Genomic DNA, 48,513 nt, shown 5'->3' on the forward strand with positions numbered 1-48,513 from the left:
GAGGGCGTCGCCTCGGACGCGGCCCGTGAATCCTCCCGCCAGGGCGTCGCGCCGGACGCCGTCAGGCTGCCCAGCAGCCCCAGCAGTTCCGCGCTGCGGCTGCCCGGCTCGGCGTGGAAGACGACCACGCTCAGACCGTTCGTGCCGGGGATCTCGAACTTGTTCGACCGCAGCTCGAAGTCGCCGACGAGCGGATGGCTGAGGAGACTGGTCCGGCCGAGCATGGGCCGTACCTCGTGGCGGCTCCACAGCAGCCGGAAGCGGTCACTGCGCACCGACAGCTCACCCACCAGCTCCACCAGCCGGGGATCGTCGACGTCGGGCCCGATGTGACCGCGCAGGGTCGCCACGCCCTCGGCGGTCAACTCCCCCCAGTCGCGGCGCAGTTCACGCTCGGCGGGGTCGAGGAACACCGCCCGCAGCAGGTTCACGCCCGGCGTGTAGTTCGGGGAGAGCGCCCGGCACAGCGCGTTGGCCGCGAGGCAGTCCGTGAACCGGTTCTGCACATACGCCGGGTGCCCGGACCAGGTGTCCAGCAGCTCGCGGACGCTCACCGGTACCGCCTCGGGCCGCCTGGCCCGTCTGCGGGACACGGCCGGCCGCTCCGGCTGCGCGAGGCTCAGCAGATGGGCGGTCGCGGAGGCGTCCAGGCGCAGCACCCGGGCCAGCGCCTCCAGCACCTGCACGGAGGGGTTGCGGTCACGGCCCTGCTCCAGCCGCAGGTAGTAGTCGGAGCTGATACCGGCCAGCAGGGCGACCTCCTCCCGGCGCAACCCCGGCACCCGGCGCAGCCCGCCACCGCTCAGGCCCACGTCCTCGGGCCGGACCCGCTCCCGGCGGGCCCGCAGAAACTCACCGAGCGCGTTCTTGCTGTCCACACCCACCACCGTAGGTCCGAATCCCGGCAGGTGAGTATCCCTGCCACTACCAGGAACATCCGGGTACTGCCTGCCCGGCCGGGACAGGCGCAGAGTCGATGGCAGGACGCACCCCGCATCACCTACCGAAAGGCGCGCCATCATGGCCGACACCGTCTCCGGCGGCACCCTCACCCCCGCCGAGGGCCTCACCCTCACCCGCATGGGATACGGCGCCATGCAGCTGGCCGGCCCCGGTGTCTTCGGCCCGCCGAAGGACCGCGCCGAGGCGGTTGCCGTCCTCCGGGAGGCCGTCGAGCGGGGCATCACCCACATCGACACCAGTGATTTCTACGGCCCCGTCGTCGTCAACGAGATCATCCGGGAGGCCCTCCACCCCTACCCGGACGACCTGCACCTCGTGACCAAGGTCGGCGCCCGGCGCGGCCCCGACGGCAGCTGGATCATGTCCCGGCATCCCGAGGACCTCAAGGCCCAGGTGTACGACAACCTCCGCAACCTCGGGCTCGACGCGCTGGACGTGGTGAACCTGCGGGTCGGCTCCGATCACGGCGCCGACGAGGAGCCGATCGGGGAGGAGTTCGGTGCGCTGGCCGAACTGCAGAAGGCCGGGCTGATCCGGCACCTCGGGGTCAGCACGGTCTCCGCCGACCAGCTGACCGAGGCCCAGGCCATCGCGCCGGTCGTCACCGTGCAGAACCTGTACAACCTGGCCAACCGGGAGGACGACGCCCTCGTCGAGCGGTGCGCCGCGGAGAACATCGCGTTCGCCCCGTACTTCCCGCTCGGCGGCTTCACCCCGCTGCAGTCGCGGACCCTCACCGATGTCGCCGCCCGGCTGGACGCCTCGGCCCAACAGGTCGCCCTGGCCTGGCTGTTGCAGCGCTCGGCCACCATCGCTCTGATCCCCGGCACCTCGTCCCGTGCCCATCTGCGGGACAACATCGCCGCCGCGGACCTGGTGCTGCCCGCCGACGCGATCACCGACCTCGACACCATCGGTGGGGCCGCGGCCTGATCAGCCGTGGCTTGATGCGGGGAGGGCGGGGGTGGGCCGCCCCCGCCCTCGGGGCCGCCGACCGAGGGCGGGAGGAGCAAGGTCGGCGGCCGTTTGGCGCGGGAGAGCCGCCGTCCAGCGCGTGGCCTTCGAGAAGGGCCGAACCCAGTGGACCGCGGTGAGTCGTGTGCCGGGAGCGTGCGTGACGCACCGGCGTGTGCGCATGGTTCACACGGGGCGCATGGCAAATCGAAAGCCGGTGCAAGTGAACCGAGTTGTCACCGCATCTGACTTTCTTTCAACGAGGTGGAAGTTACCCAAGTGCCTTGTTGGGTTCGGTGGGTTGTGCAAGGGTGAAACACCCGCGCGGGGGTAATGCCCGGGGCTCATTGACCTGTTGATGAACCGAATCCGAGGAATCCACTCCGTGTCCATCCCGCCTCCCCCTCGTCCTCCTTACCCGCCGCCGGACGGCGGGGCCCCCGAGGAATCGGACGAGACCCTGGCCGCCCGGCTGCGGGGCCGTCCGGAGGGCGAGGCCGCTCATTCCGTCGCGCTGCTCATGGCGCGGCACTGGCGGCCGGTCCAGGATTACGCGGGGATCTGTCTCGCCGCGGAGGGGACCGTGCCCGCCATGGCCGCCGCGGCCGCCTTCCATCGGGTGTTCGACCGGCTGACGTTCGGCGAAGACGGTGTGGCACTGCGGCCCCGGCTGCTGCTGACGGTGCGCGACACGATCCGCGAGTGGGCCGTGGAAGAGCGAATATCCAGTGTTCTGCCGGACCTGGAGAAACCCTCCGGGGGCCGCGCCATGCGGGCCGCGAAGTCCATGACCTCCGAAAATCGCAAGCTCGCCGAGCGGTCTTTCCAGACTCTTCCGCCGTTCGCCCAGTGTCTGCTGTGGCACACCGAGGTCGAGGCCGAGTCGATAACCGTCCCGGCGGCTCTGCTCGGCATGGATACCGAGAACGCGTCGGCCGCTCTCCAGCAGGCGCACGAAAAATTCCGCGAAGGCTGTGTACGCGCCCACCGGGAACTCGCGCCGACCCCGGACTGCCGCTTCTACAACCGTCTCCTCGACGTCCCGATTCGGCGCGGCGGCGCACTGCTGCCGGATGTCCAGCAGCATCTCGACCAGTGCCGCTACTGCCGTTTCGCCGCCGAACAACTCAGCTATTTCGAAGGCGGGTTGGGAGTCCTTCTCGCCGAGGCGGTACTCGGCTGGGGAGCCCGCCCCTACCTCGCGTCACGACCCGGCCGCGGCCGGGCCGACACCCGGACCAGGGCCGCCTCCAAGCACGGCGGGCACACCGGCGGCGGCACGGGGCGGCACCGGCTGCTGTCCCGGATCCCCGCACCCGGCCGCCGTGTCGTCGACGCGGCGCGCGCGGCCAGGGCGGCCCGGTCGTCCAGATCGCTGTTCGTCGGCGTCGGACTGGTCGGCGCGGGCGTCGTCGCGATCGCGCTCGCCGTCGGCTTGTGGCCGGACCACGACGGCAGCGCCGGTCCGGTCGCCTCCAGCACCGCCCGCACCGGCTCCGGACCCGTGTCGTCATCGGCCCCCGGCACGGCCCGGCTCCCCGCCGCACCCCAGCGCACGAGACTGCGCAACGCCGCAGCCGACCTGTGCCTCGACATCCGGGGCACCGCGAAGGCCGGCACCGGCACCAGCCTGGCCGCCTGCTCCTCGGCGCGGACCCAGGAGTGGTCGTACGACACCGACGGGCTGCTGCGCAGTGTGGCGAGCCCCGGGCTGTGCCTGGACTCGCACGCGGACGCCGGTGTCGTCGTCCTTGGCACGTGTGCCGATGCGAAGGCCAAGCGTGGCGACGATGTCCGCTACGACCTCACCGTGCAGGGCGAGTTACTGCCCCGCTGGAACTCGCAGCTCGCGCTCACCTCCACGAGCGAGGGCCCGGGCGCCGACATCGTCCTCAAGGTCCGCGACGGCTCCACCGCACAGCGCTGGCTGACCGACTCGGTGACGGCCAGCCCCGGTTCGCTGTCGATCACCGGCACGGGAGCCCCGTCACCGCGCCCCGCGAAGATCGCGGACCGGATCAACTGACCACATCACCCGGCGACTTGCCGGTCAGGTAACCGGTGGCGTTCTGCACGGCGGCCAGCGCGATCCGGAGCACCGTCTCCCGGGTCACACCGCCGACGTGCGGCGAGAGCACCACGTTCGGGGCCTTGAGCAACCGCAGGGCCGGGGTGGGCGGTTCGGGGTCGAAGACGTCCAGGCCGGCACCCGCGAGGGCGCCCGCTTCAAGCGCGTCCGCGAGGGCGTCCTGGTCGATCAGGGCGCCCCGCGCGGTGTTGATCACGAACGCGGTCGGCTTGAGCAGCGCGAGCCGCTCCGCGTCCAGGAGGTGCCGGGTCTCGGCGGTGAGCGGCGCGTGCAGGGTGACGTAGTCGGAGAGGCGCAGCAGCTCGTCGAGCGGGACGTGCCGGGGGCCACCGAACCGGGCTGTGGTCTCCTCGGGGACGGGGCGGTGGCCGGCGTAGACGACGGTCATATCGAACGCGGCTGCCCTGCGGGCGACTTGCTGCCCGATGGCGCCCAGCCCCACGATGCCGAGCGTCTTGCCGGACAGCTCGGTCAGGGAGCGCTGCAGGCGGGGGAGTGCCCAGTCGCCCTCGACGAGTGCGGTGTGCGCGGGGACGATCTGCTTGGCCAACGCCAGCATCAGGGCGAAGGTCTGCTCGGCCACGTTCTGCGCCTCGGCGCCGCTGGAACCGATGGTGCAGACGACGACCCCTTGGGCGCGGGCGGCGTCCAGGTCGACGTAGTCGAAGCCGTGACTCGCGCACTGGACGAGCTCCAACTCCGGTGCGGCGGCGAGGTGTTCGGCGGTCACCGGGGAGAGCGCGGTGATGACGACGTGCGCCGCGCGCAGAGCCTGCGGGTCCTCGTCGACGGTCTCGACGACGCTGACGTCCACCCCGTCGGGCAGCAGCGTCGCGAGGCCGGCTCCCGCCTTGCGGCCGCCCATGTGGGGTGGGACGACGGCCAGGACATTCTTCGTGCGGGGCATGCGGAATCCTTGTCGGGTGGGGGAGACAGGTACGGGTCCGCGCGTGCGTCAGGACCGGGTGGCCGACTCGACCAGGACGCGGGCCAGTTCACGCGGCTGGGAGAACATCGGCCAGTGGCCCGTGTCCATCCGGACCAGCTCCCAGCGCCCGCTCGCGACCAGTTCGTCCGCCGGGGTCGGCAACTCGTCACCGTCGAGCAGGCACTTGACGTAGGTGGCCGGGAGGTCGCCCAACGGGTGGGCCAGGACTGCCGGTTCGGTGAGAGTGGCACCCGGGTGCGGGGTGCCGTCGGTGACTATGCGGGCGATCTGCTCGTCCGTGAGGCCCTGACCGGCGTAGTCGGCCGGGTCCAAGGGCGGCCAGACTCCGCCGTTCTCGGCGAGGGACTTTCTGATGAAGTCGCTCGGGAAGCTGTCCAGGAACGACTTCCCGTCGACCGGCACGTTCGAGTCGACGAACACCACCCTGGCCAGCCGGTCGCCGATCCGCTCGGCCGCCTGGCCAGTGGGCACACCGGAGTAGCTGTGTCCGACCAGGACGACGTCCCGTAGATCGAGGCGCTCGATCTCGTCGACGATGTCCTGGACATGGGTCTGCTGCCCGGCCGCAACCCCCCGCTTCTCCGCGAGCCCGGACAAGGTCAGCGCATGCACCTCGTGCCCTGCCCCGCGCAGCTCGGGCACCACCTCGTCCCACGCCCACGCACCGAGCCACGCGCCTGCCACCACCACGAATTGAGTCATGGTCCCAACGTAACCGTCGGGTCTGACAACGGCCTTCCCGGAGCGATCAGACCGCCCGCGCGACGGCCCGTACCGGCGCACCGTCCGCCCCCGGCAGCCGCAGCGGGAACAGGAAAAGTTCCACGTCCGGGAGGCCCATCACCTGATCGAGCCCGGTGAGGTTCTCGGCGATCACCCCGCCCGCGCCGCACACCACACGATGGGCGGGCAGCCCGAAGTCGGCCGTAGCGTCGCCCGGTTGGGGCGTCGGATCGACACTCAGCGCGTCGACCGCGACCGTACGGACGCGGGCCGCGACGAGGGCCTCCGCAGCCTCCGGGGTGAGCCACGGGTGGGCGAGGTAGTGATCGCTGCCCCAGTACGCCGACCAGCCCGTGGCCAGCAGGACGAGGGACCCGGGCCTCAACTGCCGCAGCGCCGGCGCCAGTAGCTCGAGCGTGATCGGCGCCCGGGCCGGCAGCCCTCGTACGTCCGCCACCACCGCGTGCCCGGCGAAGCGCTCCAGGGGCAGTTCGTCGAGGCGGGGCCACGCGTCGTCCATGTGGTAGGGGGCGTCGACATGCGTGCCCGACTGCGAACCCATGTGCAGCTGAAGGACGTTGACGCCGTCCCGGGGTGCGCGCAGCGCGGGGGAGACCTCGACGTCCGGGTCACCGGGATACACGGGCATCCCGGTGACCACGGGCACCGACAGGTCGATCCAGCCAGGCATCAGCTGCTCGCGGCGGCCGGTGCGGGCGCCTCGGCCTCCGCTCCGGGGCCGGTGATCGGCGGCACCGGCACCTTGATGGTACGGGCCAGCCGCGCGCCCTCCGGCCCGTACGCGGCCCGCGGTTCGGGGAACAGTCGGAGCAGGCCCAGGAACAGCACGGCGGCCACGGCGAGCGACAACGGCAGGCTGATGTCCACGCCGTTGGCCAGGTCGCCGAGCGGGCCGACGAACTGCCCCGGGATGTTGGTGAACAGCACACCGACCACGGCGGCCACCCACCAGGCGGTCATGCCGCGCCAGTTCCAGCCGTGCGCGAACCAGTAACGCCCGCCGCGCTGACGGCGGTTGAAGACCTGGAGCGCGTCCGGGTCGTACCAGCCGCGCCGGGTGTAGAAGCCCAGCATCATCACGACCATCCACGGTGTCGTACAGGTGATGATCATCGTGGCGAAGGTGGAGATCGACTGGACGAGGTCGAAGCCGAAGCGCCCGACGAAGATGAACGCGATCGACAGCACACCGACCAGGAACGTCGCCTGCACCCGCGACAGCCGCGGGAACACCGACGAGAAGTCGAGCCCGGTGCCGTAGAGCGAGGTCGTGCCCGTCGACATGCCGCCGATCAGGGCCAGCAGACAGACCGGCAGGAAGAACCAGCTCGGCGAGATCGCGAGGAGCCCGCCCACGAAGTTCGGGGCGGCCGGGTCGACGTACTTGGGGGCCTTCGTGGCGATGATGCTCGCGGTCGCCAGGCCGAAGACGAAGGGCAGGAGGGTCGCGATCTGCGAGAGGAACGCGGCCCCGACCACCTTGCGGCGCGGGGTGTTCGCCGGGATGTAGCGCGACCAGTCGCCGAGGAACGCGCCGAAGGAGACCGGGTTGGAGAGCACGATCAGGGCCGCGCCGATGAACGACGGCCAGAACAGCGACTGGGTCGCCGCGTCCGCCGAGGACGTGAAGACTCCGGCGTACGACGGGTCGAAGTCACCGGCGAAGGCGATCGCGCCGAGCAGGAACAGGACCGTCGCGGACAGCACGGCGATCTTGTTGATGAACAGCATGAACCGGAAGCCGTAGACACAGACCGCGAGGACCAGGACCGCGAACAGCGCGTACGCGAGGACGTAGGAGAGCGTGCTCTGCTCCAGGCCGAACAGGCGGTGCGCGCCGCCGACCAGGGCGTCGCCGGAGCTCCACACCGAGATGGAGAAGAACGCGACCGCCGTGAGGAGGGACAGGAACGAGCCGACGACCCGGCCGTGCACGCCCAGGTGCGCGGAGGAGGCGACGGCGTTGTTCGTGCCGTTGACCGGGCCGAACACCGCCATCGGGCACAGGATCAGCGCGCCGACGACGACTCCCAGGAGCGTGGCCGCGAGGCCCTGCCAGAAGGAGAGGCCGAACAGGATCGGGAAGGCACCCAGCACGCAGGTGGAGAACGTGTTGGCACCGCCGAACGCGACCCGGAACAGGTCGAGCGGGGTGGCCGTGCGGTCCGCGTCGGGGATGCGCTCTACGCCGTAGGTCTCGACCTCGGTCAGGGACTGGCTCGGCGCGGCGGGGGAGGGGGCGGAGGCGGGCTGCGAGGACAAGGGGGCTCCAGCGGGGGACGGCGGTGGAGCGCGTTGTAGCGCGGTGGCGGAGGGGACGGCCGTGCACGCGCGCGGGGTGGGCGGGGTGCACGGATGCCGTCCTCAGGGGGTCTGCCGACGTTATGGCCGGCCGTGACACCCGCACCAGAGGACGGTTCATCCATCTTCCGTGCCGTGGGTGGAGGAATCATCCACCAGTGTGCCTATGCGCTGTCGCCCGGGGCGTCCTCCGGTTCGGCGTCGGGGCCCTGGGCGCGGACCCGTTGGACGTGTTCCAGGGAGTCGCGCAGTTCGCTGAGCCAGTCGTCGGTGTGGCGCTGGACGAGGCGGACGCACCAGGCGAGCGCGTCACTGCGGCTGCGGGCCACGCCGGCGGCGATGAGCGTGTCGAGGACCTGGCGCTCGGGCTGGCGCAGCCGGGTCATGACGGGCGCGGAGATGTGCGTGAACAAGGAGCGTTCTCCGGCGCACTCCACACCCCACGAGACCTTCCTGCGGAACCGGTGCTCGGCCTCGCGGGCGAGGGCGATCCGGGTCTCCCGGGTGCGCTCGCGGAACTCCTGGACCCGGCCCTGGACGGCCGCCTCCTGCTCGGCGTCCGAGACGCCCTCGGCGAGCTTGGGCGCGGGGATGCGGCCGATGACCGTGACCTCCTCGCGGTCGACCGTGACCTCGACCAGCTCCTCGAACAGGTCGTCGGGCAGACGGCCGGTGAACCAGCCGCGAAGCTTCTCCTGCTGCTCTGTCGTAATCATGTAATGACGATTACTCGTGAGCGGAACGAACGCAAGGGGCTGCGGCGGAGTGCGCCGAGAGCTGAAGCGGAATGTTTCGGGACTGTTTCAGGACGATTGGCGAGCAGGGGTAAACCGGCCATCCGACCTGATTCGGCGATCAAGAACCCCGTGGTTGCGGGGTTCGCGCGTTCGAATTCTGTGACTTCGCGCCACTGATTCAACACGCAAGGTTACTGAAACCTGTGGGTGGGATGTGAGTTTCCGTGACGGACTCGGCAGAGTGGCGCCCGCCGGTCCAGCACCGACCGAGCGGGGCCGGCACCTCCTCGAGCCGATCGTTTCGTGATCGGTTCGTACCGAGCGGAAGGATGCACACAATGCGGAACACCGCGCGCTGGGCAGCGACCCTGGGTCTGACGGCCACCGCCGTCTGCGGACCCCTGACCGGGTCCGCCCTCGCCGCCCACGGAGCCGGCCCGGCCGTGCTCTACGCCCCCTCGGCCCTGGTGCTCACCATGGGCCATGGCGATGACGCCGCCCTCGCCACACCGGAACGCGCGGTGACCCTCACCTGCGCGCCCACCTCCTCCGGCACCCACCCGGCCGCCGCCGAGGCCTGCGCCGAACTGCGCGGCGTCGGGGGCGACTTCGACGCCCTCACGGCCCGGGACGACGTGCTCTGCAACAAGCTCTACCGCCCCGTCGTCGTCACCATCGACGGTGTCTGGCAGGGCAGACGCGTCTCCTACGAGCGCGTCTTCTCCAACGAGTGCGTGAAGGACTCCTACGGATACGGAGGCGTCTTCACGTTCTGAGAGGCCGGGACCGCACGGTCTCCGTGAGCACCAGGGAGGGTCCGTAGCTGGGGAGCGCGTGCCCCTGTCACGGAGTACTGCGGTCCCGCATCCAGGGGTCGGCCGGGCGATGTGGGGTCGCCCGTGCCGGCCCCTGTCATCGTTCCCGCCGCTCGGCCTGCGCGGGCAGCACACGCAGCGGCGGAAAACGGCCGAGCAACCCCGAGGCACGTAACAGCCGGTCGATACGCGGCCCGTCGGACACCACACGCAACCGCCCGCCGCGTTCCCTGGCCCGCCGCTCGGCCCGGCACAGCACCCGCAGCCCCGAGCAGTCGAAGAACTCGACGGGCCGCAGATCCACCAGCACGTCGGGCTCCGGGACCGCCGTCGCGGCGTCCAGATGTTCTACGACGAGGTCGGCCGTCGCCATGTCGATCTCGCCCGAGACCTCGACCACCGTGAAGGGGCCCCTGGACCGCGTACGGGCACAGGAGTTGGCCGCGGGACTGTCGCGTTCGTCCGCTTCCGCTGTCATGGCCGCTCCACCTCGGCACGGGGCGCATTCGGTCTCGGTAGTTACCCCGGAGGAGCCCCGAGCATCCCCGACACGCCGTTTGCAAGATCTGGTTCACTCGACATGGTGAACTTCTGTCAGAAAGGTTGACTTTCTGTCAATAGGGCAGCGAAGAGGGGCCGCCGTCTCCCTGCGGACGGCGGCCCCTCGGTCTGTGCGGCTCAGGTTCGGGCGGAGCCGATCACATGTGGACGACCGGTGCGGCGTCCACGTCCTGCTGCGGAACCCCGCGACGGTAGAGCACGAACGCGATCACCGTGCCCGCGGCGAAGAAGCCCGCCGACCACCAGAACGCGGTGGTGTAGCTCTCGATCGTCGCCTGCGCCTGGACCAGCTTGCTGGACGCGTCCTTCCCGGCCAGGTAGTCGGTCGCGGCGCTCGCGGCCAGCGTGTTCAGCAGCGCCGTACCGATCGAACCGCCCACCTGCTGCATGGCGTTGACCGTCGCCGAGGCGACACCCGCGTCCTCGGCGGCGACGCCGCCCGTGGCGAGCTGCATCGCGGGCGGCATCACCATGCCGAGACCGGCGCCGATCACGATCAGCTGCGGCAGGACATGGGTCGCGTAGGACGAGCTGGTCCCGATGTCGGTCAGCCAGGCCATGCCGACCATGGCGATGGCGAAGCCCAGCGGGATGACGACCTTCGGGCCGAGCCGCGGCACGAGCATCGTGGTGCCGAGCTGCGCCATGACCATCAGGGCGCCGATCATCGGCAGGAACGCGACACCGGTCTTGGTGGGGCTGAAGCCGAGGTTCAGCTGGAGGTAGTAGGTGAGGAAGAGGAACACGCCGAACATGCCCGCACCGGTGATGAGTACGGCGAGGAACGAGGCGCCCCGGTCGCGGTCGAGCAGGATGCGCAGCGGCAGCAGCGGGTGCGCGGCGCGGTTCTGCCACCAGGCGAAGGCGGCGAGCAGTACGACGCCCACGATCAGGAAGCCCCAGGTCTGCGGCGAACTCCAGTCGTGCGTCTCGGCGTTGGAGAAGCCGTAGACGAGGGAGAAGAGACCACCGGCGACCAGGACCGTCCCCGGCACGTCCAGCTTGGAGCCCGCGGCGTCGCGGTGGTTGCTGAGCAGGACCCAGCCGCCCGCGAAGGCGACGAAGGCGATGGCCACGTTCACGTAGAGCGTCCAGCGCCAGTCGAAGGCGTCGGTCAGCACACCGCCGAGCAGCAGGCCCACCGCACCACCGGCGCCGGCGATGGCGCCGTAGACGCTGAAGGCCCGGGCGCGCTCGCGGGCGTCGGTGAACGTCGTGTTGAGCAGGGACAGTGCGGCCGGCGCGAGCAGTGCGCCCGCGACGCCCTGGAGGGCGCGTGCGGTGACCAGCATCTCGAAGCTGGTGGCGGCGCCGCCGAGGGCTGAGGCGGCGGCGAATCCGACGACACCGGCGAGGAAGGCGGTCTTGCGGCCGAACAGGTCGGCGATGCGACCGCCGAGCAGCAGCAGGGAGGCGAACGCCAGGGCGTACGCGGTGACGATCCACTGCCGGTTGCCGTCGGAGAAGCCGAGGTCCTTCTGGGCCGACGGCAGGGCGATGTTCACGATGGTGGCGTCGAGGACCACCATCAACTGCGCTACGGCGACGATCGCGAGGATCCACCACCGCTTGGAGGAGGACGCGGACTGCGCCTCCCCGGCACCCGACCGGGTGTCTTCGGTCAATGTCTTCTGGGACATCGGGAACCACTCCAGGGAAGTCGTTCGGGGTTTACCAAAACGTAAACGAAACGGTTTCGTACACATGGAGACTAGAGCACTTTCAGCGAAACGGCAACGTTTCGCTGAGGACGGGGAGCAGGCATGCGCAGTGGCGTCTTCGAGGTCGATGGAGCCGGGCTGTACTACGAGGTACGCGGCACCGGCCCGGCACTGTTGATGATCAGCGGGGCCGGGGGAGACGCCGGCTACTACGACGGCGTCGCCGAGATCCTTTCCGACGCATTCATGGTGATCTCGTACGACCGACGCGGCAACTCGCGGAGTTCCGGCAGGTCACCGGCGCCGATGGAACCCGCCGTGCAGGCGGCCGACGCCCGCGCGCTCATCGACGGCCTGGCCGGCGGTCGGGCGCTGGTCTTCGGCAACAGCGGCGGCGCGATCATCGGCCTCACGCTGGCCGCACTGCACCCCGAGGTGATGGCGGGCCTCATCGCCCATGAACCGCCCGCCGCGAACGTCCTGCCCGACGGCGACCCCGGGCGCGGCTTCTTCGCCGAACTGGCCGCACTCTACGAGCAGGGCGGGGCGCCCGCGGCCGGTCGCCGGTTCGCGGAGACGACTCGTGGCGAGGGGACGTACCGCTGGCCGGCCGACCTCTGGAAGCGGTTCCTCGGGAACCAGGACCACCTCTTCGGCACGGAGTGGCCCGGCTTCGCCGGCTTCCGGCCCGACGAGGCCGCGCTCAAGTCGGTCCCGTTTCCTGTGGTGTTGGGCGCGGGCGCGGAGGACCGCGGTACGTACTACGCCCGGCCGTCGATCGAGATCGCCCGCTGGATCGGGGTGCCGTGGGTCGAATTCCCCGGCATCCACATGGAGTTCCTGCGCGACCCGGACCGATTCGCGGCTGCGGTACGGGTGTTGGCGACCCAGATGCACAGCCGCGACGGTCACGTCCCGGAACTCTGCTCAGTGAGAACCGAGCAGCTCCGCGACCAACACCCGCCGCAGCCACACTCGATAGGCCTCCCGCGTCCAACCTCGGTGCCTGCGCAGGAGTTGATGCATGTGCGGTGAGGCGAGGGCGAAGAGCGTGTCGGCGGCGGTGCGCGCGTCGAGACCCGGGCGGAGGGCCCCGCGCTCCTCAAGTGCCGTGGCCAGAGCGAGATGTACGCCGTACGTCGCCGCGGCACCGGCGTCCGCCGACGCCCGCATGTCCGGGTCGGCACCGGCCGCCTCGACGGTCACCATGATCAGGTCACCGGCGCGTTCCAGCAGATTGGTCATCTGGTCGACGGCACGGCCGATCGCGCGCTCGGGGTCGGGCTCGTCCCGGATGGCCAGGGTCTCGGGGCGCTCCGGAACGGCGACCGGCTCCTCGTCACCGGCGAGCGTGACGCCCAGGGTGTGTCCGAACAGGGCCGCCTTGGTGGGGAACGCGTCGTACAGCGTGCGCTCGCCGACACCGGCCAGCGCCGCCACCTCCTTCATCCGCGTGCCCGTGTATCCGTTCTCTGTGAAGAGGCGGGCGGCTGCTTCCCGGATGCGGGCGCGGGTCGTCGCTGCCGCCTCGGCGCGCTTGGCCGAGCGATAGGACCTCTTCTGGTTGACGGGTTCGGGCATGGGGAGGAGTCTAGAGGAAATCGGCGCAGTCGTACTGCGGTGAAATGAGCGAGGAGTGTGAGAGCCATGCCGGAGCTCGCCGGAATCCACCACGTGAAGATGCCCGTCACCGACCTCGACCGCTCGCGCGACTGGTACGGCCGTGTGCTCGGCTTCAAGGTCACGTATGAGTTCCAGGACGCGGACGGAGTCGTGCGCGGGGTGGCGGGGGAGGTGCCGGGGCTCGGCGACTCGATGGTCTGCCTGCGCGTCAACTCCCAGGCTGCGCAAGGCTGTCAGGGCTTCGACCCGGTCAGCTTCGCGGTCCCGGACCGGGCCGACATCGAGGCGTGGGCCGCCCACCTCGACACCCTCGGCATCCCGCACTCGCCGGTGATCGAGGCCTCGATCGGCTGGCTGCTGGTGTTCAACGACCCGGACGGCCTCGATCTGCATCTGTACAGCTGGGCGGCGCACGGGGTGGATCACGGGGATGTCGCGGGGTACGGCCGCCCGGTCGCCTGAGGGGGTGTGCGCTCCGGGTTCCGGGTGCTGTATTCCTTGACCGGAATATAACTGGTGAGGCATATTGGGGTCATGTCCGACGCCTCGCTCTGGACCGCCCTCGCCGATCCCCACCGGCGGGCCATCGTCGGCCTGCTCCTGGAGCGGCCCCGGCCCGTCGGCGAGATCGTGGAGGCATGCGGTCTGAGCCAGCCCAGCACGTCGAAGCACCTACGGGTGCTGCGGGACGCGGGCCTGGTCCGGGTACGGCAGGACGCGCAGCGCCGTGTCTACGCCCTCGACCCGGCCCCGATCGCCGAACTCGACGCCTGGCTCGCCCCCTACCGCGAGCTGTGGAATCGCAGCCTGGACAGGCTGGGCCAACGCCTCGACGAGACATCGGACCACCACGACACCTCGCAACCCACCCCGAAGGACTGATCCGCCATGTCCGTCGACCTCACCGGCACGTACCTGACGCTGGACGACGGTCGCCCCGCCGTCCGTTTCAGCCGCACCTACGACCAACCCCTCGACCGCGTCTGGCAGTTCGTGACCGACCCCGACGAGCTTGCCCAATGGTTCCCGTCGCGCGCCGAGTTCGACCTGCGCCCCGGCGGCACGGTCACCTTCAGCGGCGATCCCAACATGCCCGAGTCGACCGGCCGGGTCATCGCCGTCGACGCGCCCCGGCACCTGTCCTTCGAATGGGGCGGCGACGAGCTGCACTTCGACCTGGAGGAGATCGAGGAGAAGCGCACCCGCTTCACGCTCACGAACGTTCTCGGCGCCGAGGACACCGCGTCCCGCAACGGCGCCGGCTGGGAGGTCTGCCTGGCCGCGCTGGACGCGAAGGCTCGAGGTGAGGCCGTAGCGGGACCGCACACCGGTGCGGGTGTGCCCTGGAAGGCGTTCTACGACGGCTACTTGGCGGCCGGGGTGCCCTCCGGCGCGGCCGTGCCGGGCCTGGACTGACGCACCCCGGGCCCCAGTCGACCCGTCACGCCATCTGTCGCCGTACCAGCTCGTGCAGCCGCCCGCCCGTGTCCGCCAACAGCTGTGCGGGCGGGCCCTGTTGGGCGACCTTGCCGTCCTCCATGACGATGACACGGTCCGCGTCGAGCACGGTCGACAAGCGGTGCGCGATGACGATCCGGGTGGCGTTGAGGGCTTTGGTGCTCTCGATCACCGTGCGCTGGGTCTCGTTGTCCAGGGCGCTGGTCGCCTCGTCGAAGAAGAGGATGCGTGGCCGGCGGATCAACGCCTGCGCGATCATGAGGCGTTGACGCTGGCCGCCGGACACCGCGCCGCTGCCGGAGACGATGGTGTGCAGGCCCATCGGCATCCGCTTGATGTCCTCGGCGAGCCCGGCCATCTCGGCCGCCGCCATCGCCTCCTCCGGTGTGAACGGTTCGGTGCCGCAGATTACGTCCAGGATGGAACCGGTGAACGGCTGCGCGTGCTGGAGCACCACCCCGCACTGCCGTCGTACCGCCGACTGGTCGAGGGCGCCGAGGTCCTGGCCGTCGTAGAGGACGCTGCCGGAGACCGGTTTGTCGAAGCCGATGAGGAGGCGCAGCAGGGTGGACTTGCCGCAGCCGCTGGGGCCGACGATCGCCACGAACTCGCCCGCGCGGACACTGAACGACACGTCGTCGAGGACGAGGGGGCCGTCGTCGGCGTAGCGGAAGGCGACCCGGCGGGCCTCGATCGCGCCGGACAGTTGGCCGGGGCGGGTGCTCGCGGTGCGGACCTCCGGGGCCGCGTCCAGGACCGGCCTGATCTCCTCGAAGAGGGGGAGTGCGGATACCGCGGAGACGAAGGCGCCGGTGAGGCTGGTGACGGAGGTCAGCAGCATCGTCACCGAGGTGTTGAAGGTGAGGAAGGAGGCCGCCGACATCGAACCGCGCGCCGGGCCCGCGAGGAGCATGAACATCAGCAGGGTGCAGACCGGCAGATACACCGCGCCCATCACCGTGGTGAGGTTCTTGATCCGGCCGACCTTCTGCTGCAGCTCGCGGCTGTGCGCGAACTCGGCCGCCCAGGCCGCGTAGGCGTAGTTCTCGGCCGCCGCCACTCTCAACTTCGGTAGCCCGCGCAGAGTTTGGAACGCCTGGTTGTTCAGCTTGTTGCTGAGCACGACCAGCTTGCGCTGCCAGCGCACCTGCCACAGGCCGAGGCTCAGGAACACGGCCGCGATCACCACGAGCATGCCGATCGCCGCGAGCGCCATCGAGGGGCTGTACCAGAACAGCAGCCCCAGGTTCATGGCGCCGACCGTCACCGACTGGGCGACGACCGGGCCAACTCCCGCCAGCAGACGGCGGATCGAGCTGATGCCCATCGCCGCGCTCGCCAGTTCACCTGTCGAGCGTTCGGTGAAGAACTTCGTCGGCAGCCTCAACAGCCGGTCCCAGACCGCCGGTTGGAGGGTTGCCTCGATCCGGCCCTCCAGGCGCAGGATGGTGAGGTTCTCCAGCAGCATGAAGGCCGCGGCCACCACGCTGGTGATCATCACGGCCAGACAGACCTGGACGATCAGGTTCGTCTGCGCCTTCGGCACGAACTCGCCGAGCACCTTGCCCGTCGCGATCGGCACCAACGCGCCGATGGCGACCGTCACCAGCCCGCTGATGAGTAGGTTCGTCAGGTCGCTGCCGGTGCCCTGCATGCTGAAGCGCAACAGCCTGAACGGACTCAGTCGCCGTTCGGGCAGCGGGCGGTAGAACATCACCGCGCGCGGCTCGAACTCCTCCGCGTTCGCCTTCTCGATCGGCGTCTCGCGGCCGGTCGCCGGATGGGCGGCGACATAGCCGCCGCGTCGCCAGAGCAGTGCGACCGGCGCCCCGGACAGCGCCCGATGGCCCACCAGTGGGCCGACGTTGTCACGCCACCAGCGCCCGTCGAGCCGTACGGCCCGGACTCGGACGCGTGAGGCGAGGGCTATTCGCTCGACCGGGTCGAGTCGGTCGCTCTCGCTGCCGCTCTGGGAGGGTTCGGCGAGGGTGATGCCGGCCGCCTCGGCGACCACCTTGCAGGCCGCGTACGACGCGTCGGCGTCCGCGGCCGTCGTGCGCCGGGCCGAGGACTTGCCGATCGACGCCAGCAGCGTCCGGTCGGCCTGCGCGCGCACCGCCTCACCGGCTTTGATCCCAGCGGCGGTTCGGGTCTCGTGGGTGCGCTCCAGCTGCTCGATCCACTTGTCCAGCGTGGACAGCAGCCGGTACTGCTGGTCGACCATGCCCTGCCAGACAGCCGGGTCCATCAGCAGATCGGCCGCGGCCTCCGCGCCGTACACCGAGCCGTACTGCACGCTGCCCGGCGGGACTTGCATCCAGAAGACGTCGTCGTCGGTGAGCGCGGCGGCCCGTTCGGTGGCCATCGGGGCCTGGAAGAGGATGGAGAGGCCGCGGCCGACGCCGAGGGCGAGGGCGTATTCGAGCGGGCTCGAAGTCGGGGGCACGTACTGGGGGTTGCCGTACTCGTCGTACGACCAGGTCTGGGTGTCCGCGGCCTGGTACAGCTCGCGCAGGTTGATGCGGTGCACCACGCAGTCGCGCAACGGGCGGGCCACCAGGGTGTGTTGGGGCCCGGTGACCGGGCCGAGCAGCAGCGAGCCCGCCTCCAGGCGGCCGAGGTGGTGCCAGTGGCCCTGCTGTACGGCGTCCACCGCGAACAGGTCGATGGCGCCCGACGCGACCAGCCACAGCACCTGCGGGCCTTCGAGGTCGAGGCGGTTGGATCCGGCGCAGTCGATCGGCGTGCCCAGGTTCCCCAGCGCGCCGAGGACCAGGTCGCCCTCGTGAACGGACGTCATCTCACCGCTCCTTGACCAGCGTGGCGTACGCGCCGCCGGCCGCCACCAGGGCGTCGTGCCGCCCGCGTTCCACGATCGTGCCGTGTTCGAGGACGACGATCTCGTCGCTGTCGCGCACGGTGCTGAGCCGGTGTGCGATCACCACACAGGCACAGCCGCGCTTGCGCAGGTTGTCCATCACGACCAGCTCGGTCTCCGCGTCCAGGGCGCTCGTCACCTCGTCGAGGACCAGGATGCTGGGCCTGCGCACCAACGCCCTCGCGATCTCCAGGCGTTGACGCTGACCGCCGGAGAAGTTGCGCCCGTCCTGCTCGACCCTGCTGTGGATACCGCCGGGCCGCCGCATCACCACGTCGTACAGGGCCGCGTCGCGCAGCGCGTCCGTGACGGCCTCGTCCGGGATCGACGGGTCCCACAGCGCCACGTTGTCGCGGACCGAGCCCTCGAAGAGGAAGACGTCCTGGTCGACGAAGGAGACGGAGGCGGCGAGGGCGCCGCGCGGGATGTCCTCCAGCCGGTGGTTGTCGATGCGGATCACGCCCTCCCAGGGCGTGTAGAGGCCCGAAATCAGCCTGGAGACCGTGGACTTGCCGCTGCCGGAGCCGCCGACCAGCGCCACCTGCTGACCCGGGCCGACCGTCAGGTCGAAACCGGTGAGCAGCGGCTTGTCGAGCGGGCTGTAGCCGAAGGTGATGTTCTCCAGCTCGACGTGGCCTTGCAGTCGGCGGGTCGAATCGGCGCCGCCGGCACGGGAGTAGAGGGGATCGGCCTGGAAGTTCTCGACGTCCTTGAGGCGGGCCACGTCGGCCGCGAAGTCCTGGATGCGGCCCGCGACGCCGTTGAGCCGGGTGATCGGCGCGGTGAAGCGGGTGACCAGCGCCTGGAAGGCAACGAGCAGGCCGACCGAGATGCCGCCCTCCACGGCTCGCATGCCGCCGATCCACAGGATCAGCGCGCTGTTGAGCGAGGCGAGCGTCGGCGCGACCACGCCCAGCCAGGCGCTCGGCACACCGAGCCGCTGCTGTTCCTCCAGGGTGGTGGCGTGCTGTCCGGCCCACTTGCGGAAGTAGCCGTCCTCACCGCCGGTCGCCTTCATCGTCTCGATCAACTGGAGCCCGGTGTACGCCGTGTTGGTGAGCCGGGCGCTGTCGGCGCGCAACTTCGCGGTACGGGTCGCCCGCAGCCGGATGACCACCCGCATCGCCACCACGTTCAGCAGGGCGACACCTATGCCCAGGTACGTGAGTTGGGGGTCGTACGTATAGAGGAGGAACGCGTAGAGCACCACGACCACCGCGTCCACGCCCGCCGCCGAGAGGTCACGGGCCAGGGTCTCGGCGACGGCGTCGTTCGACTGGAGGCGCTGCACCAGGTCGGCCGGGCTGCGCTGGGAGAAGAACGTCACCGGCAGCCGCAGCAGATGGCGCAGGAAGCGGGCGCTGGAGAGTGTGGAGGAGATGATGCGGCCGTGCAGCAGGTTCGCCTGCTGGAGCCAGGTCAGCGCCAGGGTGAGCAGCACGCAGGCGCCCATCGACGTGAACAGGACGCCCAGCAGGGACGTCTGACCACCTATCAGGAACATGTCGATGTAGGTCCGGCTGAGCGCGGGCATCGCCGCACCGACCAGCACCAGCAGCAGACTCGCGAGCACGGCGGCGGGCATCGTGCCCGCGGTACCGCGCAGCCGGGCCGGCATCGCGCCGAGGACACCCGGCTTGCGCCCGCCCTTCTCGAAACCGTCGCCCGGCTCCATGACCAGGACGACACCGGTGAAACTGGAGTCGAAGTCCTCCATCGGCACGAACCGGCGGCCCTTGCCGGGGTCGTTGATGAACACCCCGCGCCGACCGAAGCGGCGGCCCATGCCGTCGTAGACGACGTAGTGGTTGAACTCCCAGAACAGGACTGCGGGGGACCGCACTTCGGCGAGGGCGGCGGTGTCCATCTGCATGCCCTTGGCCGTGAGGCCGTAACTGCGCGCCGCTTTAAGGAGGTTGCTGGCGCGGGAGCCGTCGCGGGAGACACCGCAGGCGATGCGCAGTTCCTCCAGCGGGATGTGGCGGCCGTAGAAGCCGAGGACCATCGCGAGGGAGGCGGCGCCGCACTCGACGGCCTCCATCTGGAGGACGGTCGGTGAACGGACCGTCTTCACACGGCCCTTGGGGACCGGGCGTTTCGGCGGGGCGGAGCGGCGCCGTGAACGGGTGTCCTGTGCGGGGCTCATGGCAGCAGCCAATCGAGGGGGCGCTGATCGGCCAGCCGGATCGAGGCCGAGGCCATGGTCATGGAGGTGAGGGCGAAGGGGGGTCCGTCCTGGGACGACCACTTGTAACCGCTCTTCGTCCGCGCCGACTTGTCGAGCTTCACCAGGACGGCCACCGGCCTGCCCTTCTTGGTGAACTGCTCACCGAGCTGGCTGTCCCCGAGGAACGCGGCGATCTGCTGCGCCGACTCGGCGGACCGGTCCACCGCCTTCACCCGGCCGCGCAGCACGCCGTACGTCTGTGTCGGAGCCGACGAGACGGTCAGGTCGACGGCGGCGTTCGCGGGGATGGAGGCCGCGTTCTCGGCGGGCACGTACACCGTCGCGTACAGCGGGTCGGTGGCGTGCGCGACCTTCTCCACGGCGGCGACGTTCGCGCCGGTCTGGATGATCTGGCCGATGGTGGCGGCGAGCGCGGTGATCCGGCCCGCGGCGACCGTACGCACGACGGAGTCGCCGTCGCTCGAACGGACCTTGAGGACGGGCGAGTTGGCGGGGAGCCGTTCGCCTTCCTCCGCGAGGACGGCGGTGACCTGTCCGGCCACGGGGCTCTGCAGGATGTAACTGCCCTCCCCGTGCGTGAGGATGGCGGACGCGCTGACGGTCGACGCCACCGAGCCGGTCACCGCCCACACGGACGCGGCGGCCACGACGAGCACCGTCACGGAGAGCACGAGCCAGCCCTGGGGACGCGCGAAGCGCACCGGAAGATCGAGCTCTTCGGGCGACTGGAGCTTGGCGAGGGCCTGTTGGCGGAACTGCACGGAACTTCCCTCACCTAGGGGAGAGATCTTTTACGGCATCCAAGAGTCCCGGAGCCGGGAAACGGCTCCGGGACTCAGTGGAACAAGGTGCGATCAGAGACCCGAGACCAGGTTCGTGACCGGGGACACGCTCAGGCCGGTGACACCCTCGACGGTGCCGACGACCGTGTCGACCAGGCCGGAGACGGGGGCGATGCCGTCCACCACACCGGTGACGGTGCTGAGGGCGTTCAGGGCCAGACCGCCGGAGACGTTGTCGAGCTCGGCGTCGGAGATCTCGACGGTCTCAACCTGGGGGGTGGAGTTCATGGGGGAACTTCCCTTCATATGGATATTCACAAGGGGGAGCGGCCCCCTCTGGGGACAGACGACGGCCGCGACCGCAGGCGCCGGGCGCCGTTTCCGGAACCCGTTCGGCTCCTGCGGTGCGATGGATCAAAGCACGCTGCGGGCGGACGCAGCCAATCAATCTCCGGTCCCACCAGGGCACTTGAGCCCCAGGAGCCACGAACCGTGCAGGCGTGGGCACGAGGTGTCGGCGACTTCTTCACACACCGCGCGGCATCACTCCGCGGGAGGGCTTGCGGCGTCGAAGCGGAATCGGGCACTCCCCACCAAAGACGTTCCCGGGGGCGTGTGCATGTGCAGATCCGTGGAGACCGGTGACTTCGTTGGGTACGCGCTGTGCAGATTCCCTGAAGCGAGGATTCCGTCGACTGTTCTCGACGGACCGTTGTCGACCGGTCGCGGTCCGTGTCGGTCCGGGTGTGGATCGGGAAGGGACCGGGAGTGTGTGAACTGCCCACTCGCACGGGCAGGTTTGAGCGGCACCGATTCGATCAAGACATCCGCCCGCCCACCACGCACCGGACGGACCCCGGCCACAACGCCGTCGGGACTGGCCCGCAGCCACTTCGTACCCCCGCCAGGTCAGGGCTTGCGCATGGCCGATTCCCGGTTTCGCAAAGGAAGTTGGGAAACGGAATTGAACGCCCCACGTGACACGTGCGTATCAACGGGCATCCAGGCGCCCCCCATAAGCCGCCGCCCCGGCGGCACAGACCCCGGTCCCCAGGAGGTCGAGCAGTTTGAGTCACAAGCGAATTCCGAAGCGCAAGGCCGTTATAGCCGTCGGAGGTGTCGCTGCTCTCGGAGCGGCGGCGATCCTGCTGCCGAACGCCAACGCGTCCCAGGACAACTCGGCAGGCGCCGCCACCCCCAAGACCCTCAAGGCGACGGGCGCCTCCGACCTCTCCTCGCAGATCGCCGGACTGCTGGGCGACGCCTTCGCCGGGTCCTACTACGACAGCGCCACCCAGCAGCTCGTCGTCAACGTGATCTCCGGCGACAACAACAACGTGGTCGTGCAGGCGGAGAAGGCCGGCGCCAAGGTGCGCGAGGTGCAGAACAGCACCGCCGAACTCACCGCCGCCGCCCAGGTGTTGAAGACCAAGGCGACCGTCCCCGGTACCGCCTGGTCGGTCGACCCGAAGACCAACAAGATCCAGGTCCTCGCCGACAGCACCGTCACGGGCACCAAGTGGGACACCGTGCTCTCGACGGTCAAGAGCCTCGGCACCGACATGGCCACCGTCAAGAAGACCGGCGGCTCCTTCAAGACGCTGGTCTCGGGCGGCGACGCCATCTTCGCCCAGACCGACCAGGGCGGCGTGCGCTGTTCGCTGGGCTTCAACGTCACCGCGAGCGACGGCACCCCCGCCTTCCTGACCGCCGGACACTGCGGCGTCGCGGCGAAGCAGTGGTCCGACTCGCAGGACGGCGCCCCGATCGCCACGGTCGACCAGGCCACGTTCCCCGTCAGCGACTTCTCCCTCGTGAAGTACGACGACCCGGCGACGCAGACCACGAGCGACGTCAACGTGGGCAACGGCCAGACCGTCCAGATCACCCAGGCCGAGGACGCCACGGTCGGCACGCAGGTCTTCCGGATGGGCTCCACCACCGGTCTGCACGACGGCACGGTCACCGGCCTCGACGCGACGGTCAACTTCCAGAGCGAGACCGACCCCAACGGTGTCGACACCGTCAACGGCCTCATCCAGACGGACGTCTGCGCCGAGGCGGGTGACAGTGGCGGCTCGCTCTTCACCCAGGACGGCGGCGCGGTCGGCCTCACCTCCGGCGGCAGCGGCGACTGCACCGCCGGCGGCGAGACCTTCTTCCAGCCGGTCACCGCCGCGCTGACGGCGACCGGGGCCACCCTCGGTGACGCCGGTGCCGGCGCGGGTGCGGGCGACGACACCGCCACGGCGGACCCGTCGGCCACCGCCGCCGACCCGTCGGCCACCGCCGCCGACCCGTCGGCCACCGACGGCACGGGCGACGAGTCCGGCGTCGTGGACCCGAACGCGACCGACGGCACCGGTGACCAGTCCGGCGCTGTCGACCCGTCCGCGACCGACGGCACCGGCACCGGTACCGGTGAGGACCAGAGCGGCAACGGGGCCGACGACGGCTCCTCGCTCACCTCGAACCACTGATCCGACCCCTTCCATCAGGTCGGCGGTGGATCGGTCCGGCCCTCCGGCGGGAGGGCCGGACCGCCCTGCGTTCACGGCAGTTGATCCGGTCCCGGCTCCCGGGCCCGCAGCAGAAGCAGCGCCACGTCGTCGATCCGCTCCTGGGCCGCGGCACTGTGCCGCACCAGTTCGTCGGCGATCTCCTCCAGCGGCAAGTCCCCGGCCGCTGCGAGGCGTTGACCCAGCTCGGCCAGCGCGTCCTCGATGTCGACGCCGGGTGACTCGATGAGCCCGTCGGTGTAGAGGGCGAGGACGGAACCGGGCGCGAGATCGACCTCGGTCGTCGGATAGACGGCGTCGGCGTCGATGCCCAGCAGCGGGCCGCCCGCCAGGTCCAGCACCCGTACCCGCCCGTCGGGGCGGCGCAGCAACGGCGGCGGATGACCGGCCCGCGCCATCACGGCCGTACCGCGCGCGGGATCGAGCCGTAGATACAGACAGCTCGCGAAGAGCTCGGACCCGAGGTCGATCAGCAGCCGGTTGGTGCTGCGCATGACCTCCGCAGGAGCCTGACCGACGGTCGTGTACGCGCGGACGGCGGTCCGGATCTGCCCCATCAGCCCGGCCGCGGTCACGTTGTGCCCCTGTACGTCACCGATCACCGCCGCGAGTCCCTCGGACGTCACCAGGTCGTAGAAGTCGCCGCCGATCTCCATGCCCTGGGTGGCGGGCAGATAGCGGGCGGCGGCCTCGATGCCCGGCAGCGGCGGCAGTGAGTGCGGCAGCAGCGCCTCCTGCAAGCCGTGCGCCAGCTGGTTCTTCGCGTCGTAGAGCAGCGCACGCTCCAGCGCCTGTGCGATCAGCCCGCCCAGACTCGTCAGCACGGCCCGTTCGTCCGCCGGGAAGACATGCGGCTCGCCGTAGGCCAGCACACAGGTGCCGACCGGGCGTCCGGACGCGATCAGCGGGAGATAGGCCCAGGCCGCGAAGCCGTCGGGCGTCGCGTGCCGGCTCGGATACAGCCGTTCCAGCTCCCGCCGGGAGTCGAAGAACGCGGGCACCCCGTTGTTCAGGGCGGCCGTCCCCGGCGTCGACCCGTCCAGCGCCATCCCGTCGAAGCGCTCCACGAGCCGCGGGTCCGGATAGCCGCGATGCCCCAGCACATGCAGCCGCCCGCCCTGCGAACCGAGCACCACCAGCGCCTGACTGCCCACGGCCGGGGCGACCTCGTCCGCGATCAGCTGCACCACGTCCTCCACCCCCACCGCCTCGGTGAGCGCCCCGGCCAGGCTCAGCACCTGCGAGATGGTCACCAGGCGCGACGGCCCTTCACCCGGCTCCGGTGCCGCCCGGCTCAGCTCCGTCACCGCCCGCGCCCGGCTGATCCGTACGCTCAGCCCGGTCGTGTTCGGATACAGCCGGAACGACAGCCACTCGCCCGGCGGCCGCAGCGCCACGAACGACGTGACCTGCTGACTGAGCAGCGCGGCCCGGTAACGGTCCTCGTACACCGGGTCGTTGAGCCAGGGCACCGCCGCCCACAACTGGGTGCCCAGCAGACTGCTCACCGACCTGCCGAGCAGCTCCCCGGCCGCCGCGTTCGCGAAGCCGACCCGTCCGTGCAGATCCAGCGAACACAGCCCGTACGGCAGCCGGGCCACCATCCGCGCCGCCTCCACCGTGCCCAGCGTCCCGGCCACGCTCGCCGCGGGCCCGGTGGCGAGCAGATCGTGCTCCGCGCGCAACGGCTGCCGCTCCTCGACGGCCCGCTCCAGCCGCAGGGCGAGCCGGTCGCAGGCGGTGGTCAGCTGCTCGCGGTCCCGGTCGGAGAGGACCGGCGGATGCGAACCGGGCCAGGTCACGAAGACCGAGCCGTACACCGTGGAAGCCGTGGCCACGGGCACGGCCGCCAGCGCGAAGGGGTACGGCAGCACGACCGCGATGCGCGGATAGCGGCGGGCCATGTCCTCCTCACCGCCGATCCAGATCAGCCGCCGCTCGCGCACCGCCTCGGCCACCGGGATCGGCGCGCTCAGCCCGACCCGCTCCCAGGGCGCCGCGAAGGCGCGGGGCAGCCCGGCCATGACCGCCATCTCCAGCACCGGTTCGTCGGGCGTCAGCAGATACACCGCACCCGAGTGCGCGTGGACGCCGTCCATCATCGCGGCCAGCGCGAGAGAGAGCGTCGGCCGCCCGACCGGTGTCCGCCGGGACGCCTGCGCGTCGGACACGCCGACCACCTCCTCGCCCGGCCGTACGGTCCTGGTCCTGGTCCTGGTGATCAGGCTCCACCCTGGGAGCCCGACGCGCACGGCGAGCGACGGCCCCGGCGGAGGGGACCATCCGGACCCTCATCTCCACGGAACGGTCACAGGGGCTGCGCAGTCGGCGCATAAGCGCTGTAATTGCGGACGTGGTCAGTGAGGGCACTGAGGGACGCGGAGCGCGAACGCTGCGTGCCGAACTTGCCCTCAAGACGCTCACGATCGATCTCGGCTCCCGCGAACGGCTGCGCCGCGTCCTCGAACAGTCCCTCGTCTTCGCCGACGCGAGCTTCGCCGGGGTGTACACACCCGGCGACGACGCCGACCTCCTGTGCCTGGTCGAGTCGGTCGGGGTGCCGCGCACGTTGTACGGGCTGCGGGACGGCTATCCGGCGTCCGGGGGATCACCGGTCGCCGAGGTGCGCAGGACCGGGGACGCGGTGTGGTTCGGCCCCGCGGAACTGGCTGCGGGCTGCGACGCGCGTCGGCTGCCGTCGGGGGAGTTCCATCTGGCGGCGCTGCCCGTGCGCGGTGACCGGGGCGGCGGCTGTCTGCTCGCGGTGAGCGAACGCCCGGACGGCTTCGACGCCGAGGACCGCGCGTGCCTCGCGCTGATCGCCGAGGCGGTCGCGATCCCGGTACCGGCCGAGGCCCTGGTCGGCGAGGACCTGGCCGCGGGCGCCTTCGACCTGGCCATGGACACCGGGCGGGTCGAGGTCGGCGGCGACGTCCTGGACCTGTTCGGGCTCGGCCCCGGCGACTTCGACGGCAAGGTCGAGACCCTGCTCGGGCTGACCGTGCCGGAGGACCTGCCCTCACTCATGTCCGTCGTCGAGGCCGACCACATGGCCATCGGCGACCGGGAGTTGGAGTTCCGGGTGCTCCAGCCCTCGGGGACACCGAAGTGGCTGCGGCTGCGCGGTCGGCTCCTGCCCGGCGGCGACGGCCGCCCCGCCCGCCTCGTCGGCACCGTCGGTGCCGCCTCCCAACTGCGCTCCGGCGTCAACGACGTGGCCCGCGTCCAGCGCCTCGCCGCCGCGCTCGCCATGGCCGGCACGGTCCGTGACGTCAGCCAGGCCGTGGTCGCCGCCCTGCGCAAACCGCTGCGCGCCGACCGGATCGCGCTCGCTGAACTGGAGGGCGACCGGCTCGTCGTCACCGTCCTCGACCCGCCCGAACCGGAGGCCTGGCCCGAGCTGTGGCGCCTGGAGTGGCGCAGCGAATGGCCCGACGCACCCGTCCGCACGATGCCCACCCTCGCCGCCGCCCTGCGCGAGGGCCGCGCCGCGATCTGGCCCGCGGGCACCGACCTGGAACCCGCCCTCGCCGAGGTCGGACCCGGCGGCCTCGCCGTCCTGCCGCTCTCCGCCGGTGGCCGGGTGTCCGGTGCCTGCCTCATCGGCTGGGACGACCCGCACGTCTTCGGCCCCGACGAACGCGCCCTGCTCACCGCCTCCGCCGGCCTCGCGGGCCAGGCCCTGATGCGCGCCCACGCCTTCGACGCCGAGCACGAACTCGTCGGCATGCTCCAGCGCCAACTGCTGCCGCGCCGACTGCCGAACCTGCCCGGCGCGATCGCCGTCGCCCGCTATCTGCCGACCACGGCCGGGCTCGAGGTCGGCGGCGACTGGTACGACGTGATCCCGCTGCCCGACAACCATGTCGCCCTCGTCATCGGCGACGTCCAGGGCCACAACGCGGGCGCCGCCACCCTCATGGGCCAGATGCGCACCGCACTGCGCGCCTACGCCGTCGAGGGACACCCGCCCGACGTGGTCGTCTCGCACGCCAACCGCCTCCTCATCGACCTGGAGACCGACCTCTTCGCCACCTGCTGCTACGTCGACGTCGACCTGGAGGAGGGCTTCGCCTGGTACGTCCGTGCCGGTCACCTCCCGCCCGTCCTGCGGCACCCGGACGGCAGCACCGACATCCCCTACGCGGACGGCGGACCACCGCTCGGCGTGGTGACCCAGGCCGACTTCCCCATGAGCCCGCTGCGGCTCCAGCCCGGCACGGTCATCGCCCTCACCACCGACGGCCTCGTGGAGTCCAAGGAGGCCGACATCGACGAGGGCCTCGACCGGCTCGCGCTCGGCCTCGCCGTGTCCGACCCCGCCCACCTCGGCCTCGTCGCCGACGCCCTGCTGGGCAACGCCCGCCGCGAGGACGACGTAGCCCTCCTCCTCATGCGCTACGACGGCCTGGCGACCCGCCCCCTTCGGGAGAACTGGACGGTGTGGCGCGTCCCCGAGGCGGCCCGGCACGCCCGCCGCTTCACCAAGCGCACCCTGCGCACCTGGGGCGTCACCGAGGAGACCGACACCATCCTGCTCGTCGTCTCCGAACTGGTCACCAACGCCCTGGTGCACACCGACGGCCCGGTCCGTCTCGACCTCACCCTCGTCAACCACCGGTTCCGCGTCGCCGTCGCTGACTCCTCACCGCGTACCCCGGTCAAACCGACCAGCATCGGCTGGGAGGCCACCGGCGGGCGCGGCATCCTCCTCGTCGAGGCCATGTCGTCGGGCTGGGGAACGGTGCCGGTGAGCGGCGGCAAACAGGTGTGGGCCGAGATCGCCCTCGACAGGTAGACCGCCGCACGGGTGCCTGTGCGGACGTATGGCGGCAGGTCGGGACGGTCGGGCCCCCGTGGCGTGATGGGGTGCGTGCTTGTGGCACACACCTTCGAAGAACTGGTCGAGAAGCACCGCGCGGCCCAAGCGGCACGCGCCCGGGTGCAGGAGATGCGGGACTCCCTGGGAGCCCCCGCCCACGAACCCTGGACCGAGGCCCAGACCGTCACCTACGAGACCGCCTGGCGGGCCTGGCGCGACCTCGCCCGTGACACGCAGGCCGCCGCCGACGAGTACGCGCGGGACGAGGGCCTCGACCGGGCCGAGGTGGAGGCGGACGTGGCACGGGCCGCGGATGATTTGTCCGGTCCGTCGGACGGCTAGACACCTCATAGCCTCCTCATTGTTGGCCGGTCGTAATAAACGAACATAGGGAGGAACGATGCACGTCCGAAGATGACGCTAAGGTGAAGCGATGAAGGCTCTCGTTCTCTCCGGCGGCACTGGATCCCGCCTGAGGCCGATCACACACACATCGGCAAAACAGCTCGTCCCGGTGGCCAACAAGGCCGTCCTTTTCTACGGGATCGAATCACTCGCCGACGCGGGCATCACCGAGGTCGGCATCATCGTCGGTGACACCGCGGCGGAGATCGAGGAGGCGGTGGGTGACGGGTCGAAGTTCGGCCTGAAGATCACCTACATCCCGCAGGACCGTCCCCTCGGACTGGCCCACGCCGTACTGATCGCGCGCGAGTACCTCGGCGACGACGACTTCGTGATGTACCTCGGTGACAACTTCATCGTCGGCGGCATCACCGGTCTCGTCGAGGGCTTCCAGGCCAACAAGCCCGACGCGCAGATCCTCCTCACCCACGTGCCCGACCCGCGCTCCTTCGGCGTCGCCGAACTCAGCGAATCCGGCCAGGTCATCGGCCTGGAGGAGAAGCCGGAGCACCCCAAGAGCGACCTCGCTCTGGTCGGTGTCTACCTCTTCACGCCCGCCATCCACGACGCCGTACGCGCCATCAAGCCGTCCTGGCGCGGCGAGTTGGAGATCACCCACGCCATCCAGCAGCTGATCGACGACGGCGCCGACGTGCGCTCCTCGGTCATCCACGGCTACTGGAAGGACACGGGCAACGTCGTCGACATGCTCGAGGTCAACCGGACCGTCCTGGAGAGCATGGACCGCCGCATCGACGGCGAGGTGGACGACGTGTCCGAGACCATCGGCCGCGTGGTGATCGAAGAGGGCGCGCGCATCGAGCGCTCGCGCATCGTCGGACCCGTCATCATCGGGGCCGGAACCGTGGTGAGCGACTCCTACGTCGGCCCCTTCACCTCGGTCGCGGAGAACTGCCGGATCACTGACAGTGAGCTGGAGTTCTCCATAGTGCTGCAGGACTCGTCCATCGCCGGGGTGGGCCGGATCGAGTCCTCGCTCATCGGCAAGCACGTCGAAGTGACCCCCGCTCCGGGGGTACCCAGCGCCCACCGCCTCGTTCTCGGAGACCACAGCAAGGTGCAGATCCGTTCATGAATCTCCTCGTCACCGGCGCCGCCGGCTTCATCGGTTCCACGTACGTCCGCACGCTCCTCGCCTCGGACGCGGCCGACGCGCCCCGCATCACGGTGCTGGACAAGCTCACGTACGCGGGCACCCTCGACAACCTCGAAATAGGCCACCCGCGCCTCGAGTTCGTCCAGGGCGACATCTGCGACGCCGAACTGGTCGACAAGCTGATGGCCGAGGCGGACCAGGTCGTCCACTTCGCGGCCGAGTCCCACGTGGACCGCTCGATCAACGGCGCCGCCGACTTCGTCCGCACCAACGTGGTGGGCACCCAGGTCCTGCTGGACGCGGCCCTGCGCTACCGCACCCCGTTCGTGCACATCTCCACCGACGAGGTCTACGGCTCCATCGAGACCGGCTCCTGGCCCGAGACCCACCCGCTGGCACCGAACTCGCCGTACTCCGCGTCGAAGGCGTCCTCGGATCTGCTCGCCCTGGCCTACCACCGCACCCACGGCCTGGACGTGCGCGTCACCCGCTGCTCGAACAACTACGGGCCGCACCAGTTCCCCGAGAAGGTCATCCCGCTGTTCGTCAGCAACCTCCTCGACGGCAAGAAGGTCCCGCTCTACGGCGAGGGCCTCAACGTCCGCGACTGGCTGCACGTCGAGGACCACTGCCAGGGCATCGAGCTGGTGCGCACCAAGGGTCGGGCCGGCGAGGTCTACAACATCGGCGGCGGCACCGAGCTCAGCAACAAGGAGCTCACCGGCCTGCTGCTCGAAGCCTGTGGCGCCGACTGGGACCGGGTCGAGCGCGTCGAGGACCGCAAGGGTCACGACCTGCGCTACTCCGTCGACTGGTCCAAGATCCACGACGAGCTGGGCTACCAGCCGCAGCACGACTTCGCGAGCGGCCTGGCCGACACCGTCGCCTGGTACCGCGACAACCGCGCTTGGTGGGAGCCCCTCAAGGCACGGGTGGAGCGCGGCTGATGAAGTGGCTGGTCACCGGTGCCGGCGGGATGCTCGGCCACGATGTGCTGGAGGAACTCGCCCGCCGCGGTGAGCAGTTCGTCGGTCTCGACCGCGCCGCCCTGGACATCACCGACCCCGCGTCGGTGGACCGGGCGTTCGCGGAACACCACCCCGACGTGGTGGTGAACTGCGCGGCGTACACCGCCGTCGACGACGCCGAGACCGACGAGGAGCGGGCCCTTCGCATCAACGGCGAGGGGCCCCGGCTCCTCGCCCGCGCCTGCGCCGCCTCGGGCGCGCGCCTGGTGCACGTCTCCACCGACTACGTCTTCGACGGCGAGGCCCGCAGCACGCCGTACCCGGAGAATCACTCCACCGCCCCGCGCACCGCGTACGGCCGGACCAAACTCGCGGGGGAGCAGGCCGTGTTGGCCGAACTGCCCGGTGCGAGCGCGGTCGTGCGCACGGCTTGGCTGTACGGAGCCTGTGGGGGTAACTTCGTCCGCACAATGATCGAGCTGGAGGCACGGCGCGACACTCTCGACGTCGTCGACGACCAGCACGGTCAACCGACCTGGACCGCCGACGTCGCCGTGCGGATCGCCGATCTCGGCGAGCGCATCGGCCAAGTCGAAGGCGCGCACGGGGTGTTCCACGCGACCAGCTCCGGTGAGACCAGCTGGCACGGTCTCGCACAGGAGGTGTTCCGGCTCATCGACGCAGACCCGGAGCGTGTCCGCCCCACCACGAGCGCGGCCTTCGTCCGTCCCGCGCCCCGCCCCGCCTACAGCGCCCTCGGGCACGAGCGGTGGCGGGAGGTCGGTCTGGAACCGCCGAGGGACTGGCGGTCCGCCCTGCACGAAGCACTTCCTCACATCCGCAAGGAGATTTCTTCGTGAAACGTCATGAGTTCCTGCGGGGGCTCCACAAGTCAACCGCGAACCGCAACTACCTGGAGATCGGCGTCAACGACGGCCGCAGCCTGACGCTCTCCCGGGTGCCCAGTGTTGCGATCGATCCCGCGTTCAAGGTGGTCACGGAGATCCGCTGTGACGTCCACCTGGCCAAGGCGACCAGTGACGACTTCTTCGCCCGGGACAACCCGCTGGTGCACCTGCGCGGCGGTCGTCACCCGCTGCGTCAACTGGCCCGCAACCGGAGCCCGTTGGGCTGGTGGAAGACCACCACGCTGGACCTGTCGTTCATCGACGGCATGCACCTGTTCGAGTACGCGCTGCGCGACTTCATCAACGTGGAGAAGCACTCGGACTGGGCCAGCGTCATCGTCTTCGACGACATGCTGCCCCGCAGCATCGACGAGGCGGCGCGGGACCGGCACACCGACGCCTGGACCGGTGACGTCTACAAGCTCGTCGAGATCCTCAACCGCTACCGTCCCGACCTGGTGACGGTCCTGGTCGACACCCAGCCCACGGGCCAGCTCGTGGTCTTCGGCGCCGACCCCAGCAGCACGGTCCTCAAGGACAAGTACGACGAGATCGTCGCCGAGTTCGAGGTCCCGGACCCGCAGAAGGTGCCCGAGGCGATCCTGGAGCGCACCACCGCGGTGAAGCCCGAGGCGCTGCTCGGCGCCGGTTTCTGGGGCCCCCTCGCCAAAGCGCGGGACCGCGGGACCAAGCGGTCCCGCGGCTGGGAGCCCCTGCGCCGCTCGGTGGAGCAGCTCAGCGTCAGTCGCTGAGCCGGCCACTCCGCAGTCGCTCGTAGTAGGCGGAGCAGTCCGCGTAGGACGGAAGAAGTCCTGACTGCTCCGCCTCTGCCAGTGTCGGAGCCTCCGCGTCCTTGTCGGACAGCACCGGCTCGAAGCCCTCCGGCCAGGCGATGCCCAGCGCCGGGTCGAGCGGGTTGATCCCGTGCTCACGGCCGGGGGAGTAACCCGTCGAGCACAGGTACACCACCGTCGCGTCGTCGGTCAGCGCCATGAACGCGTGCCCGAGACCCTCCGCGAGGAACACGGCGTGCTTGGTGTCGTCGTCCAGCCGGACGGCCTCCCACTGACCGAACGTGGGAGAGCCGACGCGGATGTCCACGATCACGTCGAGGACCGCGCCGCGCACGCACTTGACGTACTTCGCCTGGCTCGGCGGCACGTCGGAGAAGTGCACTCCGCGCACCACACCACGCCGCGAGACCGAGCAGTTGGCCTGGGACAGAGCCAGGTCGTACCCGGTGGCCTCGCGGAACTCCTCGCCCCGGTACCACTCGTGGAAACTGCCCCGGTCGTCAGGGAAGACCTTGGGTTCCAGGACCCAGGCGCCTTCAATCCCCAGTGATCGCACGTTCTTCCGTCCTCCGACTTGCTCGGGTACTACTGCTTGCTCGGGTACCGCAACTCGCTCTCGGGTACCGCTACTTGCTCAGCACGCGCTTCAGCTTGCGCGCCACCCGGCGGGCCAGCCCCGGCTTGGGCTTGGCGGCCACCGGCTTCGGCGCCGGCTTGGGCTCGGCGGGCTTGGCGGCCTTCGGCGCCGCCTCCACCCGGATACCGCCGGCGTCACCGGTCAGCCGCACCGGCAGCCCCAGGAAACGCTGTCCGGTCGCGGCCGGGGTCAGGCAGACCGAGGCGTTCCACGCCGCGTCCTTCAGATCCGCGGCCGGCACCTCGGCGGCGAGCCGTGCGCCGGAGGACTCGGGGGAGACCACACCGGGCACGTCCAGCGTCGTACCCGACGACTTGTGCGTCAGCCGCAGCAGTACGTCGGTGGTGGCCGGGACGTAGAAGGGGAGCAGGACGCCGACGCGGGCGCCGGTGACCGTGAAGTCGTCGGGCTTGAGGTCGGCGAGGCCGAGGCGCTTGCTCGCCTTGTCGATGTCCAGCGAGAAGTTGCCGTGCGGCTCCGTGTAGTACGGGAGCATGACCTGGCCGGCGACGACACCGGCGTGCCCGGCGTTCTCGCCGTGCTGCGGGACCGGGCCGAGGCGGCACTCCTTGTTCCAGGAGCCGATGACGACGCGGACGTAGGTGTCCCAGAGGCCGCTGCTCAGCGGGGCGCCGACGGCCGCGGTGGCGGGGTCGATCGTCGCCGTGGCGTGCAGTACCAGGCGGACGCCGGCGCCGTCGGCGATCGTCTCGTGCGAGATCTCCATGGGCTGGAAGTGCGAGGCGGCGCTGGTGCGTTCGCGGACGACGAGGTCGGCCGTGGCCTTCTTGAAGTTGGCGGTGGCGTCGGCCGTCAGCATGGCCGTCGCCTCGGCGAGGGTCTTCGGCTCCGGGTGCTTGGGAGCGGGGGCGCCCTTGGCCTCGAAGACGGCCGGCTTGCCGTCGATGACGAACTCGGCCTGGTAGTGGACGAGCAGCTTGCCGTCGCGCCACTCGATCTCGCCGGGGACCGCGGTCGGCTTGAGGGAGGCCTCCCACTCGGCCAGCTCGACGAGGTCGTCGTAGCGGTCGGCGGCGGCGAGGGCCGCGACGACCCGCAGCCGCGGGCCGAGACCGGCCGCGACACCGGGGCCGAAGCGCTCGGTCATGACACCGCGGATCTCCTTGAGGAGCTCACGGCGGTAGTCGTCCGGGACCTTGAGCAGCCGGCCGCCGCCGAGGCGCTCCATCATCTCCACGCGCAGCCAGCGGCGGAAGATCTTGTCGCGGGCCGAACCCGGCTCGGTGTACTTCTCGACGACGTCGAGGGCCTCGCGCAGGTTCTTGAAGTAGCCGACGGGGTCGAAGCGTTGGAAGCCGGCGTTCGAGGCGTCCTCGCGCTTGATGTGGTAATAGCAGACGTAGTCGCTGAGCACGGCGACGTTGTCCGCGGCGAGGTAGGCCTCCGTCACGAAGACATGGTCCTCCAGGCGCCGACGCCCCTCGGGGAACCGCAGGTTGATGCGGTCGAGGAACGCTCGGCGGAGCATCTTGTGCGGGGTGAGGCTGTCCATCAGCGGCGCGGTCGCGACCGACGCGTGCGGATAGTTCTTGCGGAACAACTCCACGGGTACGGCGCGGCCCTTGCCGGCCATCTTGCCGACGATGACGTCGGCGCCGTTGGCCACGCCGTACTCGTACATCCGCTCCAGGGCCTCGTCACCGAGGTAGTCGTCGTTGTCGACGAACATGACGAACTCGCCCTTGGAGGCGGCGATCCCGACGTTGCGGGGCTTGCCCGACCAGCCCGACGCCTCCTGGTGGATCACGTGCATGTGGGGGTGCTCGGCGGCGATCTCGTCGAGCCGAGCGGGCGTGCCGTCCGTCGAGCCGTCGTCGACGAAGATCGCCTCGTACTCGTCGTTAGGCAGCGACTGCCTGAGGAGAGAGGAGATGCAATCCTCGATATAAGGCCCTGGATTGTAGACAGGGACGACGACACTGACTTTGACCGACATCCGGCTTCTAGCCCCCTTGTTTGCGCTGCCCGTCCCCAGTCGTGGAACGGCGCGGTGGGCTGATGCTAACCCGGTCTGTCTCGATGCCGCCCATTGGGCCGGTGTTGGGCAACGGTTAACCCGACGTGGACGGACGTCACCTCACGTCGTGGGACTTGGCCAGAAGTTCCAGGATTTCGGCGGACGTACCCGTCTCGCCCAGCCGCGGGAAGATCCGCTCGATGCTGTGGGTGTGCGAGACGGCGTCCAGGTCGCTCATCGCGTCCGTGGCCAGCGTCACGTGATAGCCGTGCTCGTGGGCGGCCCGGGCGGTGGACTCGACGCCGATGCTGGTGGCGATGCCGGTCAGCACGATCTGCGTGATCCCGCGGCGCCGCAGCTGTACGTCGAGGTCGGTGCCGTGGAAGGCACCCCAGTTCCGCTTGGTCACGTGGATGTCGCCGGAGTGGCCGGCCAACTCGTCGACGATGACGTCCCAGCCCTCGGGGCGGGTCCCACCGCCGGGCCGCTGCTGCTCGTTGCGGCCGGGGACCGCGTCCGCGCCGTCGGCGGCGAAGGTGACCCGGACCAGCACCACGGGAAGGTCGGCGGCCCGGAAGGCCTCGGCGAGTTCGACGGTACGGGCGACGACCTCGGGCCCGCTGTACGGCTGGGTCGGGGCGCCGACGATGCCGCCCTGGAGGTCGATCACGACGAGGGCGGTGCGCGGGTCGAGGGTGGTGAGTGCCATGGGAGAAGGCCTTTCAGGAGATCAGGAGATCAGGAGATACGGGGGCTCAGACGGTCTTGGGGGTGAGGGTGCGCAGGGAACGGTCGGGCAGGGTGATCGCCAGGAGCAGCGCCGACCCGATCCCCATGAACAGGGCCAGGCCGTGCAGTCCCGGGGTGTCGGCGCGGTGCGGGAAGAAGGCCGCGGTGGCCGCCGACGCGGCCAGCGCGCCGAGGTACATGAAGGTGCGCAGCAGTCCGGCGGCCGACGCGATGCGCGCGGGCTCGGCCTGCCGGTACAGGGCGTTCTGCCCGGCCAGACCCAACAGACCCTGCGGTACGCCCAGCACGGCGCCGACGACGAGCAGCAGCCACACCGGACTGCCCGAGCCGACCAGGAACAGCACGGCGCAGCCCGCGATCTGGACGACACCGCCGACGAGCAGCTTGGCGCGGACCGCCTCACGGCGCCCGGTGAGGGTGGAGACACCGAGGGCGGTGACCGACAGGGGCAGCAGCACGAGCCCGGCGGCGGAGGCGTGCAGCCCGCGCCCCTCCTCCAGCCACTGCGTGAAGCCGTAGAGGAAGGCGTACGAAGTGGTGTAGCCGAGGAACTGGCGTATGTACGTGGTCACCAGGGGCAGATTGCCGCCGAGGACGCGCAGGTCGACGAAGGGTTCCGGGACGCGGAGTTCACGTCTCGCGAAGGCGACGGCCGCTGCGGCGCTGAGGAGCGGGAGGTACCACTCGGAGAGCTTGGGGGCGGTCAGGAACATCATCAGCGAGACCAGCATGACGGCGAACAGCAGCATGCCGGGCGGGTCGACATCGCGGCGGGTGCCGGTCGTGTCCTTGTCCTTGCTCATCCTCGGCAGTCGCAGTGCGCCGAGGACGAGACAGGCCACGGACAGCGGCACGTTGACGGTGAAGATCGCGCGCCAGCCGCCGACGCCGATGAGGAAGCCGCCGAGCGTGGGTCCGATCACCGACACCGTCTGGGCGGAGACGGCCAGCCCGGTGAGGACACCGGCCGGGCTGTCCTCGCCGGTGCGTTCGGCCTCGCTGCGGGTCAGCTGCATCGCGGCCGGATACGCGGCCGAGGTGCCGAACCCGAGCAGGACCCGGGCGGCGATCAGCACGTCGAGCGACGGCGCGAGGGCGCCCATGACTCCGGCGATGCCGACCAGGGCCGTACCGATGAGATAGAGACGCCGCGGCCCGTGCATGTCGACGAGCCGCCCGATGACCGGCTGCCCCACGGCCGTGGCGAGATACAGCGCCGAGACCAGCCAGACCGTCTCCGAGGGCGGCGCCCCGAAAGCGATGCCGATCGGCACCAGGGCCACGGCGATCATCGAGGAGTTGATCGGGTTGAGAACGGAGCCGAGGACCATCGGCGCGATCAGGCGCCGGTCGAAGCCGGTGGGGGCGGGGCGTGTGGCCCGTAGCGCCCGGGTGGGCTTCGATATCACTGCTCGGACAGCCGTTCCAGCAACGTCAGCGCGTCGAGGATCGTCCGCCGTTCCGTTTCGGTGTACCGGTCCTCGAAGGCGCGCGCGAGCCACTCCTCGCGGACCTGCCGGTTGTCCTCGATCCGCGCGCGTCCGGCCTCGGTGAGCGTGACGAGTTGTCTACGGCCGTCCTCGGGATCGGGGCTGCGCCGGATCAGCCCGTGCTGGTCGAGGGCGGCGAGAGTGGCGGCCATCGACTGAGGCCTGACCCCCTCGGCGGACGCCAGGGCGCTGGCCGTGGCCGCGCCGTGCTTGCCGACCAGCGTGAGGGCCGACTCCTGCGAGGGGGTGAGGTCCTCGTCCGCCGCGACCTCACGCAGTCTGCGCCGCAGCCGGCTGAACACCACCCGCAGGTCGCGTGCGGAGCGGGCCGCCGATTCGGAGATGCCCGCGGGCGCGCCGGTGAGCTGGTGATCCATGCCCTCACCGTAAGACTCACAGGTTAACCTGTCCAGTTGAAACTGAACAGGTTAACCTGAAGATCTGCGGCCCCTAGGCTGAGGCCGTGCGACTGCTGCTGATGTCCGACACCCACCTCCCCAAGCGCGCCAAGGAACTCCCCGCGCCACTCCTCGCCGAACTCCCGCGCGCCGACGTCGTGTTCCACGCCGGCGACTGGGTCGACACGGCCACCCTCGACCTTTTGGAGAGCCGCAGCCGTTGGCTCGTCGGCGTCTACGGCAACAACGACGGGCCCGAACTGCGCGCCAGGCTCCCCGAGTCGGCATACGCCGAACTGGGCGGCCTGCGCTTCGGCGCCGTCCACGAGACGGGCCCCGCCCAGGGCCGCGAGGCGCGCTGCGCGGCCCGTTTCTCCGACCTGGACGTGCTGGTCTTCGGGCACAGCCACATTCCCTGGGATACGACGGCTGCCGGCGGGCTGCGCCTGCTGAACCCGGGCTCCCCGACCGACCGGCGCCGCCAGCCGCACTGCACGTACATGACGGCGACGGTCACGGACGGCACGCTGACGGACCTCGTACTGCACCAACTGCCGCCGAGGTGACGGATCCAGAGCCACACCGGCTGCCGCCGAGGTGACGGAACCAGAGCCGCGTCGGCTGCCGCCACGGTGACGCACCGATCATTCCGACGGCGCCCGATGGATCGCCCCCGCCGCCCCCGTGAGCGGAGCCCCCGTGCCGCCCCACCGCAGCGCCACGATCTCGGCCGCCACGGACACGGCCACCTCCTCCGGCGTACGCGCCCCGAGGTCGAGGCCGACCGGTGAGCGCAGGCGGGCCAACTCGCCCTCCTCCAGGCCGGATTCGAGCAGTCGCCGCATGCGTTCGTCGTGGGTACGGCGGCTGCCCATCGCCCCGATGTACGCGGCCGGGCGGCGCAGCGCCTCCTCCAGGAGCGGTACGTCGAACTTCGGGTCGTGGGTGAGGACGCAGATCACCGTGCGCTCGTCGGTGTCCGTGCCGTGCAGATAGCGGTGCGGCCAGTCCACGACCACCTCCACGCCCGCCGGGAAGCGCTTCGGCGTCGCGAACACCGGGCGGGCGTCGCACACGGTGACCCGGTAGCCGAGGAAGTCGCCGATGCGGGCGACCGCCGCCGCGTAGTCGATCGCGCCGAAGACCAGCATCCGGGGCGGGGGTGCGAAGGAGTGCAGGAACACGCTGACGGAGTCCTCGCGTCGCTCACCGCGCGGGCCGTAGTGCCGCAACCCCGTTGCCCCGAGGGCGAGTTCACCGCGGGCGTCGGCGGTGACCGCCACGTCGAGGCCGGTCGAGCCGAGCGTGCCGTCCACCCTGTCGGGCCACACGGCGAGCGTGGATCCGCGCGGTGCCGGTCCGTCGGTCACCGTCGCCACCGTCACCGGCTCACCCGCGGCGACCGATCGCGCGACCGCCCCGAACGTGGGATCGGCCTCGGGCGTCACGGGCCGTACCAGCACGGTGATCTCGCCGCCGCAGGTGAGCCCGACCGCGAACGCGTCGTCGTCGCTGTACCCGAAGGTTCCCAGCCGCGCCTCACCGCCCGCCACGACCTCCCGCGCCAGCTCGAAGACCGCCCCCTCCACACAGCCGCCGGACACACTGCCCACGACCTCGTCGTCCGGACCCACCGCCATCGCCGCGCCGGGGTCGCGCGGCGCGCTGCGGCTGACCGCGACCACCGTGGCCAGGCCGAACGGGGCGCGCGCGGCGTACCAGCCGCTCAGCACCGGAAGAAGGTCACGCATGCTCGGCTCCTGTCACCACCGCCCACTGCCGGACGCCGCAAGCCTTGCATCCAGGCTCTGGCCTGCATCGGAGCGCCACGCGCCCATCTCCCGAACGCCCGGCTGGGCGTAATTCCGTTGCCGCCGCCGCGCCGGTCCTGCTGAACTACCAAGGACGAGTCAGCGACGACCGAGGAGTACTGAGATGCGCGCACCGTTCATGTCCGCCCAGGAAGGAACGACCCCCTCACCAAAGGACATGACACCAGGTGCACTTGCTCAACCTCGGGATTCTCGCGCACGTAGACGCAGGTAAGACCAGCCTGACCGAGCGCCTCCTGCACTCGGCCGGCGTGATCGACGAGATCGGCAGCGTCGACGACGGGAACACCCGCACCGACACCCTCGCGCTGGAGCGGCGGCGCGGCATCACCATCAAGTCGGCCGTCGTCTCGTTCCCGGTCGACGACGTGACCGTCAACCTGATCGACACCCCCGGTCACCCGGACTTCATCGCCGAGGTGGAGCGCGTCCTCGGCGTGCTCGACGGTGCGGTCCTGGTCGTCTCGGCCGTCGAGGGCGTCCAGCCGCAGACCCGCATCCTGATGCGCACACTCCAGCGGCTGCGCATCCCGACGCTCCTCTTCGTCAACAAGATCGACCGCCGCGGAGCCCGCTACGACAACCTCCTGTCGGCGCTCTCCGAACGGCTCAGGGCGGCCGTCGTCCCCATGGGCTCGGTCGAGGGAATCGGTACCCGCGCTGCCGGTTTCCGGCCGGGGCTCGGCCCGGGCGCACCCGCCGTCCTCGCCGAGCACGACGACGAACTGCTCACCGCGTACGTCGAGAACACCGTGTCCTACGACCTCCTGCGCACCGCCCTCGCCGCCCAGACCCGGCAAGCCCTCGTGCACCCGGTCTACTTCGGCTCGGCCATCACCGGCGCCGGCGTCGACGCGCTGATCACCGGAATCAAGGAACTGCTCCCCGCCGCCGAGGGCGACCCTCAAGGCCCGCTCTCCGGCTCGGTGTTCAAGGTCGAGCGCGGCCTCGCGGGGGAGAAGGTCGCCTACGCGCGGATGTTCTCCGGCACCCTCCGCACCCGCGACCGGATCACCTTCGGCGACGCGAGCGACACCGGCGGCATTCGTGAAGAGGGCAAGGTCACCTCGGTCAGCGTCTTCGACCACGGCACGGACATCGGCTCCGACTCCGTCCCGGCGGGCCGGATCGGCAGGCTGTGGGGACTCGGCGAGATCAAGATCGGGGACTCGATCGGCGTACCGAGGAAGGCAGTTGGGCACTTCTTCGCGCCGCCGACCCTCGAAACCGTCGTCGTCCCGGGCCCGGACGCCGACCGGCGCGCGCTGCACCTCGCGCTCACCCAACTCGCCGAACAGGACCCGCTGATCGGCCTGCGCCACGACGAGGTGCGCCAGGAGACCGCCGTCTCCCTCTACGGCGAGGTCCAGAAGGAGGTCATCCAGGCCACGCTCGCCGAGGAGTTCGGGGTGCGTGTCACCTTCCGTGAGACGACTCCGCTGTGCATCGAGCGGCCGGTCGCAGTGGGCGCGGCGGCCGAGTTCATCAAGAAGGACGCGAACCCGTTCCTCGCGACGGTCGGCCTGCGCGTCGAACCGGGCCCGGTCGGCTCGGGGGTGAGTTTCGGTCTGGAGGTGGAACTGGGCGCGATGCCGTACGCCTTCTTCAAGGCCGTCGAGGACACCGTGCGCGAGACGCTCGGCCAAGGGCTGCACGGCTGGCGGCTCACCGACTGCGTGGTCACGATGACGCACTCCGGTTACTGGCCCCGGCAGAGCCATGCCCACCAGGGCTTCGACAAGAGCATGTCGAGCACCGGCGCCGACTTCCGCGGGCTGACCCCGCTCGTCCTCGTCGAGGCGCTGCGGCGGTCGGGCAGTCAGGTGTACGAGCCGATGCACCGGTTCCGTGTCGAGGCCCCGGCCGACACGCTCGGCGCCCTGCTGCCGGTGCTGGCCGCGCTGCGCGCCGTACCGCGGACCACCGAGACGCAGGGGTCGCTCTGTGTGCTGGAAGGGGTGGTACCGGCGGCCCAAGTGCACGGGCTGGAGCGGCAGTTGCCGGGGCTGACGCGTGGGGAGGGGGAGTGGGAGAGCGCCTTCGACCACTACGCGCCCGTCGCGCACGGGATCGTTCCGGAACGGGCACGCAGCGACCACAACCCGTTGAACAGGAAGGAGTATCTGTTGAACGTGACGCGTCGGGTGGCCTGAAATGCGTCAACAGGGCTTGTAGAGCGCAGACTTACTCGTGAGTCAGAAGTGTTGACAGTGTCCGGAAATCACCGGACTGTAGTGGACATGACGAATATCCGGGCGCGTTTGATCGTTGTCCTGGTTGTCCTCTGCGGATTCCTGTCGGTGCTGGGCGCTGGGCCAGCAACCGCCGCCACCCCAACCGACTCCCTCTGGTTCGACGGCTCGGCGCTGACCGTCCAGAACGGCAGCTTCGTGGACAGCTACGGCCGCCAGGTCGTGCTGCGCGGCTACAACGTCTCCGGTGAGACCAAACTGGCGGAGAACGACGGTCTTCCCTTCGCCTCGGTCGCCGACGCGAAGAAGTCCGCGACCGCGCTGCGCGCCCTCGGCGGCGGCAACTCGGTCCGCTTCCTGCTCTCCTGGGCCTACGCCGAGCCCGTCCGGGGTCAGGTCGACACCACGTACCTGGCCGCCGCCACCGCGCAGATGCAGGCGTTCCTCGACGCCGGTATCCGCGTCTACCCCGACTTCCACCAGGACCTCTACTCCAAGTACCTGTTCAACAGCGGAAGTTGGTACACCGGCGACGGCGCCCCCAAGTGGGCGGTGGCGCTGGGGAGTTACCCCCAGGAGTCCTGCGGCATCTGCCTCTTCTGGGGTCAGAACATCACCCAGAACTCGGCCGTGACCAAGGCGCAGTACGACTTCTGGCACAACAACTACGGCCTCCAGGACTCCTTCCTCGCCACCGCGCAGTCGACGATGACGTACATCCAACAGCACCTCACCACCGAGGAGTTCGCGGGCGTCGTCGGCTTCGACCCGTACAACGAGCCCTTCGCCGGGACCTACGACTCGGGCCAGACCAGCCGGACTTGGGAGCAGAACCTGCTCTGGCCGTTCTATGTGAAGTTCCGGGCCCGGATGGACGCGGCCGGCTGGAGCGCCAAGCCCGCCCTCGTCGAGCCGAACCTCTTCTGGAACTCCAACATCTCCAGCCAGGTGCAGGTGGGCGGACTCCTCGACGCGGGCACGCTCGGGTCGCGGTACGTCTTCAACACCCACTTCTACGACCAGAAGGCGATCTCCGGCATCCTGATGTGGGGCAACGCGGCCGACGGTCAGTACTCGACCGACTTCGGCACGGTCCGTGACCGGGCCACCGCGGCCGGCACCGCCGCCATCGTCAGCGAGTTCGGGCATCCGCTGTCCGGGACGGTCTCGGGCAAGGCGCCGACCGTACTCAAGGCGATGTACCAGGCCCTCGACTCCCGCCTGCCGGGCGCGAGTTGGTGGTCCAACCCGGCCGGCTCAGGACCGGTCCTTTCCGGCACGCAGTGGCAGTGGGACATCTACAACGGCCGCCACAGCGAGCTGATGAACGACAACCCCGACAAGGTGCTCACCTCCGGTGACGCCTGGAACGACGAGGACCTGTCGGCCGTCAACATGACCGACTCCGGCACGGTGACACTCCGTCAGGACGTCCGCCTGCTGGACCGGATCTACCCGGGCGCGACCGCCGGCACCACCGTCGCCTTCACCTATGAGGACCGCTCCCGAGACGGCTCCACGACCCTGACCTGGAACCCGGTCCCCAGCACCCTCCCGAACGTGTCCTCGCTGGTCGGCTCCGGCCAGTACGGCCTGCTGATGTGGCGCTCCAACAGCTCCACCGCACCGACCGAACTCCACCTCCCGGCGTCCTTCCCGGCCGCGTCCACGACCGTGGTCTCCGACCTGGGAGCGATCTCTGGCGTCCCGGCCTACACGTCGTCGACCGCGATCGGCTACGCCAACGAGCCCGGCGGCACCGGCAGTCACCGCCTCCTGCTCTCGGCCACCGGCTCGGGAACCCTGCACTACGCCCTGATCACCAACGGCGCGTCGAGCCCCTCCTCGACGCTGCTGAGCGCGGCCAAGTCCGAACTGGCCACGTGGGCGGCAGCGCACAGCTGAGCACCAGAGGGGCGCCGGTCTTCCTGAAGACCGGCGCTCCTTCGTGTTCATGTGAAGACATTCGTACATATGCAAATTCGGAGTGAACTTGAAGGAAAGTGTGGGAGGAGTGCCCTTTTCCGGAAGGCCACGGACACGACAAGATTGTCCGGTGGTCAACGAGACAGAGGTGTGACAGTGGTGGGCAGGCTCAAGACGCCGACCGGTCGTTACGGCGGCAAGTCCGCCGAGCAGCGACAGGCCGAGCGGCGCGGACGCTTCCTGGACGCCGCGCTCCAGTTGTTCGGCGACACCCCCGGCTACCGCGCCACCACCGTCGCCGCGCTCAGCGAGGCCGCGGGACTGTCCACCCGGCAGTTCTACGAGGAGTTCCGCAGCCTGGAGGACGTCCTGGCCGCCCTCCATCTCCAGGTCAACGACTGGGCCGAGGAAGCCGTGCTGGTGGCGCTGAAATCGGCGGAGGGCCTGTCGCTCGCCGAGCGGTCCACCGTGATCTTCCAGGCCTACGCCGCGAACGTCACCGTCGATCCGCGCCGCATCCGCATCACCTTCGTCGAGATCATCGGCGTCAGCGCCCGGCTGGAGGAGCAGCGGCTGGCCCGCCGAGCCCGCTGGATCAACCTCATCTGCGCCGAGGCCAGGGCCGCCGCCCAGCGCGGCGAGGCGGCACGCCGCGACTACCGGATCGCCGCGGCGGCCTTCATCGGCAGCGTCAACGGCCTGCTCCACGACTGGAGCGCGGGCTGGGTGGACGCCACGCTGGACGAGGTCGTGGAGGAACTGGTCCGACAGCTCCTCGGGATCATGCAGCCGCCCGGCTGGAAGCGCTAGGTCGTGTCCGCAAAGTCCCGTCGTCCGCCCGAAGGGCGGGCCCCGCGGCGTCCGGTACGGCGAGAGTGCGTGCCGGGCGTCGCGGGGCTGGGGGCACCTCCCACGCCTTTAAGGCAGTGGGGGAGGGACTTCGCGGACACGACCTAGACCGAGTCGTCCGTGGCGTGTTCGTCCAGGCGGCGAGCGAGCGCACGTACGAGATCGCGCAGAGCGGCGGGACGTTCGATGACGAACGGGCGGTCGAGGGCGGCGAGCACCGGCGGGATCCACTCCAGCCGCTCGGCCCGGATCCGGACGCGGACCCAGTCGTCGTCCACCGCTCCGGCGGGCGTGGACAGGGTGGCGATCTCGGCCGGGAGATGGCGGCGAATGTGCGGCACCTCGCCCCGGATCCGCAGCGACACATCGTGGGTCCACGGCGTGCGCGCGAGGCTGTCCAGCACCGTGGCCGCCGGGTCGAACTCGGCCGGCACGGCGAACGAGCCCGGCCGCACGTCCATGGTGGTGATCCGGTCGAGGCGGAAGGTGCGCACCTCGCCGTGGGCGGGGTCGGCGCCGGTCAGATACCACCGCCCGGCATGCGCCACGAGGCCGTACGGCAGGACGGTACGGTCGCTGACCTGGCCCTTCCGGTCGGTGTAGCCGATCGCCACGGGCCGGCGGTGCAGTGCGGCCTCGGCGAGTTCGAGCAGTACCCCCGTCTCCGGGGCGATGGAGGTGGCGGCACGGGGTCGCGCGGTGAAGTCGGCCGTGTCCAGCAGGGCGTCCAGGCGTCGGCGCAGGGCGGCGGGCAGGACCCGCAGCAGTTTCGCCGTGGCGCTCTCGCCGGCCGCGGCGGACGTGGTGACCAGCCCGGCCCTTCGCCCGGCCAGCAACCCGAGCAGCACGGCCAGGGCCTCCTCGTCCGTGAGCATCAGCGGGGGCATCCGATAGCCGGGGGCGAGCCGGTAGCCGCCGTAGCGACCACGCACCGAGTCGACCGGTACGCCCAGTTCCAGCAGGTGGCCGACGTAACGGCGGACCGTGCGTTCGTCGACGCCCAGCCGGGCGGCCAGGTCGGGGACGGTACGGAGGCCGTCGCCCTGGAGGATCTCCAGCAGGGCGAGCACGCGGGCGGTCGATGTGGTCACGCCGAAAGTCTGCCTCGGATAGCGGGCGGAAGCTGTCCGGTATCGGTCCTAGCGTGGGAGGCGCCGCTTCATCCGGCACCCCTTACGACCTCTGACAGGAAGCCGCCATGAACTTCGTCTCGATCCGTGTCATCACCGACGACGTCGCCCGACTCGTCGGCTTCTACGAACAGGTCACCGGCGTGACGGCCACCTGGTCGACCCCCGACTTCGCCGAACTCGCCACGCCCACCTGCACGTTGGCGGTCGCGAGCACTCGTACGGTGGCCCTGTTCGGTACCGGCTCCGCTCGCCCCGCCGCCAACCACTCGGTAATCACCGAGTTCCGTGTGGCGGACGTCGACGCCGAATTCGAGCGTCTGGCACCCCTCGACTGCGAGATCGTCCAGAAGCCGACGACGATGCCCTGGGGCAACCGCTCCCTCCTCTTCCGGGACCCCGACGGCAACCTGATCAACTTCTTCACGCCGGTCACTCCTGAAGCTGTGCGACGGCAGGACCACTGATGCGTGGCTGCCAACTGCCCCTCGTGTCACAGCCGTTGACTTCGTCCTCCAGTGGCTCTACTTTCAGCGCGCCATTTCGTTCGGCTAATCGATCCTGGTTCGAAATATCGGCAAAGGAGCCGCATGTTCCGCACCCCCTTCCTGCGTGCCCTCGCGATGGCCGCAGCGGCAGTCACCCTGCTTCTCTTCACCAGACCAGCGCCCGCGGACCCACTCCAGTCGGCCCCGGTCGCCTCGACGACCCGTCAGATGGCCGTGCCCACCGCCCCGATGGGCTGGGCCTCCTGGAACAGCTTCGCCGCGAAGATCGACTACAGCGTCATCAAGGCGCAGGTCGACGCGTTCGTCGCCGCCGGCCTCCCGGCGGCCGGCTACAAGTACATCAACATCGACGAGGGCTGGTGGCAGGGCACCCGCGACAGCGCGGGCAACATCACCGTCGACACCAGCGAGTGGCCCGGCGGGATGAGCGCCATCGCCGACTACATCCACAGCAAGGGCCTCAAGGCCGGCATCTACACGGACGCGGGCGCGAACGGCTGCGGCTACTACTACCCGACGGGTCGACCCGCCGCCGCGAACACCGGCAGCGAGGGCCACTACGACCAGGACATGCTCCAATTCTCGCAGTGGGGCTTCGACTTCGTGAAGGTCGACTGGTGCGGCGGTGACGCGGAGGGCCTCGAGGCGGCGACGGCGTACAAGGCGCTCAGCGCCTCGGTCACCAAGGCCACCGCCAGCACCGGCCGCGCACTGACCCTCTCGATCTGCAACTGGGGCTACCAGAACCCCTGGAACTGGGCCCCGGGCCTGGCCCCCATGTACCGGACGAGCACGGACATCATCTACTACGGCAACTCGCCGTCGACGACGAACATGTTGTCCAACTTCGACCAGGGCCTGCACCCGGCCGCCCAGCACACCGGCTACTACAACGACCCCGACATGCTGATGGTCGGCATGACCGGCCTCACCGCAGCCCAGAACCGCACCCACATGGCCCTCTGGGCGATCTCCGGCGCACCCCTCCTCGCCGGAAACGACCTGACGACCCTCACCACCGAGACCACCGGCATCCTCACCAACCCCGAGGTCATCGCGGTCGACCAGGACGCACGCGGCCTCCAGGGCGTCAAGGTCGCCGAGGACACGACCGGACTCCAGGTCTACGGCAAGGTTCTCTCGGGCCTCGGCAACCGCGCGGTCACCCTCCTCAACCGCACCTCCGCCGCGCAGAACATCACCGTCCGCTGGTCGGACCTCGGCCTGACCACCGCGTCCGCGACCGTCCGCGACCTGTGGTCCCGCGCCAACATCGGCTCCTACGGCACGAGTTACACGGCCAGCGTCCCGGCCGGCGGCTCCGTGTTCCTGAAGATCAGCGGCGGCACCGAGGCGGCGAGTACCAACTACACCGCCACCTCCACCGGCAAGTACACCGGCATCAGCGCGGCGAGCACCGGCCTGAACGTCGTCGACGTCACCTACACCAACACCGGCTCCACCGCCGTCATCGGCAGCCTCCAGGTCAACGGTCAGACCGCGACGACGGTCTCCTTCCCGCCGACCGGCTCCAGCGCAGGCACGATCTCGGTGCAGGCCAACCTGTCCAAGGGATCGGCCAACTCCCTCACCCTGACGGGCAGTTCACTCCCGACCCTGGGCACGATCAACGTCCAGCCGATCCCGGGCACGAACGGCTCCCTGGTCGTCGGCACCGGGTCCGGCCGCTGCGCCGACGTCTACAACAACACCATCACCAACGGCACGCAGGCCGAGATCTGGGACTGCAACGGCGGCCAGAACCAGGCCTGGACGTACACCTCCCGCAAGGAACTCGTGGTCTACGGCAACAAGTGCCTGGACGCCTACAACAACGGCACCACCAACGGCACGAAGGTCGTCATCTGGGACTGCAACGGCCAGAACAACCAGAAGTGGACCGCCAACTCCGACGGCACCCTCACCAACGTCAACGCGGGCCTGTGCCTGGACGCGTCCGGTGCCGCCACGGCCAACGGCACCCTGCTGATCCTGTACACCTGCGGCACGGCGAACAACCAGAAGTGGACGCTGACGTAGCCGTACCGGCCGCTGCGCAGCACATCGTCCCGCCGGTCGTCAGGGCCGGCGGGACGCGCGTCCCTAGGTGAGCGCGACGGTGACCAGTCCCGTCGCCGCGAGCAGCGCACACCCCAACAGGCAGGCGGCGAGGAGGCGTTGGCGCAGGCGCCGGTACGTCTCCTCGTACTCGGCCCGCAACTGCCTGCCCCGCTCGGCCGTCCGCTCCCAGGAGGCGCGGGTGAGGGTGAGGTACTCCGCCTCGAAGTGCCGTTCCACTTCGGCCCGTTGACCGTCGGTGAGCCAGTCGAGCCGGGCGGTGAAGCGGGCGGCGGCCGTACGACCCTCCGTGCGGGCGGCCGCGATCAGCAGGTGCCCCTCGATCTCGTTGAGGAACGTCCGCCGGTCCAGGGGGAGTTCGTCCATGGAGGTCACCGGGGCGTCAACTCCCGTTCCTGGGCCGGGATCTCGGAGTGGTGGAGGTCGAACGCCGGGGATTCGCTGCGGATGCGGGGGAGGGTGAGGAAGTTGTGCCGCGGGGGCGGGCAGGAGGTCGCCCACTCCAGT

Annotated in this window: 42 protein-coding genes; 20 read left to right on the forward strand and 22 right to left on the reverse strand. The window is 70.3% G+C overall.

What is annotated here, in order from left to right; genetic code table 11:
• A partial coding sequence (locus tag SPR02S_RS15105) for a helix-turn-helix domain-containing protein (protein WP_026150551.1) occupies positions 1 to 878 on the reverse strand: 878 nt, incomplete at its 3' end.
• A 142-nt stretch (positions 879 to 1,020) separates the two neighbouring features.
• Here SPR02S_RS15105 and SPR02S_RS15110 point away from each other — a divergent pair.
• A complete protein-coding gene (locus tag SPR02S_RS15110) occupies positions 1,021 to 1,896 on the forward strand; it encodes an oxidoreductase (RefSeq protein WP_019057814.1) in 876 nt (291 codons plus the stop codon).
• A gap of 406 nt (positions 1,897 to 2,302) precedes the next feature.
• The gene (locus SPR02S_RS15115) at positions 2,303 to 3,943 is read left to right on the forward strand and encodes an RICIN domain-containing protein (RefSeq protein ID WP_019057815.1); all 1,641 of its coding nucleotides are present in this window, start codon (positions 2,303 to 2,305) and stop codon (positions 3,941 to 3,943) included.
• Here the strand turns inward: SPR02S_RS15115 and SPR02S_RS15120 are convergent.
• The 5 genes from SPR02S_RS15120 to abmR form a co-directional block, all read right to left on the reverse strand.
• Entirely contained in the window at positions 3,936 to 4,913 is a 978-nt protein-coding gene (locus SPR02S_RS15120; RefSeq protein WP_019057816.1) for a 2-hydroxyacid dehydrogenase, read from the reverse strand. The two genes, SPR02S_RS15115 and SPR02S_RS15120, sit on opposite strands and share 8 nt — an antisense overlap.
• Positions 4,914 to 4,961: 48 nt before the next feature.
• Positions 4,962 to 5,657, reverse strand: a complete 696-nt coding sequence (locus SPR02S_RS15125) for an alpha/beta fold hydrolase (RefSeq protein ID WP_026150554.1) — start codon at positions 5,655 to 5,657, stop codon at positions 4,962 to 4,964.
• A 46-nt stretch (positions 5,658 to 5,703) separates the two neighbouring features.
• The gene (locus SPR02S_RS15130; protein ID WP_019057818.1) at positions 5,704 to 6,369 is read right to left on the reverse strand and encodes a cyclase family protein; all 666 of its coding nucleotides are present in this window, start codon (positions 6,367 to 6,369) and stop codon (positions 5,704 to 5,706) included.
• Positions 6,369 to 7,961, reverse strand: a complete 1,593-nt coding sequence (locus tag SPR02S_RS15135; protein ID WP_019057819.1) for a purine-cytosine permease family protein — start codon at positions 7,959 to 7,961, stop codon at positions 6,369 to 6,371. The genes SPR02S_RS15130 and SPR02S_RS15135 overlap by 1 nt, the downstream gene beginning before the upstream one ends.
• Before the next feature lie 203 nt (positions 7,962 to 8,164).
• Positions 8,165 to 8,716, reverse strand: a complete 552-nt coding sequence (abmR, locus tag SPR02S_RS15140; RefSeq protein WP_019057820.1) for an ATP-binding transcription factor AbmR — start codon at positions 8,714 to 8,716, stop codon at positions 8,165 to 8,167.
• Positions 8,717 to 9,075: 359 nt separating this feature from the next.
• Here abmR and SPR02S_RS15145 point away from each other — a divergent pair, with 359 nt between their 5' ends.
• Positions 9,076 to 9,513: a protease inhibitor gene (locus SPR02S_RS15145; protein ID WP_019057821.1), complete on the forward strand. Its 438-nt coding sequence runs from the start codon at positions 9,076 to 9,078 to the stop codon at positions 9,511 to 9,513.
• 136 nt (positions 9,514 to 9,649) lie between these two features.
• On the opposite strand, the gene SPR02S_RS15150 is transcribed toward SPR02S_RS15145, so the two are convergent.
• Positions 9,650 to 10,030 carry an STAS domain-containing protein gene (locus SPR02S_RS15150; protein WP_019057822.1) on the reverse strand — a complete coding sequence of 127 codons (381 nt, stop codon included), beginning with the start codon at positions 10,028 to 10,030 and terminating at the stop codon, positions 9,650 to 9,652.
• A gap of 220 nt (positions 10,031 to 10,250) precedes the next feature.
• A complete protein-coding gene (locus SPR02S_RS15155; protein WP_019057823.1) occupies positions 10,251 to 11,753 on the reverse strand; it encodes an MFS transporter in 1,503 nt (500 codons plus the stop codon).
• Positions 11,754 to 11,876: 123 nt separating this feature from the next.
• Between SPR02S_RS15155 and SPR02S_RS15160 the strand changes: the two genes are divergently transcribed.
• On the forward strand, positions 11,877 to 12,809 hold the full coding sequence (locus SPR02S_RS15160) for an alpha/beta fold hydrolase (RefSeq protein WP_019057824.1): 933 nt from the start codon (positions 11,877 to 11,879) through the stop codon (positions 12,807 to 12,809).
• Here the strand turns inward: SPR02S_RS15160 and SPR02S_RS60165 are convergent.
• Entirely contained in the window at positions 12,702 to 13,355 is a 654-nt protein-coding gene (locus SPR02S_RS60165; protein WP_078622901.1) for a TetR/AcrR family transcriptional regulator, read from the reverse strand. The genes SPR02S_RS15160 and SPR02S_RS60165 overlap by 108 nt on opposite strands.
• Positions 13,356 to 13,421: 66 nt before the next feature.
• Between SPR02S_RS60165 and SPR02S_RS15165 the strand changes: the two genes are divergently transcribed.
• The 3 genes from SPR02S_RS15165 to SPR02S_RS15175 all read left to right on the forward strand — a co-directional run bounded on the left by SPR02S_RS15165 (position 13,422) and on the right by SPR02S_RS15175 (position 14,813).
• Positions 13,422 to 13,859 (forward strand): VOC family protein, encoded by a 438-nt coding sequence (locus tag SPR02S_RS15165; RefSeq protein WP_019057825.1) that lies wholly within the window; start codon positions 13,422 to 13,424, stop codon positions 13,857 to 13,859.
• A 72-nt stretch (positions 13,860 to 13,931) separates the two neighbouring features.
• The gene (locus SPR02S_RS15170; protein ID WP_019057826.1) at positions 13,932 to 14,279 is read left to right on the forward strand and encodes an ArsR/SmtB family transcription factor; all 348 of its coding nucleotides are present in this window, start codon (positions 13,932 to 13,934) and stop codon (positions 14,277 to 14,279) included.
• Between the two features lie 6 nt (positions 14,280 to 14,285).
• The gene (locus SPR02S_RS15175) at positions 14,286 to 14,813 is read left to right on the forward strand and encodes an SRPBCC family protein (RefSeq protein ID WP_019057827.1); all 528 of its coding nucleotides are present in this window, start codon (positions 14,286 to 14,288) and stop codon (positions 14,811 to 14,813) included.
• A gap of 25 nt (positions 14,814 to 14,838) precedes the next feature.
• On the opposite strand, the gene SPR02S_RS15180 is transcribed toward SPR02S_RS15175, so the two are convergent.
• The 4 genes from SPR02S_RS15180 to SPR02S_RS15195 all read right to left on the reverse strand — a co-directional run bounded on the left by SPR02S_RS15180 (position 14,839) and on the right by SPR02S_RS15195 (position 20,991).
• The gene (locus tag SPR02S_RS15180) at positions 14,839 to 17,655 is read right to left on the reverse strand and encodes an NHLP bacteriocin export ABC transporter permease/ATPase subunit (RefSeq protein WP_019057828.1); all 2,817 of its coding nucleotides are present in this window, start codon (positions 17,653 to 17,655) and stop codon (positions 14,839 to 14,841) included.
• A 1-nt stretch (position 17,656) separates the two neighbouring features.
• Positions 17,657 to 19,879, reverse strand: coding sequence for an NHLP family bacteriocin export ABC transporter peptidase/permease/ATPase subunit (locus SPR02S_RS15185; protein WP_019057829.1), 2,223 nt, complete (start codon positions 19,877 to 19,879; stop codon positions 17,657 to 17,659).
• Positions 19,876 to 20,682, reverse strand: a complete 807-nt coding sequence (locus SPR02S_RS15190; RefSeq protein ID WP_019057830.1) for an HlyD family efflux transporter periplasmic adaptor subunit — start codon at positions 20,680 to 20,682, stop codon at positions 19,876 to 19,878. Before SPR02S_RS15190 ends, SPR02S_RS15185 begins: the two co-directional genes overlap by 4 nt.
• Positions 20,683 to 20,775: 93 nt before the next feature.
• Positions 20,776 to 20,991: a hypothetical protein gene (locus tag SPR02S_RS15195; RefSeq protein WP_019057831.1), complete on the reverse strand. Its 216-nt coding sequence runs from the start codon at positions 20,989 to 20,991 to the stop codon at positions 20,776 to 20,778.
• A gap of 779 nt (positions 20,992 to 21,770) precedes the next feature.
• On the opposite strand from SPR02S_RS15195, the gene SPR02S_RS15200 reads away from it, so the two are divergent.
• The gene (locus tag SPR02S_RS15200; RefSeq protein WP_019057832.1) at positions 21,771 to 23,183 is read left to right on the forward strand and encodes a S1 family peptidase; all 1,413 of its coding nucleotides are present in this window, start codon (positions 21,771 to 21,773) and stop codon (positions 23,181 to 23,183) included.
• A 71-nt stretch (positions 23,184 to 23,254) separates the two neighbouring features.
• On the opposite strand, the gene SPR02S_RS15205 is transcribed toward SPR02S_RS15200, so the two are convergent.
• Positions 23,255 to 25,402 (reverse strand): SpoIIE family protein phosphatase, encoded by a 2,148-nt coding sequence (locus SPR02S_RS15205; protein WP_019057833.1) that lies wholly within the window; start codon positions 25,400 to 25,402, stop codon positions 23,255 to 23,257.
• 173 nt (positions 25,403 to 25,575) lie between these two features.
• On the opposite strand from SPR02S_RS15205, the gene SPR02S_RS15210 reads away from it, so the two are divergent.
• The 6 genes from SPR02S_RS15210 to SPR02S_RS15235 all read left to right on the forward strand — a co-directional run bounded on the left by SPR02S_RS15210 (position 25,576) and on the right by SPR02S_RS15235 (position 32,194).
• A complete protein-coding gene (locus tag SPR02S_RS15210; protein ID WP_019057834.1) occupies positions 25,576 to 28,020 on the forward strand; it encodes a SpoIIE family protein phosphatase in 2,445 nt (814 codons plus the stop codon).
• A gap of 81 nt (positions 28,021 to 28,101) precedes the next feature.
• Entirely contained in the window at positions 28,102 to 28,386 is a 285-nt protein-coding gene (locus SPR02S_RS15215; protein ID WP_019057835.1) for a hypothetical protein, read from the forward strand.
• A 91-nt stretch (positions 28,387 to 28,477) separates the two neighbouring features.
• Positions 28,478 to 29,545: a glucose-1-phosphate thymidylyltransferase gene (locus SPR02S_RS15220; RefSeq protein ID WP_019057836.1), complete on the forward strand. Its 1,068-nt coding sequence runs from the start codon at positions 28,478 to 28,480 to the stop codon at positions 29,543 to 29,545.
• Complete coding sequence (gene rfbB, locus SPR02S_RS15225) at positions 29,542 to 30,513, forward strand: dTDP-glucose 4,6-dehydratase (RefSeq protein ID WP_019057837.1); 972 nt, start codon at positions 29,542 to 29,544, stop codon at positions 30,511 to 30,513. Before SPR02S_RS15220 ends, rfbB begins: the two co-directional genes overlap by 4 nt.
• Positions 30,513 to 31,394 carry a dTDP-4-dehydrorhamnose reductase gene (gene rfbD, locus SPR02S_RS15230; RefSeq protein WP_019057838.1) on the forward strand — a complete coding sequence of 294 codons (882 nt, stop codon included), beginning with the start codon at positions 30,513 to 30,515 and terminating at the stop codon, positions 31,392 to 31,394. The genes rfbB and rfbD overlap by 1 nt, the downstream gene beginning before the upstream one ends.
• Positions 31,391 to 32,194: a class I SAM-dependent methyltransferase gene (locus tag SPR02S_RS15235; RefSeq protein ID WP_019057839.1), complete on the forward strand. Its 804-nt coding sequence runs from the start codon at positions 31,391 to 31,393 to the stop codon at positions 32,192 to 32,194. Before rfbD ends, SPR02S_RS15235 begins: the two co-directional genes overlap by 4 nt.
• Here the strand turns inward: SPR02S_RS15235 and rfbC are convergent.
• From rfbC to SPR02S_RS15260, 5 genes are all read right to left on the reverse strand, one after another.
• Entirely contained in the window at positions 32,184 to 32,792 is a 609-nt protein-coding gene (gene rfbC / locus SPR02S_RS15240) for a dTDP-4-dehydrorhamnose 3,5-epimerase (RefSeq protein ID WP_019057840.1), read from the reverse strand. The genes SPR02S_RS15235 and rfbC overlap by 11 nt on opposite strands.
• A gap of 70 nt (positions 32,793 to 32,862) precedes the next feature.
• Positions 32,863 to 34,830 (reverse strand): glycosyltransferase family 2 protein, encoded by a 1,968-nt coding sequence (locus SPR02S_RS15245; protein ID WP_019057841.1) that lies wholly within the window; start codon positions 34,828 to 34,830, stop codon positions 32,863 to 32,865.
• A gap of 136 nt (positions 34,831 to 34,966) precedes the next feature.
• A complete protein-coding gene (locus SPR02S_RS15250) occupies positions 34,967 to 35,560 on the reverse strand; it encodes a hydrolase (protein ID WP_019057842.1) in 594 nt (197 codons plus the stop codon).
• 46 nt (positions 35,561 to 35,606) lie between these two features.
• On the reverse strand, positions 35,607 to 37,010 hold the full coding sequence (locus SPR02S_RS15255; RefSeq protein ID WP_019057843.1) for an MFS transporter: 1,404 nt from the start codon (positions 37,008 to 37,010) through the stop codon (positions 35,607 to 35,609).
• Positions 37,007 to 37,468, reverse strand: coding sequence for a MarR family winged helix-turn-helix transcriptional regulator (locus SPR02S_RS15260; RefSeq protein ID WP_019057844.1), 462 nt, complete (start codon positions 37,466 to 37,468; stop codon positions 37,007 to 37,009). The genes SPR02S_RS15255 and SPR02S_RS15260 overlap by 4 nt, the downstream gene beginning before the upstream one ends.
• An 86-nt stretch (positions 37,469 to 37,554) precedes the next feature.
• Here SPR02S_RS15260 and SPR02S_RS15265 point away from each other — a divergent pair, with 86 nt between their 5' ends.
• Positions 37,555 to 38,055: a metallophosphoesterase family protein gene (locus SPR02S_RS15265; protein ID WP_019057845.1), complete on the forward strand. Its 501-nt coding sequence runs from the start codon at positions 37,555 to 37,557 to the stop codon at positions 38,053 to 38,055.
• Positions 38,056 to 38,133: 78 nt separating this feature from the next.
• Here SPR02S_RS15265 and SPR02S_RS15270 read toward each other — a convergent pair whose 3' ends face one another.
• A complete protein-coding gene (locus SPR02S_RS15270; RefSeq protein ID WP_019057846.1) occupies positions 38,134 to 39,240 on the reverse strand; it encodes an XdhC family protein in 1,107 nt (368 codons plus the stop codon).
• A gap of 248 nt (positions 39,241 to 39,488) precedes the next feature.
• Between SPR02S_RS15270 and SPR02S_RS15275 the strand changes: the two genes are divergently transcribed.
• From SPR02S_RS15275 to SPR02S_RS15285, 3 genes are all read left to right on the forward strand, one after another.
• Positions 39,489 to 41,474: an elongation factor G gene (locus SPR02S_RS15275; RefSeq protein WP_019057847.1), complete on the forward strand. Its 1,986-nt coding sequence runs from the start codon at positions 39,489 to 39,491 to the stop codon at positions 41,472 to 41,474.
• An 87-nt stretch (positions 41,475 to 41,561) separates the two neighbouring features.
• Positions 41,562 to 43,418, forward strand: a complete 1,857-nt coding sequence (locus tag SPR02S_RS15280) for a cellulase family glycosylhydrolase (protein WP_043258297.1) — start codon at positions 41,562 to 41,564, stop codon at positions 43,416 to 43,418.
• Positions 43,419 to 43,595: 177 nt separating this feature from the next.
• Entirely contained in the window at positions 43,596 to 44,249 is a 654-nt protein-coding gene (locus SPR02S_RS15285) for a TetR/AcrR family transcriptional regulator (RefSeq protein WP_026150555.1), read from the forward strand.
• Between the two features lie 143 nt (positions 44,250 to 44,392).
• Here SPR02S_RS15285 and SPR02S_RS15290 read toward each other — a convergent pair whose 3' ends face one another.
• Complete coding sequence (locus SPR02S_RS15290; RefSeq protein ID WP_019057850.1) at positions 44,393 to 45,379, reverse strand: helix-turn-helix transcriptional regulator; 987 nt, start codon at positions 45,377 to 45,379, stop codon at positions 44,393 to 44,395.
• A 107-nt stretch (positions 45,380 to 45,486) separates the two neighbouring features.
• On the opposite strand from SPR02S_RS15290, the gene SPR02S_RS15295 reads away from it, so the two are divergent.
• Together SPR02S_RS15295 and SPR02S_RS15300 are read left to right on the forward strand one after the other, a co-directional pair.
• Positions 45,487 to 45,885: a VOC family protein gene (locus SPR02S_RS15295; protein WP_019057851.1), complete on the forward strand. Its 399-nt coding sequence runs from the start codon at positions 45,487 to 45,489 to the stop codon at positions 45,883 to 45,885.
• A gap of 123 nt (positions 45,886 to 46,008) precedes the next feature.
• On the forward strand, positions 46,009 to 47,967 hold the full coding sequence (locus SPR02S_RS15300) for a ricin-type beta-trefoil lectin domain protein (RefSeq protein WP_019057852.1): 1,959 nt from the start codon (positions 46,009 to 46,011) through the stop codon (positions 47,965 to 47,967).
• 63 nt (positions 47,968 to 48,030) lie between these two features.
• Here the strand turns inward: SPR02S_RS15300 and SPR02S_RS15305 are convergent, their stop codons facing one another.
• On the reverse strand, positions 48,031 to 48,381 hold the full coding sequence (locus SPR02S_RS15305; RefSeq protein ID WP_019057853.1) for a hypothetical protein: 351 nt from the start codon (positions 48,379 to 48,381) through the stop codon (positions 48,031 to 48,033).
• Positions 48,382 to 48,513: the final 132 nt, after the last annotated feature.

It is taken from the genome of Streptomyces prunicolor NBRC 13075 (assembly GCF_000367365.1).
GTDB classification, from domain to species: Bacteria; Actinomycetota; Actinomycetes; order Streptomycetales; family Streptomycetaceae; genus Streptomyces; species Streptomyces prunicolor.

What these genes read in the sequence shown, in the direction of transcription:
- SPR02S_RS15110 (WP_019057814.1), top strand. Translation starts at nt 1,021, where the DNA reads ATGGCCGACACCGTCTCCGGCGGCACCCTCACCCCCGCCGAGGGCCTC.
- SPR02S_RS15120 (WP_019057816.1), bottom strand. Translation starts at nt 4,913, where the DNA reads ATGCCCCGCACGAAGAATGTCCTGGCCGTCGTCCCACCCCACATGGGC.
- SPR02S_RS15125 (WP_026150554.1), bottom strand. Translation starts at nt 5,657, where the DNA reads ATGACTCAATTCGTGGTGGTGGCAGGCGCGTGGCTCGGTGCGTGGGCG.
- SPR02S_RS15130 (WP_019057818.1), bottom strand. Translation starts at nt 6,369, where the DNA reads ATGCCTGGCTGGATCGACCTGTCGGTGCCCGTGGTCACCGGGATGCCC.
- abmR (WP_019057820.1), bottom strand. Translation starts at nt 8,716, where the DNA reads ATGATTACGACAGAGCAGCAGGAGAAGCTTCGCGGCTGGTTCACCGGC.
- SPR02S_RS15145 (WP_019057821.1), top strand. Translation starts at nt 9,076, where the DNA reads ATGCGGAACACCGCGCGCTGGGCAGCGACCCTGGGTCTGACGGCCACC.
- SPR02S_RS15150 (WP_019057822.1), bottom strand. Translation starts at nt 10,030, where the DNA reads ATGACAGCGGAAGCGGACGAACGCGACAGTCCCGCGGCCAACTCCTGT.
- SPR02S_RS15155 (WP_019057823.1), bottom strand. Translation starts at nt 11,753, where the DNA reads ATGTCCCAGAAGACATTGACCGAAGACACCCGGTCGGGTGCCGGGGAG.
- SPR02S_RS15160 (WP_019057824.1), top strand. Translation starts at nt 11,877, where the DNA reads ATGCGCAGTGGCGTCTTCGAGGTCGATGGAGCCGGGCTGTACTACGAG.
- SPR02S_RS60165 (WP_078622901.1), bottom strand. Translation starts at nt 13,355, where the DNA reads ATGCCCGAACCCGTCAACCAGAAGAGGTCCTATCGCTCGGCCAAGCGC.
- SPR02S_RS15165 (WP_019057825.1), top strand. Translation starts at nt 13,422, where the DNA reads ATGCCGGAGCTCGCCGGAATCCACCACGTGAAGATGCCCGTCACCGAC.
- SPR02S_RS15170 (WP_019057826.1), top strand. Translation starts at nt 13,932, where the DNA reads ATGTCCGACGCCTCGCTCTGGACCGCCCTCGCCGATCCCCACCGGCGG.
- SPR02S_RS15175 (WP_019057827.1), top strand. Translation starts at nt 14,286, where the DNA reads ATGTCCGTCGACCTCACCGGCACGTACCTGACGCTGGACGACGGTCGC.
- SPR02S_RS15180 (WP_019057828.1), bottom strand. Translation starts at nt 17,655, where the DNA reads ATGACGTCCGTTCACGAGGGCGACCTGGTCCTCGGCGCGCTGGGGAAC.
- SPR02S_RS15185 (WP_019057829.1), bottom strand. Translation starts at nt 19,879, where the DNA reads ATGAGCCCCGCACAGGACACCCGTTCACGGCGCCGCTCCGCCCCGCCG.
- SPR02S_RS15195 (WP_019057831.1), bottom strand. Translation starts at nt 20,991, where the DNA reads ATGAACTCCACCCCCCAGGTTGAGACCGTCGAGATCTCCGACGCCGAG.
- SPR02S_RS15220 (WP_019057836.1), top strand. Translation starts at nt 28,478, where the DNA reads ATGAAGGCTCTCGTTCTCTCCGGCGGCACTGGATCCCGCCTGAGGCCG.
- rfbB (WP_019057837.1), top strand. Translation starts at nt 29,542, where the DNA reads ATGAATCTCCTCGTCACCGGCGCCGCCGGCTTCATCGGTTCCACGTAC.
- rfbD (WP_019057838.1), top strand. Translation starts at nt 30,513, where the DNA reads ATGAAGTGGCTGGTCACCGGTGCCGGCGGGATGCTCGGCCACGATGTG.
- SPR02S_RS15245 (WP_019057841.1), bottom strand. Translation starts at nt 34,830, where the DNA reads ATGTCGGTCAAAGTCAGTGTCGTCGTCCCTGTCTACAATCCAGGGCCT.
- SPR02S_RS15250 (WP_019057842.1), bottom strand. Translation starts at nt 35,560, where the DNA reads ATGGCACTCACCACCCTCGACCCGCGCACCGCCCTCGTCGTGATCGAC.
- SPR02S_RS15260 (WP_019057844.1), bottom strand. Translation starts at nt 37,468, where the DNA reads ATGGATCACCAGCTCACCGGCGCGCCCGCGGGCATCTCCGAATCGGCG.
- SPR02S_RS15270 (WP_019057846.1), bottom strand. Translation starts at nt 39,240, where the DNA reads ATGCGTGACCTTCTTCCGGTGCTGAGCGGCTGGTACGCCGCGCGCGCC.
- SPR02S_RS15280 (WP_043258297.1), top strand. Translation starts at nt 41,562, where the DNA reads ATGACGAATATCCGGGCGCGTTTGATCGTTGTCCTGGTTGTCCTCTGC.
- SPR02S_RS15295 (WP_019057851.1), top strand. Translation starts at nt 45,487, where the DNA reads ATGAACTTCGTCTCGATCCGTGTCATCACCGACGACGTCGCCCGACTC.
- SPR02S_RS15300 (WP_019057852.1), top strand. Translation starts at nt 46,009, where the DNA reads ATGTTCCGCACCCCCTTCCTGCGTGCCCTCGCGATGGCCGCAGCGGCA.